Below are 57,671 nucleotides of genomic sequence, written 5' to 3' on the forward strand. Positions count from 1 at the left end.
AGAAAAGTTAACAGACCCAAAACTTAATTTCGCAACAGCTTCTAAGGCATGCCCGCAGATAGCGAAGGGGGCATTGCATTTGGCTGCTTTCTTATTGCTGCCCTTCCGAACTTTGAATCGAGTTCCACATCGGTGCGGACCCTGATTCCGTATAACGATTTAAGTCTGGATTGGGGTGCTCCAACCGGAAGGCACTCCGCCCGCGAAAGTTTCGCTCTGACTGCGGAGCCGCGCTGCCGTTCGGGGTGCCTGAGCCGCGTGCATCGCGCCAGGATGCTGCTGGACGGTCCAAGGCAATGCATGCCTTCGCGCTCCCCTGTCGCCGCCTGTTCCCACGGTGCGTCCCGCCTTCCCGGTTAACGCCCCACACGCTGGTCGCGGGGTGTTCTGCCCTTGCCCAGCCAGACACATGCGCGGCGACTTTGTATTCGACTTGCTGCGGTCTCGTACCCGGGGTCACCGCCGTCTTTTGCCGTCTTCGCCAGAAGGGGCAACGCCGGAGGCGGGGGACTGAGGAAGCCTCGGCGCAGGCCGTCTCCACAGCGCTTGGCAGACCACGGGACAGTTCGCGGCGTTCTAAGGCTTGCGTCGACTTTCATGCATCGTCAGAAATCGACACCATCTTGCAGGTGACTTCTTTCTCTGAGTTTGACACAAAAGAGTGCCTTGAATCAGCAGGGACCCCCATGCATGAGAGCGGCACTGCCGTGACCATGCATCAAAAAGAGTCCCATCCATTTGATGGCTTAGATGTGCAAGGAAGTCATGGAACGATGAAGAAGTTTAAAGACATCTTTAGCGACCGAGTTTATATCCGGCAACCTGAAGTGAGTTCCGGCTCTGAGATGTCGCTTGGCCAGGCAGCGAATAACAGACTCCGAATCTGGCAAAATCTCTGTCGAATCCAGCCGGAGTCGAAGCGAGTCTAGAGGGAACCGTTGTGCCTTGTAGTGCCGTGGCGCCGTTGCGCGGGTTGCCGCGCTGGCCGTATCACCGGGGCATGACAGCCTTGAGCAGGCCTGCACGCTTGGATGCTCCTGGTCTGCCACGCGTTACCGCGGTGCACGCCAAGCGCCTGCCAAATCGACTGGGTCGGTACAGGCGCAGCGACCGCTGCGCCTCGGCAAGAGCGCATACGGCCCGTCTTGGAGAAATGCCCGGAAACGTGACGTTCAGTGGGTTGCTTCACGCGAGCGTCACGCGGTCGGTTTGTCGACGCCGCAGGTCGACAACATTGATGGGTCAAGCGCGCCCAGCATACGGCAGGTGACCCAGTTCCAGTCCGGGAAAATCCAGCCTCTCCATCGCCTGCACCAGCAATTCAAAGGGAAGGCGCTTTTCGCCACGCTCCTTCCACCCGTAGCGGCTGTCCGGCGCGTGCCCAATCAGTTCGTCGATGACCTGGCCGCTGATGCCCGCGAGTTCGCCAAACGTCTGGAAGGTGTGGCGGAAACTGTGATACACGAGCGCGGGGTCGTGGATGCCGACGGGCGAGCGCAGGTAGGCGTTGAACCAGTTGCTGAACACTGCGCCGCGTTTGTCGTACTGGTTGGTCGAGAGGTCAGGAAAGAGCCATGCCGAACCGCCGGCCGGTCGGCGGGATTCGACATAGTCCAGCCAGCCGAGTCGCAGCAGGTTACGGTGGACCGGGACGTGGCGCATGACGTTGCGGCGTCTGGTACGGCTTTCACGCTTCGTGTCGTGCAGGTAGCAGCACCATACGCCATCACGCTGGACCACATCGGCGACCGTGAGCCGGCACACGTCCTCGACACGTGCGCCCGTATGCAGCCCGACGAGCGGCACCCAGTAGGCCGCATCGCCGCCACCCTTGTCCGGGCGGTGCCCACGCGTGCAAACGGGAGAGGCGAAGACCTGGTTCAACTGGTCAATTGCGAAGGCGGTGCGTACGGTCTTCCGGTTGGCCTCGACCACCTTCGCGTCAAATTTCATGCCGCTGAAGGGGTTGGTTGCCAGCTTCGTCAGCTTCTTGTGCATCGCAAGTCTGATGAGCGGCGATAGCAGCGAAAGAATCGTGTTCACCCGTCCATGCTCGACGTCGTCCTCCTCGAGGCAGAGCGCCTTGAATTGTTCAATGTGGTCGGGCGTCAAGGCCGACAGGGGCAGGTCGCCCACATGTGACTTGAATCGCCGTATCTGGCTCATGACGTCATTGACAGTTTTTGGCGCGGGCATCCGCTCTTTTTTCCAGCATTCCAGGGCAGCCTCCCATGTGTCGTTTTCGTCGACCAGCGGAATCAGCTCGGGCGTCTCACCGACTTCGCCGTCGATGCGCCGCAGCTCTTCTTCAATGACGGCCAGTTGTGCATCGGCCATGGCCTTCAGCAACGAGACAAACTCGTCCGACGCGGCGGGCAGCCAGGCGCGCTCCCACATTAGATGGTCTTCGACGCACTCACGGACTGATGAAAAGTCCTCGGCGGCCCGCGCCCGTCGCAATTGACGGCGCGCTTCGAGCAGCAAGATTCTGTGCGCTTCGTCGTTGTAATCATCGACGTGAGAAGCGTCGGGATGAGGCGGCTCGAAATAGGTCGGCCGCGCTTCGTCGTCGTTCGCCAAGGCGTTCGCCGTGTATCGTTCGACGAGCCTTGGAAACTGTACGGCTGCCAGGCGCGTCGTCCCAAGCGGTTGGACGGTCGGGTGGTACGTGGGCAGTTCGGCCTCGCTCACCGTGCGCGCGCCGTGCGGCAGCCACGCATCTTTCGCCACCTCGGCCACGCCGGCAGCTTGACGCGCCTCCGCGATGAGGCGTTCATACTCGAGCGCTGCAGTGGGCAGGCGGGAAATGGCCGCTTCTTTGCAGGGTGTCTCGAGACTGAGCCAGACCTCCTTGCGGCTGAGCAGAGACTGCAGGTCGAGCGGAACCTTGCGACGGTAATAGTAGTTCGACGAATTGTGACGGGGGGTGAGGTAGGGGTGCTTCATGACATGTTCTCCAGAAAGGTAACAGTGCCGTGTAGCAACCAGCTTCCGGAAAACGCCCGAATCTAAAATCGACGCCGGAAAAGCGCCGTTTTAGGTCATTTTTTCCGGTTCCGAAAGCAAAAAGCCGCTGCTTCGTGAGAAGCAGCGGCTTTTTCTTGATGCTGGTGGCGAATCAGGGACTCGAACCCCGGACCTGCGGATTATGATTCCGTCGCTCTAACCAACTGAGCTAATTCGCCGAAAGAAGCGTGGATTATGGAGATGACCGCGAAGTCTGTCAACCCCTTCCCAGCACTTTCCTACATACAAACTACCGCCCTGGTCTCCTCAATCCTGTGAGTACACGTTGGAGTTGCGCGTCTCCTTCACGAACAGCATGCCGATCACGAACGTCACGAGCGCAATCGTGATCGGATACCACAGCCCCGAGTAAATGTTGCCCTTCGCCGCCACGATCGCGAACGCCGTGGCCGGCAGGAACCCGCCGAACCAGCCGTTGCCGATGTGATACGGCAGCGACATCGACGTGTACCGGATTCGCGCCGGGAACATCTCCACCAGCATCGCCGCGATCGGCCCGTACACCATCGTCACGAAGATCACGAGGATCGTCAGGATCACGATCGCCATCGGCCAGTTGATGAGCGCCGGATCCGCCTTCGCCGGATAGCCTGCGCCCTTGAGCGTCGCGGCGAGCGTCTTGTCGAACGCCGCACCCTTCGCCTTCGCGTCGCCGGAGCGGCCGTCATACGTTTCGACCACCGTCTCGCCCACCTTGATCTGCGCGAGCGTGCCGGCGGGCGCCGCCACGTTCTCGTAGTTCAGGCCCGACTTCGACAGCGCACTCTTCGCGATATCGCACGACGACGTGAACTTCGACGTCCCCACCGGGTTGAACTGGAACGAGCACTGGCTCGGATCGGCGATCACGACGATCGGCGACTTCAGCGTCGCGGCCTCGAGCGTCGGGTTCGTGTAGTGCGCGAGCGCCTTGAAGAGCGGGAAGTAGGACAGCGCCGCGATCAGGCAGCCGGCCATGATGATCGGCTTGCGGCCGATGCGGTCCGACAGTGAGCCGAAGAAGATGAAGAACGGCGTGCCGATCAGAAGCGCGACCGCGATCATGATGTTGGCGCTCGTGCCGTCCACCTTCAGCGTCTGCGTGAGGAAGAACAGCGAATAGAACTGGCCCGTGTACCACACCACGGCCTGGCCGGCCGTCAGGCCGAAGAGCGCGAGCAGCACCACCTTCAGGTTCTTCCACTCGGCGAACGCTTCCGTGAGCGGGGCCTTCGACGTCTTGCCCTCGGCCTTGATCCGCTCGAACACCGGCGACTCGTGCAGCTTCATCCGGATCCATACGGAAATGGCGAGCAGCACGATCGACACGAGGAACGGAATGCGCCAGCCCCAGGCCGAGAACTGCTCCTCACCCATCATCGTGCGCACGGCGAGGATGACAAGCAGCGAGATGAAGAGGCCGAGCGTGGCCGTCGTCTGGATCCACGCTGTCCACGCGCCGCGCTTGTTCGACGGCGCGTGTTCCGCGACGTATGTCGCGGCTCCGCCGTACTCGCCGCCGAGCGCGAGGCCCTGCAGAAGCCGCATCGCGATGAAGATCACCGGCGCCGCGATCCCGATCGACGCGTAGCCCGGCAAGAAGCCGATCAGGAACGTCGAAAGGCCCATGATCACGATCGTGACGAGGAACGTGTACTTGCGCCCGACCATGTCGCCGAGCCGCCCGAACACGATCGCGCCGAACGGACGCACCGCGAAACCCGCAGCGAAGCCGAGCAGGGTGAAGATGAAGCCGGCCGTCGGATTGACGCCGGAGAAGAACGCCTTGCTGATATATAGCGCGAGCGAACCCGCGAGATAGAAGTCGTACCACTCGAACACCGTCCCGAGCGACGAGGCGAAGATCACCTTCTTTTCTTCGCCCGTCATCGGTGCGTGGGAAATGCGCCCCTCAACCGTAGCCATGAATCGTCTCCTAATTTTGATATTCGATCGGCTCCGCGGATCCCTGGCGGCTCCGTGCATGGATTATTGGAGCCGAAACTTACGGCGTTCTGACGCGCACGGCTTGTCGCGTCGGCGGCTCACCCGGCGCCGGTTTCGGTCAAGTTCGCCGAAACTGTTTCCATTTTTGGTCAAATGCGCGCGAACTTTCCACTTCCTGCAATCTGCGGGCAGATCGGCGCGAGGCGCGCTCAGGGTTTGTCCCGGGCAGGATAAACCCGCTGCAAGCTGACGCGCACGAGCGTCCCGGCAAGCCGCGGCGACGCCTGGTAGACGTGATCCTCGATGGCAAGCGTGCCGCCGTGCATCGTCACGATCTCGCGGACGATCGCGAGCCCGAGGCCGCTGCCGTCGCCTTCGCGGCCGAGAATCCGGTAAAACCGCTCGACGACCCGCGTGCGCTCCGCCGGCGGAATGCCGAGCCCGGTGTCCTCGACTTCGAGATGCACGAGATCGAGGTTGCTTTCGTCGGCGCGCACGCGCACCGTGATGCGCCCGCCCGCGGGCGTGTAGCGGATGGCGTTGTCGATGAGGTTCGACAGCATCTCGCGCAGCATCACGACGTTGCCTTCCACTTCGACCGGGTACGGCGGTTCCTCGTAGCCGATGTCCATCTGCTTCGCGAGCGCCGCCTGCACCCAGTCGCGCACGGCGAGCCGGGCAAGATCCGTCAGCACGACGCGCGAGAAGATCTGGCCCGCCGCCCGGTTCTCGGCGCGCGCGAGCGCGAGCAGTTGCGTGACAAGCCGCGCGGCGTGCTCGGAGCTCGTCGCGATCTGTTCGAGCGAGCGCTGCACTTCCGTCGACACATCCTGGCGCAGCGCCAGCTCGGCCTGCATGCGCAGGCCGGCGAGCGGCGTCTTCATCTGGTGCGCGGCATCGGCGATGAAGCGTTTCTGGAAATCCATGTTCTGTTCGAGCCGCGTGAGCAGGTCGTTGAACGACGCGACGAGCGGCGCGATCTCCGGCGGCGCGTGGCCGGCTTCGAGCGGGGAGAGATCGTCGGGGCGGCGCGCGCGGATGTTCGACTGCAGCGCATGCAGCGGCGCGAGCCCGCGCGAGAGGCCGAACCACACGAGCACGATCGCGAGCGGCAGGATCACGAACTGCGGCAGGATCACGCCCTTGATGATGTCGTTGGCGAGCTGGCTGCGCTTGTCGAGCGTTTCGGCCACCTGCACGAGCACCGGCTGCGCGCCGCCTTGCGCGGCGAGCCCGGGCATTTCGACCGTCGTGTACGCCACGCGGATGTCGTTGCCGCGCAGGATGTCGTCGCGGAATTCGACGATCCCGGGCTGCGGCCGGTCGTCGTCGTGCGGCAGCGGCATGTCGCGGTCGCCGCCGACGAGCTCGCCGCGCGCGCCGAGCACCTGGAAGAACACGCTGTCGACATTGTCGGCGCGCAGGAAATCGCGCGTCGCCTCGGGCATGCGCAGTTCCGCGACGCCGTTCACCGGCTGGATCTGGCGCGCGAGCACGTAGGCGTCGGCTTCGAGCGCGCGGTCGAACGGTCCGTTGGCGATCGATTTCGCGACCAGGTACGTGACGGCGATGCTCATCGGCCAGAGCAGGAGGAGCGGCGCGAGCATCCAGTCGAGAATCTCGCCGAACAGCGAGCGCGGGTGCGGCTCGCCGTCGGGCTCGAGTTCGTCCGGCGGCGCAAACGGGTTCGCGTAACGCGCGTCGCGGGTGGCGTCGGAGTCGTCGATGGGCGGCTGGCGCGGCGCGGGGGCGGCGGCGCGCTCGGTGGAAACGGGCGACGCCATGGGCGGTTTACTTATAGTGGTGGCTCGCGGGCATCGGGTTCGCGCCCGACGGCGTGTTCGCGGACGCATTCGCGTCCGGCGATGCGCCGGACGTGTCGGCCCTCGCGACCGTGCCGGCGGCAGCGGCCGTGGTCGCAGGCGCGCTTGCTCCGGCAGCGATGGCGGCCGCCGGACCTTGCGCCGCGTTCGCGCCGGGCCGGGTGGCAGTCTGGGCGCCGGATGGCGTGGCCGCGGCGTTTCCGCTTGCCGCGCCGGTGTTCTTTTCCAGCGAATAGCCGAGTCCGCGCACGGTCATGATCCGGGCGCCGCTCGGTTCGATCTTCTTGCGCAGCCGGTGGACGTACACCTCGATCGCGTTGTTGCTGACTTCCTCGCCCCATTCGCACAGGTGATTGACGAGCTGCTCCTTCGACACGAGCCGCCCGATGCGCTGCAGCAGCACTTCGAGCACGCCCAGCTCGCGCGCGGACAGCTCGATCACCTGATCGTTGATGGAGGCGATCCGTCCGACCTGATCGAACGCGAGCGAACCGTGCTTCACGACAGTCGGCCCGCCGCCCGCGCCGCGGCGCGTGAGGGCCCGCACGCGCGCTTCGAGCTCGTTGAGCGCGAAGGGTTTTGCCATGTAGTCGTCGGCGCCGAGATCGAGGCCCTTCACGCGTTCGTCGACGCTGTCGGCGGCCGTGAGGATCAGCACGGGCATCTGCGAATTGCGCGCGCGCAGGCGGCGCAGGACTTCGAGTCCGGACATCAGCGGCAGGCCGAGATCGAGGATCAGGAGGTCGAACGTCTGCAGCGAAAGCGCGGTATCGGCTTCGGCGCCGTTCTTGACATGGTCGACGGCGTATCCCGATTGGCGGAGTGATCGAACCAGCCCGTCCGCGAGTATGCTGTCGTCTTCGGCAATGAGGATTCGCATCGTAGTGTGCGCAAAAGGCATTGCCGGCACCGCATTTCGCCCGGCGCGGCGGTCTCCAGGTGTTGTGTGGTTTTTGCGCGGTTCGCGCGGCGCTTAAAATGCAGCGCCCCGACGATCGGGCTTGCAAAAACTACTGTTTTTTTATACAGTGTCTGAGTTAGTGCGCCGGACGAGCGTGGGCTCGCCCGCATGTCTCAGACGCCGTTCATCATAGCAAAGGACGATTCATGGAAGAAAGCAAGAAAGGCCCGGGCGGAATGTCTGCAGAGAAGAGCAAGGCGCTGGCCGCCGCGCTGTCGCAGATCGAAAAGCAGTTCGGCAAAGGGTCGATCATGCGTCTCGGCGCGGGCGAGGTGGTCGAAGACATTCAGGTGGTGTCCACCGGTTCGCTCGGACTGGATATCGCGCTGGGCGTCGGCGGCTTGCCGCGCGGGCGCGTGGTCGAAATCTACGGCCCGGAATCGTCGGGCAAGACCACGCTGACGCTGCAGGTGATCGCGGAAATGCAGAAGATCGGCGGCACGGCGGCGTTCATCGACGCGGAGCACGCGCTCGACGTCCAGTATGCGCAGAAGCTCGGCGTGAACGCGTCCGACCTGCTGATCTCGCAGCCGGACACCGGCGAGCAGGCACTCGAAATCGCCGACGCGCTCGTGCGCTCGGGCTCGATCGACATGATCGTGATCGACTCGGTGGCGGCGCTCGTGCCGAAGGCCGAAATCGAAGGCGAAATGGGCGACTCGCTGCCGGGCCTGCAGGCGCGGCTGATGTCGCAGGCGCTGCGCAAGCTGACGGGTACGATCAAGCGCACGAACTGCCTCGTGATCTTCATCAACCAGATCCGGATGAAGATCGGCGTGATGTTCGGCAATCCGGAAACCACCACGGGCGGCAACGCGCTCAAGTTCTACGCGTCGGTGCGTCTCGACATTCGCCGGATCGGCTCGATCAAGAAGAACGACGAAGTGATCGGCAACGAAACGCGGGTCAAGGTGGTGAAGAACAAGGTGTCGCCGCCGTTCCGCGAAGCGATCTTCGACATTCTGTACGGCGAGGGCATTTCGCGTCAGGGCGAGATCATCGATCTCGGCGTGCAGGCGAAGATTGTCGACAAGGCGGGTGCCTGGTACAGCTACAACGGCGAGCGGATCGGCCAGGGCAAGGACAACGCGCGCGAATTCCTGCGCGAGAATCCTGACATGGCGCGCGAAATCGAAAACAAGATTCGCGAGTCTCTGGGCGTCAATGCGATGGCGGAAGCGGTCGCGCCGGGTGTTGAAGTCGCGGATGAAGAAGAGTAAGCAAACAGGCAAGCATTCAGGCTGCACTCGATGATGCGCAAGAGCCGGTTCGGGTCGAAGGCCGGCGGTGAAGACCGCCGCGATGAAGACCGGGATTCGGGCGGCTCGGGTAGTTCCGATCACGGCGCGGGCGCAAACGGTACCGACGCCGGTGAAAGCGGTACTCATATCGCAGGCACCGATCGGTATGAACGGAGCAGCGAGCGGGCGGGCGCATCGAAGAGCAAGTCTGGCTGGGAGCGAAAACGTGAACGCGCCGGCGCGGAGACATCTGCGTCGGCGCGTCGCGTTTCTGCTGGCGGGTTGTCGCGCAAGGGCATGCCTGGAGACCGGGGTATCGGGCGCGATGGCACGATCGACTCGCCGGACGGCGCCGAAGCGCGAAGTGCTGATTCCGGCGCGGCGAAACCGCCAGGCCGCATGCACGATGCGGAAAAGCGCCATGAAGACGAACGAGCGAAGCGCCTGGAACAGGCTCGCGTGCTGCTCGAACAGACGCTTGCCGGAACACAACGTGTCGGCGCGGGCGATTCGGCAACGAGTAAAGCAGCAAGAAGCAATGCGGCAAGAAGCGATGCCGCAAGAAGCGATGCAGCGAACCCCAGTGCGACGCGCACGCCGCGAGCTTTTCAATCTCCCGAATCTCGAGACCCACCCGCCTTCCCTGATCCCTTCGAAGACGCCGACCCATTCGAGCCCTTCGAGCAATGCGTGCCCGCGTCAGCCGCTTCGGCACGACACGCCGTTTCCCCCGCAGGCAGCGCCGACTCGGGCGAATCCATCTACAGCCGTTCGAGCGAAACGCGCCGCGGGACACGCAACGCCGGTCCCGCGCATTCCAGCTCGTCCGAAGCCAAAGCGAGCAAGCGTCCGCAGCGTTCGCTGAAAGGCCGCGCGCTCGGCTATCTTTCGCGTCGCGAGTACAGCCGCGCGGAACTGTCGCGCAAGCTCGTGCCGTTCGTCGAAGAGGCGGATTCGCTCGAAACCTTGCTGGATACGCTTGAACGGGAGGGGTGGCTGTCGAACGAACGGTTTGTCGAGAGCGTCGTTCACCGGCGCGCGGGACGCATGGGCGCGAGCCGGATCGTCGACGAACTCAAGCGTCACGCGGTGGGCGACGCGCTCATCAAGCAGACGGGCGAGAAGCTGTCCGGCACCGAGATCGCGCGGGCCAAGGCGGTATGGAGCCGCAAGTACGGCACGCCGCCCGCGAATCCGGCGGAACGCGCGAAGCAGTCGAGGTTCCTCGCGGCGCGGGGGTTTTCGGGCGGCACGATCGCCAAGGTGCTGAAGGGCAGCGACGACGACCCTGGCATCGATCCCGGCGACGAATAACCCTCCTTCAAGGCACACGTCCGATTCATCCGGCGGGGTCCCCGGCGCCCGCGTGCATGCGCGCGAGCAAGCGCCGGGACTGAAATACCCGGTATGCTAAAATTCAGCGGTTTCCCATTCCGGCCTTCCTCTTCTCGCATGCCGCTTTCTCCGCCCGTTTCCCGCCAGTTGCGCCATCGCCGCGCGATTCGACTGGAAGCCTTCGAGCGGGACGACGGGCTGTGGGACGTCGAAGCCTGTCTAACCGATGAAAAGCCGCGCGATGTTCATCTCGCGTCGGGCGTCCGGCCAAACGGCCTGCCGATCCATGAACTCTGGCTGCGCATCACCATCGACCGCAAGCTCACCATCGTCGACGCCGAGGCGTCGTCGGAATGGGCGCCCTATGGCGGTCTGTGCGCCGAGTCGAATCCCGTCTACCGTTCCCTCATCGGTCTCAATCTTCTGCAGAATTTTCGCCGCGAAGCCAATCGGCTCCTGCGCGGCACGACCGGCTGCACGCATCTCACCGAGCTGTGCGCCGTCCTCCCGACAGCCGCGATACAGGCATTCGCGGGCGAAGTCTGGGACACCGACAACGGCAGCCCGAGCGGCCAGCCGGATCAGGCATCAGCAGAGAACCCGCCGTTTCAGCTCGGCCGCTGCAATGCGCTGCGCTTTGACGGCGCCGCGGTCGGGGAGTACTACCCGCGCTGGTTCGGGCACAGGCCGCGCGAGGCGGACGAGCGGCCAGGCATCGAAGAAAAAGGCAGGCTAGATCCGTGACACGCGCGAAAGCGCACGCGGAATCCGGCGAAGTCGGCAAAACGAAGAAGCGGCAAGACACAGCAAATAATCAGCGGCTCAAGAAAAGCGAAGTTCAATCCAACTCTCAGACTGAAGGAATCACGCATGAAGATTCACGAGTACCAGGGTAAGGAAATCCTGCGGAAGTTCGGCGTCGCGGTCCCGCGCGGCAAGCCCGTGTTCTCGGTGGATGATGCGGTCAAGGCCGCAGAAGAGCTGGGCGGCCCGGTATGGGTCGTCAAGGCGCAGATTCACGCTGGCGGCCGCGGCAAGGGCGGTGGCGTGAAGGTCGCGAAGTCGATCGAGCAGGTTCGCGAATACTCGAACCAGATCCTCGGCATGCAGCTCGTCACCCACCAGACCGGCCCTGAAGGCCAGAAGGTGAATCGTCTGCTCATCGAGGAAGGCGCGGACATCAAGAAGGAACTGTACGTTGGCCTCGTGCTCGACCGTGTTTCGCAGAAGGTCGTCGTGATGGCGTCGAGCGAAGGCGGCATGGACATCGAGGAAGTCGCGGAAAAGACGCCGGAACTGCTGCACAAGTTCGCCGTCGAGCCGTCGACAGGTCTTCAGGACAAGGACGCCGACGACCTCGCCCGCAAGATCGGCATTCCGGACGCGTCGATTCCGCAAGCGCGCGCGATTCTGCAGGGCCTCTACAAGGCGTTCTGGGAAACGGACGCATCGCTCGCCGAAATCAACCCGCTGATCGTCACCGGCAACGGCAAGGTGATCGCGCTCGACGCCAAGTTCAACTTCGACTCGAACGCGCTCTTCCGCCACCCGGACGTCGTTGCGTATCGCGATATCGACGAAGAAGATCCGGCTGAAGTGGAAGCGTCGAAGTTCGACCTCGCGTACATTTCGCTCGACGGCAATATCGGCTGTCTCGTGAACGGCGCGGGCCTCGCGATGGCGACGATGGACACGATCAAGCTCTTCGGCGGCGAGCCGGCGAACTTCCTCGACGTGGGCGGCGGCGCCACGACCGAGAAGGTCACGGAAGCCTTCAAGATCATGTTGAAGAACCCGAACCTGAAGGCGATCCTCGTGAACATCTTCGGCGGCATCATGCGCTGCGACGTGATCGCGGAAGGTGTGGTGACGGCGTCGAAGGCGGTGGCGCTGAAGGTGCCGCTCGTCGTGCGCATGAAGGGCACGAACGAAGACCTGGGCAAGAAGATTCTGGCGGACTCAGGCCTGCCGATCATCGCGGCCGACAGCATGGAAGAAGCTGCGCAGAAGGTCGTCGCTGCGGCCGTTGGCAAGTAAGCGCGCTTTCGAAAGCACGTCCACGAGCGTTCCACCAGATACGAATGGCGGCGTCATCCCCGCGCGAGGCACAGGAGCGCGGGCGCGACGCCGCCAAACGAACAGAGGTCCATACATGTCGATTCTGATCAACAAAGACACCAAGGTCATCACGCAGGGCATCACCGGCAAGACGGGTCAGTTCCACACGCGCGCCTGCCGCGAATACGCGAACGGCCGCGAGGCATACGTCGCGGGCGTGAACCCGAAGAAGGCCGGCGAAGATTTCGAAGGCATTCCGATCTACGCGAGCGTCAAGGAAGCGAAGGCTGAAACCGGCGCAACGGTTTCGGTCATCTACGTGCCGCCGGCAGGCGCCGCCGCCGCGATCTGGGAAGCCGTCGAAGCCGACCTCGATCTCGCCATCTGCATCACGGAAGGCATTCCCGTGCGCGACATGCTCGAGATCAAGGACCGCATGCGCCGCGAGAACCGCAAGACGCTGCTGCTCGGGCCTAACTGCCCGGGCACGATCACGCCGGACGAGCTGAAGATCGGCATCATGCCGGGCCACATCCACAAGAAGGGCCGCATCGGCGTCGTGTCGCGTTCGGGCACGCTCACGTACGAAGCGGTCGGCCAGTTGTCGGCGCTCGGCCTCGGCCAGTCGTCGGCGGTGGGCATCGGCGGCGACCCGATCAACGGTCTCAAGCACATCGACGTCATGAAGATGTTCAACGACGATCCGGATACGGACGCCGTGATCATGATCGGCGAGATCGGCGGTCCGGACGAAGCCAACGCGGCCTACTGGATCAAGGACAACATGAAGAAGCCGGTGGTCGGCTTCATCGCGGGCGTGACGGCGCCTCCGGGCAAGCGCATGGGTCACGCCGGCGCGCTGATCTCGGGCGGTGCCGACACGGCGGAAGCCAAGCTCGAAATCATGGATGCCTGCGGCATCAAGGTCACGAAGAACCCGTCGGAAATGGCGCGTTTGCTGAAATCGGTGATCTGAGGAAGCGGAAACCGGCAGAAATCGCGAGGGTTTGGTAATCTCTTACGGAACCCTTTCGTAAAATGTCGATTCTGAAGCGAGGGAGCGGTTGCTTCCTCGCTTTTTTATTTTCTGCAGACGTTGTCGTACTTCACCTGATCCATGCTCGAATTTTTCGCGACGCTCCACTGGGGCGCGGTTTTCCAGATCATCATCATCGACATCCTGCTCGGCGGCGACAACGCAGTCGTGATCGCGCTCGCGTGTCGCAACCTGCCGGCGAAGCAGCGCACGCGCGGCGTGCTGTTCGGCACGCTCGGTGCGATCCTGCTGCGGGTCGCGCTGATCGCGTTCGCGGTGGTGCTGCTCGACGTGCCGTTTCTCAAGTTCGTGGGGGGCGTGCTGCTGCTCTGGATCGGCATCAAGCTGATGATGCCGGGACACGAGGATCACCACATCGACCCGTCCGACCGGCTGTGGGCGGCGATCAAGACGATCATCGTCGCGGATGCCGTCATGAGCCTCGACAACGTGATCGCGATTGCAGGCGCGGCCGAAGCCGCCGATCCGGAGCACCGCCTCGTGCTCGTGATTTTCGGGCTGGTAGTGAGCATTCCGTTGATCGTGTGGGGCAGCACGCTGGTACTGCGGCTGCTCGACCGCTTCCCGATCGTGATCGCGCTCGGCGCGGGGCTGCTCGGGTGGATCGCGGGCGGGCTGATCATCGGCGATCCGTTCATCGATCGCTGGCCGGCACTCAATACCACGAACGTGGAATACGCGGCGCACATCATCGGCGTGCTGGTCGTGCTGGCCGGCGGCTGGTTCTTCAAGCGCCGCGCGATCGCGGAGGGCCGCCGCGCGACGAACTGAAGCGGCACGGCGCGGCGTTGGCCGATCGGCCGACTGCCGCGCTGGTCGCTCCCTGAATACGATGAAAGCGTCTGACCTGCACCGAGCGGTCAGGCGCTTTTGTCTTTTTGGGGGTGAGCGATGACGGTAGTGGCTTGTGGTTTCGAAGCGGTGAAGATGCCGCGGTGGTTTGAGCGGCGCATTCGCGAGAGGGGGAGAAGCGGCTTTACGCTGATCGAATTGATGATCGTGCTGGCGATCGTCGGCGTGGTGGCGGCGTATGCGATTCCCGCGTATCAGGACTATCTGGCGCGCAGCCGGGTGGGCGAGGGGTTGTCGCTTGCATCGTCGGCGCGGCTCGCGGTGGCGGAAAACGCCGCGAGCGGCTCCGATCTCGCGGGCGGCTACGCATCGCCGCCCGCCACGCGCAACGTCGAGTCGATCCGGATCGACACCGACAACGGGCAGGTGACCATCGCCTATACGACGCGCGTCGCGCCGGCGGGCTCGAACACGCTCGTGCTCGTGCCGTCGGCACCCGACAACGCCGATGCGCCCACTGCGCGCATTGCGCTCGCGAAAGGCACCGTGCAGGCGGGTTCGGTCACGTGGGAGTGCTTCACGAGCGGCAAGGCGGCGTCATCGCTGCCGGCGCCGGGTGCGGGGCCGAAGCCCGCGGAAGCGCCGACGCTGCCCGCGAACCTCGCGCCGCCCGAGTGCCGTGCATGATCTGCTGAACGGGCCGCGTCCACGGTCCGCGACGTGACGGTCGCGCGAAGACCACGCGTGACCGTCACGAAGGCATCGGCATGCCGGATGTAAGGCACACCGATTGCGCGCCGAATGGCGGGTGCGCAACGAAATCACTGCAATTCGCCCCGTTTTTCCCCGCATTTCGGCCCGGTCGCCGGACAGCCCGGGTAATTTTTTGTATAGTGCGCCGGTCGCCGACGTTCCCAGCCCCTCATGCCTTCACAATTCGCGCGTTTTCTCTGCTTCGCCGTCCTGTTTCTCGCACTGACGATTCCTTACGCCGTCGTCAACCACACCTACCCGATCCCGACCTTTTATGCCGAATACAGTGCGCTCGCGCTGTATCTGGCGCTCGGCGCGACAGTGGCGCTGCTCGTGCGGGTCTCGGAGCCGCGCGTTCCGTTCGCCATGCCGACGGTCTCGCTCATGCCGCTCGCATTCGGCGTGCTGCTCGTCGCGCAGACGATGCTGCTGCCGACCGCGCAGCCGTCGATGAACTGGCTGGGCGGCGGCTATCTGCTGGCGTCGTTCGTCGCGGTGCACACCGGGTTTGGCCTCGTGCGCGCGGGCCTGGCCGAGAAGGCGCTGCGCTGGGCCGCCGCGGCGGTGATCCTCGGCGGGCTGTTCGCGGTGTTCTGCCAGTTCGTGCAGCTCTTTCATGCCGAAGTGAAATTCACGCCGCTCGTCGTCGCCTACAACGTGATGGCCGATCGCCGGCCTTTCGGCAACATGGCCCAGGCGAACCACCTTGCCACCTACATCGCGTTCGGGATGACCGGCGCGCTCTTCTTCGTGCAGACGAGGCGGTTGCCGGTGATCGTGTGGCTCGCGCTTTCGGCGATATTCTCGGCCGGGCTCGCGCTCACCGTGTCGCGCGGACCGTGGCTGCAGATGGCGGTGATCGTGGTCGCCGGGTTCTGGATGGCGTTCGTGCAGGGGCGGGCGGTGTCGGCCGAGGGCTTCGACGGTCCGTCGAGGCGCGAGCGGCGCGCATGGCTGATACCGGTGGTGCTCGCGCTCGTCTTCATCGCCGTGAACGCCGCGATTCGCTGGGCGAACATCCGCTTTCAACTGGACCTCGCGCAGTCGGCGGCCGAGCGCATGCAGGACGCGAACCAGATCGCGCCGCGGCTCGCGCTCTGGAAATACGGCTGGACGATGTTCACGACGCACCCGCTGCTCGGCGTCGGCTGGGGCGAGTTTCCGCGCTATCAGTTCGAGTTCGTGCGCGATCTCGGCGGCGTGGAGATCGCGAACAATTCGCACGACATCTTCATCGACCTGCTCGCGAAGACCGGCCTGCTCGGGCTCGGCATTCTGCTGCTCGGCGTGCTCACGTGGCTGATCCGCGTACTGCGCGCGCCGCACACACCCGCGCGCATCTTCGCGCTCGCGCTGCTCGGCGTGCTGATGATGCATGCGCTCGTCGAATATCCGCAGCAGTACATGTTCTTCCTGATGCCTGCGATGCTGATTTTCGGCCTGCTGGAGACGCGCGGGCTGCGGCTCGTTGCGCGCCCGGTGTCGTACGGGCTTTACACGATTCTCGTACTCGGCGGCCTGGCGTCGCTTTATCCGGTGATGCGCGACTACAACCGCGCGGAGGTGCTGTATTACGGCACGCGGCCGGCCGAGCAGTATCGCAACGATCCGTCGTTCCTGTTTCGCGCGTGGGGGGAGTACGGCGCGGCGACGCTGTTGCCGATGAACGGGCAGAACCTCGCCGAGAAGCTCGCGATGCACCAGCAGGCGATCGCGCTGCTGCCCGGCGAGACGGTGCTGAGGCGCTACGCGGTGCTGCAGGCGCTGGCGGGCGAGCGCGAGGCGGCGCTGGATACGGTTGCGCGCCTGAAGATTTTCGCGACACAGCTGCACGACTGGCCGAAGCAACTGGCGGCGGTGTATCAGTTGCTCGACGAGCAGGGCAAGCCGATGGCGGGGTTCAAGGCGGAACTGGTGAAGCTGTATGGGATGCCGGCCGCGGAGCACTTGCAGTCCGACGACGAGGAGGACGACGAGGAATGACGAAAGGCGGCTTCGAGCCGCCTTTTTGTTACGCGGGGGCCACCCAGTCCCCCGACTTCCCTCCGCGCTTTTCCTGCACGTGCACGTTGTTGATGGTCATCCCGCGATCCACAGCCTTGCACATGTCGTAAATCGTCAGCAGCCCGACCTGCACCGCGGTCAGCGCTTCCATCTCCACCCCCGTGCGCCCGACCGTCTCCACGCGCACTTCGCAATGCACGCCCGGCAGCGCTTCGTCGACGGCAAAATCCACCGCAACGCGCGTGAGCGCGAGCGGATGGCACAGCGGAATCAGATCCGACGTTCGCTTCGCCCCCTGGATCGCCGCGATCCGCGCGACGCCAAGCACGTCGCCCTTCTTCGCCCGGCCTTCGCGGATCAGCGAAAGCGTGCCTGCCAGCATCGCGATCGAGCCGCGCGCCACTGCGACGCGCCGCGTTTCGCTCTTGTCGCCGACATCGACCATGTGCGCTTCGCCAGAAGCATCGAAATGAGTGAGTCCGGACATAGCCTCTCCTTCAAAGGGGCGCCTATCATACCAGCGGCGATCCGTCGCGCGCGGGGTACGCAACGCCGCCGATCGTCGCCGGAGTTGCCTGAACACTTGATACGATAAGCTCGTTTTCGTCTTTCGGCCGGGCCGGGTTCGGTCCGGCGAACGTGCAGCGCCAAGTACGCCATGCGCCCGAATCGCCTTCTCACCGCCGTGCTGTGTTTCGCCCTCGCCGTACCGCCTCCGGGCGTCGCGCTGGCGCAGACGGCCGCGAGCGCGGCACGCCCGGGCACCGCGACGACGCCGGCACAATCGCCCACGCTTGCCGCCGCCGCATTGCGCGCGGCCCAGCCGGACGCGGCGAGCAGCGCGGCGCCCGGCAGCGTCGCAGAGGGCGTGTTCGGCGTGTACGGCGGCGCGGAAAGCCGCTTCGCGAACCGCCCCGGCGAGATGACCGGCCTGCGCGCGCCGCTCTCGGCCGTGCAACTGCCCGATCTCGGCGACGGCTCCGGCGGCTCGCTCACGCCGCAGGCGGAGCGCCGGCTCGGCGAGCGCATGATGCGCGAACTGCGCCGCGAGCCCGACTACCTGGACGACTGGCTCTTGCGCGACTACCTCAATTCGGTGTCGGCGAAGCTGTCGGCGGCGGCGGTGTCGCAGTACATCGGCGGCTATCTGCCCGATTTCGACCTTTTCGCCGTGCGCGACGCCCAGATCAACGCGTTCTCGATGCCCGGCGGCTTCATCGGCGTGAATACGGGGCTCATCGCGGCGACGCAGACGGAGTCCGAGCTCGCTTCGGTGATCGGGCACGAAATGGGGCACGTGCTGCAGCGGCACATCGCGCGGATGATCAGCACGCACGAGCGCAGCAACTACACGGCGCTCGCGGCGATGCTCGCGGGGCTGCTCGCGGGCGTCGTCGCGAAGAGCGGCGATCTCGGCATGGGCATCGCGATGGGCGGGCAGGCCTTCGCCATCGACAACCAGCTGCGCTTTTCGCGCTCCGCCGAGCACGAGGCGGACCGCGTCGGCTTTCAGATGCTGAGCGCGGCGGGCTACGATCCCTACGCGATGACCGCCTTCTTCGACCGGCTCGACCGCTCCACGATGGGCGACAACGGCGTGCCGCCCTACGCGCGCACGCACCCGCTGACGGGCGAGCGCATCGCCGACATGGAGGACCGGGCGCGGCGCGTCCCGTACCGGCAGCCGCGGCAGTCGCCGGAATACGCATTCGTGCGGGCGCGCTCGCGGGTGCTGCAGGTGAATTCCTCGACCGATTATCGGGAGATCGGGAGCCGGCTGAAGTCGGAAATCGAGGACCAGACCGCGCTGAACGCGGCGGCGAACTGGTACGGCATCGCGCTCGCGCAGACGCTGATCGGCGATTACGGCGCGGCGAACGAGGCGCTGTCGAAGTCGCGGCGGCTTTTCGACGGCGAGCAGGCGAGCAGCGCGACGGCGCAGGCGCAGGCGCAGGCCGAGAGCGCGGCGGTTCAGTCGCGCACCGACGCCGCCGCGGCATCGAAGAACAGCCGCCGCACCGGCGCGGGTATCGCCGCGCCATCGTCCGGCTCGCAGGCGGGTTCCTTGACGGGTTCGCAGGCGGGTTCGTTGTCGCGCTCGTTACCGGGTTCGCAGACGGGCGGCACCGGGAGCGCGGCGCGAACCGTGACGAACGGCACGGCGGTCAACGCCGCTTCGCCGGGAGCGCAGGCAGTGGCGGGTCTTCTGGCCCCGCCAAAGAAACCTGCCGACACAACGAGCACCGGGACGCTGGCAAAACCCGCGGCGGGCGTGACGAGCCCGAGGGGCAACGCGACCACGCCGGCCGTCACGAGTCTCGCCACGCCGAGCCGCACGCCGGGCGAACCCGGCCCTGCGGCCCGCAACGCCATGTCAGCGGCGCCCGCCGCGCTGGACATCACGCCGGGCGTCAGGGTCCGCAGCACCCCGAGCCTCGATGTGCTCGCCGCCGAGATCGCCCGGCGCGCCGGACACAACGACGAAGCCGTGCGTCTCGCGGAACTGGCGCAGAAGCGCTGGCCCGACTCCCACGCGGCCATCGAAGTGCATCTTCAGGCCCTGCTTTCGGCCCGCCGTTTCGCCGAGGCGCAGGCGCTCGCGAAGCAGGAAACGCGCGCCGAGCCGAAGCGGCCGGACTGGTGGCTGTATCTCGCGCAATCGAGCGTCGGCTTGAACGATCCGCTGCAGCAGCATCAGGCGATGGCCGAGAAGTTCGCGCTCGACGGCGCGTGGCCGTCCGCGATTCGCCAGCTGAAGGAAGCGCGCGACGCGAAAGGCGCGACTTTCTACGATCTGTCGACGATTTCCGCGCGTCTGCGCGACTTCGAAGCGCGCTACAGGGAAGAGCGCGATCAGGACAAGGACGGCTAAAGGGAAGGCGGCGCCGACGCTAGCGCGCGTGCTGCCGGGCTCGCGACAAAGCCGAAGCGCTCTGCCACGCCGGCGCGCGCGATCGGCTGGAGCGGCAGATCCTTTCCCGCGCGCCAATGAAAGACGCCGTTCCCGGCGTCATCGAAAGAGGCGTGGTCCGTGAACAAATCGAGGTCGTGGTCGTGCAGCGCGGCGACGCGCGGCGGCGAGGACGCGTCGGAGAACAGAATGCCGCCTTCGTCGTCGAGCCACGCATGCGACGGCCCGAAGGCGGCGCCTGTCTGATCTGCGAGCGCCGGCTCGCCGCCCGTCGCCGACAGGCGCACGATCCACGGCGTATAGCCCAGCTCCACGTACACCCGCTGCGGCCCGTTCTGAAAGAACCACTGGCCGTCGGGGTCGCGCTCGTAGTTGCGGTTGATGAAGCCGATGAGCGCGTCGTGACGGATCACGTCGCCTGCTTCGCCCGCGGCTTGTGCGGCGTCGTCGCGCATGCGCCACTGGCCGCGCCGGTCGAGCATCAGCCAGCCGGTGCAGTGCGGGACGTCAGGCCACTTTGCGAGTGCCTGCCGGACGATTTCATCCATGATCGAGGTAGTTTTCCATGTAGCCCAGCACGCGTTGCGAAAGCCAGTCGATCCGGCCGGGAAACGGTCCGGTCATGAAGCCGACGTGCCCGCCGTGGTCGGGCTGGTCCAGCGTGACCGCCGCCGATACCTCCGCCTTCGACGGCAGCACGCAGCCGGGCAGGAACGGGTCGTTGCGGGCGTTGAGGATCAGCGTGGGCGTCGCGATGCGCGGCAGATGCGGGCGCGTGGTGGCGCTCGTCCAGTAGTCGTCGGTATCGCGAAAGCCGTGCAGCGGCGCGGTCACGACGTTGTCGAATTCGTACAGCGTGCGGGCGGCGAGCATCGCGTCGCGGTCGAAGAGGCCGGGATACTGCGCCAGTTTCGCGAGCCCCTTGCGCTTGAGCGACTTCAGGAAGCTGCGCGTGTAGACCATGCCGAAGCCCTGCGAGATCGCCTGGCCGCCGGCGTGCACGTCGAGCGGCGCGGAGATCGCGGCGGCGGCGCTCACCGCCGACGCGTCGTTTTCCCGCTCGCACAGCCACCGCAGCAGCACATTGCCACCGAGCGACACGCCCGCGGCGAAGATCGGCCCCGCGTGCGCGGCGGCGAGCCGCCGCAGGATCCAGTCGACTTCCGCGCTGTCGGCGAGATGATAAAAGCGCGGAAGGAGATTGAGCGGCCCGCTGCAACTGCGGAAATGCGGCACGACGCCGTGCCAGCCGTGCGCCTGCGCGGCGGCCATCAGCGTGCGGGCGTAGTGGGAATCCGAACTGCCCTCGAGGCCGTGAAACAGGACGAAAAGCGGTGCGTCGGGCGCGGGCCGGGCGCTTTCGCCGTGGACGATCCAGTCGAGGTCGATGAAGTCGCCGTCCGGCGTGTCCCAGCGCTCCCTCCGGTACGCGACCGCCGGCCGGCGGCCGAACAGCGCGGGGACGATGGTCTGCGCATGACTGGTCGGCAGCCAGCGCGGCGCGCAGTAGAGCCACTCCAGCCCCGGCGCGCCGGATGCGTTCCCGAGCCCCCCGGCCGTCTTGTCCGGCGCCCTGGCGGGCGCCGTATCCACGAAAGTTGGATCGCGCGTGATCAATGGATCGCGTTTCATGGCCCCTCCCCGACAAACGTCTTCTTCAGTGCAGCGGTCCCTGCCCGTGGCGCATTTTTGCCGCGAACTGGCCGGCGGCTTCCTGGGGCATCGCGCTCGCATGGATGTGCGCGATGCGCCACTCGCCGCGCTCGTGGACCATCACGTAGGTCGTGAAGATCATTCGCGGGGCGCCGCCCGGACCGACCGGCTGATGCGCTTCAGCAATCGCGTAAACGACGGTGCCCAGACTGTCGTAGACGCGGATGTCGAGCGGCTCGATGTTGACCGGCGCCGCTCCGAGTTGTGTTGCGAGACCCGCGCGAATCCTCTCCAGTCCGTGCAGGTGCGTTCCGTCGGCGCAGATGCAGGTGGCGAACTCCTCGTCGATCCAAAGCGCCATCACGCTGTCGACGTTAGCCTCCGCGACGGCCTGGTAGTAGGCATTGAGGGTATCGGCGGCAGCTTCGAAGAGGCGGGCAAAACGTGGCATGGCTCGTGGGTCTCTGGCGTTCGATGTGCCGCGCGAACCGCACTTCCGGCGCGCCACGCATCGGTCATTGTTCAAAGCATGCCCCCGATCGGGGACATTCGCGTGTCGGCGCCCGCACACAGGACTCAAACCCGCTGGCCGCGGACCCCGCCCGGGGCAGGCGGGGCGTCCGGCGCCCGGCGTGGCCGGGCGAACCTCAGCGATGCGCGAGCAACATGCCCCGCAAGTCCCCGAACACCTGTTCCGCGCTCAGCTCGCGAAGGCAGTTCAGATGGCCGAGCGGGCACTCGCGGGCGAAGCAGGGACTGCATTCAAGATGCAGCCATTGTACCTTTGCGAGATCGGACAGGGGCGGCGTGTGGCGCGGGTCCGTCGAGCCGAACACCGCGACGAGCGGCCGTCTCAGGGCCGCCGCGACATGCATCAATCCGGAATCGTTGGTCACCACGGCGCTCGCCCGCGAGATCAGCGCGCAGGCCTCGCCGAGCGACGTCTGGCCGCACAGGTTGCGCACGTTCGGCGCGCGCTCGGCGATGGTCTGCGCGATCGGCGCGTCTTTCGGCGACCCGAGCGCGACGATCCTCGCATACGGAAACGACTGCGCGATGAATTGCGCGAGCGCCGCGAAATGCTCCGGCGGCCAGCGCTTCGCGGGGCCGTACTCCGCGCCCGGGCAGAACACGACGAGCGGTGCGCGGTTGTCGAGGTTGAAGCGGGCCGAGACGCGGGCCGCCTCGTTCGGATCGGCGTCGAGGCGGGGCACCGGGAACGGGGTCGTGCCCTCGCGGCCGTCCTGCGAGAACGGCAGCTTCGCGCCGGGCGTGTAGGCGAGGGCGGCGTACTGGCCGACCATCGGCGGGCGTTCCTTCTTGCCCGGATTCGCGTGACGCACGTTGAGCAGGCCGTAGCGGCTCTCGCCGGTGTAGCCGATGCGCAACGGAATGCCCGCCATCCACGGGATCAGCGCCGATTTCAGCGAATTTGGCAGCACGTAGGCCGCGTCGTAGCCGGTCTCCCGCAGATCGCTCGCGAGCTGCCAGCGGCGCAGCAACTGCAGCTTGCCGTGCGCGAGGCCGGTCGCGTACACGTCGTGAATTTCCGGCATCCGTTCGAGCACCGGGGCCACCCACGAGGGCGCGACGGCGTCGATGACGATGCGCGGATGCATCTTCTTCAGCAGCGAGAAGAGCGGCTGCGCCATCAATGCGTCACCGATCCAGTTCGGTGCAATAACGAGCGCACGGCGCATCTGTTTGGTTTCCGATCTCAAAAAGAACGCGAATCACGCGAGTTGCGTGAGTCGTCGGGTGTCATGGGTGAGCGTCGCCGGGCGGACGGTGCCGGCGCAAGGGGGCGTCGCGGCGGGCGCGCGGCATGGCGCGCGCCCGTGCGCCACCCGGGCGATGGTGCGAGGAGCCGGTCAGTGACCCTTGACCACTTCGCCGTCCTTCAGTTTGTAGCGCGTGCCGCAGTACGGGCAGCGCGCTTCGCCGTGCGTGACGTCGATGAATACCCGCGGATGCGAGCTCCAGCGCGGCATCGACGGGTTCGGGCAGAAAGCGGGCAAATCCTTGGCCGTCAGTTCAACCAGCGGCATTTCCTTCAGGTCGCTCATTCGGAATCTCGATTGTTTCGTGTGGGGTGGCGCGGGGGGCCTTTCTGCATGCAGCCCGCCCGCGCGGCGATCAGACCTTCGCGAGCCAGCTCGCGTACTTCTCGTTCTTGCCGCCGACGACGTCGAAGAACGCGCTTTGCAGCTTTTCCGTGACCGGGCCGCGGCGGCCTTCGCCGATCGTGCGGTTGTCGAGTTCGCGGATCGGCGTGACTTCGGCGGCGGTGCCGGTGAAGAACGCTTCGTCGCAGGTGTAGACCTCGTCGCGGGTGATGCGCTTTTCGATCACCGGAATGCCGAAGTCGCGCGCGAGCGTGAGGATCGTGTCGCGCGTGATGCCGTCGAGGCACGACGCCAGGTCCGGCGTATACAGCTTGCCGTTGTTCACGAGGAAGAAGTTTTCGCCCGAGCCTTCGGAGACGTAGCCGTCAACATCCAGCAGGAGCGCTTCGTCGTAGCCATCGGCGATCGCTTCCTGGTTCGCGAGGATCGAATTCACGTACCAGCCGGACGCCTTCGCGCGCACCATCGACACGTTCACGTGATGGCGCGTGAACGACGACGTCTTCACGCGGATGCCCTTCGAAAGGCCGTCGTCGCCGAGATAGGCGCCCCACGGCCACGCGGCAATCGCGACGTGGATGGTGTTGCCCTTCGCCGACACGCCGAGCTTCTCCGAGCCGACCCAGATGATCGGACGGATGTAGCAGGATTCGAGCTGGTTCGCGCGCACGACTTCGAGTTGCGCGGCTTCGAGCGTGTCGCGGTCGAACGGCACTTCCATCTGGAATATCTTCGCCGAGTTGAAGAGCCGCTTGGTGTGTTCCTTCAGGCGGAAGATGGCGGTGCCGCCCGCGGTCTTGTAGGCGCGCACGCCTTCGAAAACGCCCATGCCGTAGTGCAGCGTGTGGGTCAGCACGTGGATGTTGGCGTCGCGCCATTCGATCAGCTTGCCATCCATCCAGATCTTGCCGTCGCGGTCGGCCATTGACATACGGTTCTCCTAGCGAGTTGCTGTGTTTCGTTTCAGATTGTCCGGCGGGCTGCAAGGACGGCCGGGCGGCACCGGAGCAGCGCACCCGGATCGCTCCGCACGTGCGCGCTGCCGGCGGTGCGCCGTCAGGCGCGCGTCACGGGGCCGGGGCCGGGCCTGTTCCGGCGACGCTCCGCCCGACGGTTCGGGATGCGGCGAAAGACCGTCATTTTAGCGTCTTTTCGGTGCAAAACGGGCGCATTCGGGCTTTCCCGGGCTTTCACGACGCTATAATTCGCCTTTCGCTGCGGACCCGCCGCAGCGCTACCTACTTTATGCGATTCATCGCGCATCCTGTCCGGCGGCGCGGCGGCTCGCACCTCGTCCATGCTCGACCGGCTGTCCGACACGAATCGCCGTGCGTTTCTCGACGGCGTCCACACGTTCTCTCCCGCGCTGCTCGCGACGCTTTCCTGGGGCCTCGTCACCGGAATCGCGATGACCAAGTCCGTGCTGAGCGTGCCGCAGGCGCTCGGGATGTCGCTCGCGGTGTACGCCGGGTCGTCGCAACTGGCCGTGCTGCCGCTCCTCGCCGCCGGGCTGCCGCTCTGGACCATCCTGCTCACGGCCGCGATGGTCAACCTGCGCTTCGTGATCTTCAGCGCGGGCCTCGCGCCGCATTTCGCCTATCTGTCGCTGCGCCGGAGGCTTTTGCTCGGCTACTTCAACGGCGACATCATTTATCTGATGTTTTCGAAGCGCAACTTCCCGACCGGTTTCCAGCCGGGCAAGGAGGCGTTCTTCTGGGGGCTCGCGGTGTCGAGCTGGTCGTCGTGGCAGGTTTCGTCGATCGCCGGGATTCTGCTCGCGAGCCTTTTTCCCGACAACTGGGGGCTCGAACTCGCCGGGACGCTCGCGCTGATTCCGCTGATCGTCTCGGCGATCGCGACGCGCTCGACGCTCGCGGCGGTCGGCATCGCGAGCATCGTCGCGCTGCTGGCCTTCGATCTGCCTTACCGGCTGGGATTGCCGCTCGCGGTGATTGCGGCGCTCGCGGCCGGCACGTTCGCCGACGTGATCATCGACCGGCGCGCGCCGCGCACGGCGGCGATCACGGGCAAGGGCGGCCGGGGTGCCGCGGCGCGGGCCTTGCCGGATGACGGCGGCAAACCGCACCCGAGCGGTTTGGCCAGCGCGCAGGCAAGTGCGCAGGCAGGCGCGGAGGCAATTGCGCAGGCAAACACGCCGAGCCAGCAATCGACGCCCGCCGAACCAGTCGACCCCGCATCCGACGCGTCCCGCCGTGACCCGAACCGCCCCGACACCACGAGGACCGCCCGATGAGCACGCTCCAGATCTGGCTCGCGATCATCGGCATGGGGCTCATCACCGCGCTTACGCGCGCGCTGTTCCTGATCGGGGGCGAGCGCATGATCCTGCCCGATCGCCTGCAACGCGCGCTGCGCTACGCGCCTGCCGCCGCGCTCGCGGCCGTGGTCATTCCGGACGTGCTCCAGACGCCGGACGGCCTGTCGGTCGCGCTGTCGAACCACGCGCTCTACGCCTCGCTCGCCGGGCTCGCCTGGTATTTGTGGCGGCGCAGCATGCTGGGCACGATCATCGTCGGGATGCTCGTCTTCACGCTGCTTCGGCTCTTCACGTAGCGCTCCATGCGTGCGCCGCGCGGCCGCGCGGGCCGCAATGGCGCCGTCCCGATTGCGGCCACGGATTACGGCACGGTTTACGTGCCGCCGGCACGGCCCCGAATGCAGCCCCAAATACGGCCGTTAACGATTCCTCACGCAAAGCGGCCATGGGTATCGGTTAAAATGGCGGCCTTGCTGTCGCATCGAATGAGGTCGAACGTGTTCCCGGCAGTCACTGCGCAACAGCTTCGAATTTCGCCGCCACGCGCCGCAACCCCCGGCGCGGCGGGCCGGCAAGCATCCCCGCATCGCCCCGCGTGCACAGCCCGCGCATCATCCGGCGTTTCCCGCGCAGCGCGGGCGGGCGCCCGAATCAGCCCCGATCAGCCCGAACCGGAGGTTGCCGCCCGCCATCAGGCGGCAACGTCATGAGCCGGCCGGCGCGAGCCGGCCTTCTTCGCCCGAACCGCTTTTCTATACACGTTGACACCCATGACGAAAGTACTGCGTTTCACCGATCTGATCGCCGAAGGCAAAGTCTCTGGCAAGCGCGTCTTCATTCGCGCCGACCTCAACGTTCCGCAAGATGACGATGGCAACATCACGGAAGACACGCGCGTGCGCGCGTCCGTGCCGGCCATCAAGGCGGCGCTCGACGCCGGCGCGGCCGTGATGGTCACGTCGCACCTCGGCCGCCCGAGGGAAGGCCAGTTCAAGCCGGAAGACTCGCTCGCACCGGTCGCGAAGCGCCTCTCGGAGCTGCTCGGGCGCGAGGTGCCGCTCGTCGCGAACTGGGTGGACGGCGTCGCGGTGCAGCCGGGCAACGTGGTGCTGCTCGAGAACTGCCGCTGCAACAAGGGTGAGAAAAAGAACGACGACGCGCTCGCGCAGAAGCTCGCGAAGCTCTGCGACATCTACGTCAACGACGCCTTCGGCACCGCGCACCGCGCCGAGGCGACCACCCACGGCATCGCGAAATACGCGCCCGTCGCGTGCGCCGGGCCGCTCCTCGCGGCCGAGCTCGACGCGCTCGGTAAGGCGCTCGGCAACCCGAAGCGGCCGCTCGTCGCGATCGTCGCGGGCTCGAAGGTGTCGACCAAGCTCACCATCCTCAAGTCGCTCGCAGCCAAGGTGGACCAGCTGATCGTCGGCGGCGGCATTGCCAACACGTTCATGCTCGCGTCGGGTCTCACGATCGGCAAGTCGCTCGCGGAAGCGGATCTCGTCGGCGAGGCGAAGGCGATCATCGACGAAGCGCGCCAGCGCGGCGCGTCGGTGCCGATTCCGAGCGACGTCGTGACGGCGAAGGAATTCGCCGCGACCGCGAAGGCGGAAACGAAGGCGGTCGGCCAGGTGCAGGACGACGACCTGATTCTCGACATCGGCCCGGACACCGCGAAGGCGCTCGCCGCGCAGCTTGAAAAGGCCGGCACGATCGTGTGGAACGGCCCGGTCGGCGTGTTCGAGTTCGACCAGTTCGGCAACGGCACGAAAACGCTCGCGCAGGCGATTGCGAATTCATCCGCGTTTTCGATCGCGGGCGGCGGCGACACGCTCGCGGCCATCGCGAAATACAACATCCACGACAAGGTCAGCTACATCTCCACCGGCGGCGGCGCGTTCCTCGAATTCCTGGAAGGCAAGAAGCTGCCGGCGGTCGAAGTGCTCGAGTCGCGGGCCTGAGGCTTGACGGCGCGAACGAGGCCGGTGAAGAAGGGCGCGCACGAGGCCGGGCGCGCACACGATGAAATCGCAGTCGAAACGGACGCCGCCGCGGGCAGCACGCTCGCGGGCTTGCAGGCGGGCGGCGCCGGCGATTCCGACCCCACGATTCACGAACCCGAAGCACGCGCCGCCGGCGCGCGGCCGGACGAATCGAATGAATCGAACGATGCGAGCGATTTGGACGAAGCCGCGGCGGCGGAAGCGCTTGCGGGCGTGTCGGCCGTCATGATCGGCGGCACCGCGGGACAGGCGGTACAGAAAAACATTCATAAAGCGACGCCGGCACGATCCGGCGCGCGCGCGCGGCTCGCGAGGAAATCGCCCGCCGCGCAACGTGCTCGCAGCGCAGTTTCCGGCGATCTCACCCAGACGAGGAGTTCCATGCATCGCGCCACAAAGATTGTTGCCACAATCGGTCCCGCTTCCAGCAATCCTGACATCCTGCTGCAGATGATGCAGGCGGGTCTCGACGTCGTCCGCTTCAACTTCTCGCACGGCACCGCGGACGACCATCGCCAGCGCGCCGAATGGGTCCGCGAGGCGGCACGCCAGGTCGGCCGCGAAGTTGCGCTGATGGCCGATCTGCAGGGTCCGAAGATTCGCGTCGGCCGGTTCGAGAACAACAAGACGATCCTCGTTGCGGGCAACCCGTTCATCCTCGACGCGAAGTGCGAGCTCGGCAACAACGAGCGCGTCGGTCTCGACTATCCGGACCTGCCGCGCGACCTGCGCCCGGGCGACGTGCTGCTGCTGAACGACGGCCTGATCGTGCTCGACGTGGTGCGCGTGATCGGCGAGGAGATCCACACGACGGTCAAGGTGGGCGGCGAGCTGTCGAACAACAAGGGCATCAACCGGCAGGGCGGCGGGCTGACGGCCCCGGCGCTGACCGAGAAGGACATGGAGGACATCAAGACGGCGATGTCCCTCGGCGCGGATTTTGTCGCGGTATCGTTCCCGAAGAACGCGACCGACATGGAAATGGCACGGCAACTTGCGAACATCGCAGGCGCGCCTTACGGCATCAAGCCGAAGATGATCGCGAAGATCGAGCGCGCCGAGGCGATTCCGGCGCTCCAGGGCATTCTGGACGCGTCGGACGGAATCATGGTCGCGCGCGGCGATCTGGCGGTGGAAGTGGGCAACGCGGCGGTGCCGGCGCTCCAGAAGCGCATGATCCGCATGGCGCGCGACTCGAACAAGCTCGTGATCACGGCCACGCAGATGATGGAATCGATGATCCACGCGCCGGTGCCGACGCGCGCGGAAGTCTCGGACGTGGCGAACGCGGTGCTCGACGGCACCGACGCCGTGATGCTTTCGGCCGAGACGGCGGCGGGCAAGTACCCGGTGACGACCATCGAGACGATGGCGGCGATCTGCGTGGAGGCGGAGAAGTCGGAGGAGTCGCAGCTCGACACCGATTTCCTCGACCGCACCTTCACGCGCATCGACCAGTCGATCGCGATGGGCGCGCTCTTTACCGCCTTCCATCTGGGCGCGAAGGCGATCGTCGCGCTGACGGAATCGGGCGCGACCGCGCTGTGGATGTCGCGCCACTGGACGCACGTGCCGATCTTCGCGCTCACGCCGCGCGTCGGCAGCGAGCGGACGATGGCGCTGTACCGCAATGTCACGTCGCTGCACCTCGACACGAACACCGACCGCGACACCGCGCTGCATCAGGCGCTGGAAGTGGTGGTGAGCAAGGGGTACGCGGCGCACGGCGACATGGTGGTGCTGACCGTCGGCGAGCCGATGGGGCAGGCGGGCGGCACCAACACGCTGAAGATCGTAAGGGTCGGCGATCATTTCTGAGCGCCCGCGCAGGAGCCGGATTTTGCGGCGTCCGCCGGCCGCCTTCGGGCGGCCGGCGGACGCGAAAAGGCGTGAGGTATGCACGCAAGCGCACGGGAACGATGCTTGCTTCCAGCTAAAATCTCAAAAAATCAGGCCGCACGCCCGGAATTCGTTTCATCTCAAGGAGTATCACCATGCCTCTCGTATCAATGCGTCAACTGCTGGACCACGCAGCCGAAAACGGCTACGGACTCCCGGCATTCAACGTGAACAATCTAGAACAGGTGCAGGCGATCATGGCGGCCGCGAATGAAGTGAACGCGCCCGTCATCATGCAGGCGTCCGCCGGCGCGCGTAAGTACGCGGGCGAAGCGTTCCTGCGTCATCTGATCGAAGCGGCCGTCGAGTCGTATCCGCACATTCCGGTGGTGATGCATCAGGATCACGGACAGTCGCCCGCGATCTGCATGGCGGCGATCCGCAGCGGTTTCACCAGCGTGATGATGGACGGTTCGCTCGAAGCGGACGGCAAGTCGGTGGCGTCGTACGAGTACAACGTCGACGTCTCGCGCAAGGTCGTGGAAATGGCGCATTCGATCGGCGTCACCGTGGAAGCGGAACTCGGCGTGCTCGGCTCGCTGGAAACCATGAAGGGCGACAAGGAAGACGGCCACGGCGCGGAAGGCACGATGACGCGCGAGCAGCTCCTGACCGACGTCGAGCAGGCCGCCGACTTCGTGAAGAAGACGCAGTGCGACGCGCTCGCGATCGCGATCGGCACGTCGCACGGCGCGTACAAGTTCACCAAGAAGCCGACCGGCGACATCCTCGCCATCCAGCGCATCAAGGAAATCCACCAGCGCATTCCGAATACGCACCTCGTGATGCACGGGTCGTCGTCGGTGCCGCAGGAACTGCTTGCCGAAATCCGCGAATTCGGCGGCGACATGAAGGAAACCTACGGCGTGCCGGTCGAGGAAATCCAGGAAGGCATCAAGCACGGCGTGCGCAAGGTGAACATCGACACCGACCTGCGTCTCGCGATCACCGGCGCGATCCGCCGCTACTACGCGGAAAACCCGGCGAAGTTCGATCCGCGCGACTACCTGAAGCCGGCTCGCGAAGCGGCGAAGAAGGTCTGTCTGCAGCGCTATGTGCAGTTCGGCTGCGAAGGGCAGGCGGGCAAGATCAAGCCGGTCCCGCTCGACAAGATCGCCGAAAAGTACAAGTCCGGCGAGCTTGCGCAGATCGTCAAATAAATTTGAGATTGAGCGAGTAAAATCAACGGGTTCCGCCACGGGGCCCGTTTTACGTTTATTCGGTTTGACCCGCCGCCGTTCCTGCCTTTTTCGGGGAACGGCGTTTGGCTTTTATTTTTGCGGTATTTTTTCCGGCTGATGACGATGTCCAACCCGAACTCGACGCTCTACGAATCCACGCTCAAATCGCTGCCGCTCCTCGGCCGCGGCAAGGTCCGCGACAACTACGCCGTCGGGCAGGACAAGCTCCTGATCGTCACGACGGACCGCCTGTCGGCGTTCGACGTGATCATGGGCGAGCCGATTCCGAACAAGGGCCGCGTGCTCAACCAGATGGCCGACTTTTGGTTCGCCAGGCTCTCGCATATCGTGCCGAACCACAACACCGGCATCGATCCGGCGACGGTCGTCGCGCCCGACGAAGTCGATCAGGTGAAGGGCCGCGCCGTCGTGGTGAAGCGCCTAGAGCCGATTCTGGTCGAAGCGGTGGTGCGCGGCTACCTCGCGGGCAGCGGGTGGAAGGACTATCAGGCGACGGGCGCCGTGTGCGGCGTCGAGCTGCCGCCGGGCCTGCAGAACGCGCAAAAACTGCCCGAGCCGATCTTCACGCCGGCAGCGAAGGCCGAAATGGGCCATCACGACGAAAACATCACCTACGATGAGATGGAGCGCCGCATCGGCACGGAACTCTCGGCGACGATCCGCGACATCTCGATCAGGCTGTACAAGGAAGCGGCCGAGTACGCGGCGACGCGCGGCATCATCATTGCGGACACGAAGTTCGAGTTCGGCCTCGACAACCGCGGCGAGCTGTATCTGATGGACGAAGTGCTGACCGCCGACTCGTCGCGCTTCTGGCCGGCCGACGCTTACCAGGTGGGCACGAACCCGCCGTCGTTCGACAAGCAGTTCGTGCGCGACTGGCTGGAAACGCAGCCGTGGAAGAAGGAGCCGCCCGCGCCGACGCTGCCCGAAGACGTGATCGCCAGGACCGCCGGGAAGTATCAGGAAGCGCTCGAACGGCTGACCGGCCAGTCGCTCGCGTAATTCGATCCACGGTTTTCAAGCACAGGAAAGCAGCACGATGAGCGAAGCACCGAACGCCCAGACCGCACACACGCATGCCGCGCCGGTCGTCGGCGTGCTGATGGGTTCCAGTTCCGACTGGGATGTGATGAAGAACGCGGTGGCGGTTCTCCAGGAATTCGGCGTGCCGTACGAGGCGAAGGTCGTCTCCGCGCACCGCATGCCCGACGAAATGTTCGACTACGCCGAGAAGGCGCGCGAGCGGGGCCTTCGGGCGATCATCGCGGGTGCGGGCGGCGCCGCGCACCTGCCGGGCATGCTCGCGGCGAAGACAACCGTGCCGGTGCTCGGCGTGCCTGTTTCGAGCAAGTACCTGAAGGGCGTCGATTCGCTGCATTCGATCGTGCAGATGCCCAAGGGCGTGCCGGTTGCGACGTTCGCGATCGGCGAGGCGGGCGCGGCGAACGCGGCGCTCTTCGCGGTATCGATTCTCTCTGGTACGAACGGCGAATACGCCGAGCGCCTCGCCGCGTTCCGCGTGCGCCAGAACGAAGCGGCGCATGCGATGGTTTTACCCCCGCTCTGACAAGCAGGCTCTCACGGCCTTCAACGGCCATGATCACACCAAGATGAACCCACAAAACTCCCCGGTTTCACCCATCCTGCCCGGCGCGTGGCTTGGCATGGTCGGTGGCGGCCAGCTCGGCCGCATGTTCTGTTTCGCGGCGCAGTCGATGGGCTATCGCGTCGCCGTGCTCGACCCGGACGAAACGAGTCCGGCGGGCGCGGTCGCCGACCGCCACATCCGCGCCGTCTACGACGATCGCGCCGCGCTCACCGAACTCGGCCGCCTGTGCGCGGCAGTATCGACGGAATTCGAGAACGTGCCGTCCGCGAGTCTCGAATTCCTCGCCAACAGCACGTTCGTGAGCCCGGCGGCGAGCTGTGTCGCGATTGCGCAGGATCGCGTGGCGGAAAAGCGCTTCATCGCGGAATCGGGCGTGCCGGTCGCGCCGCACGTCGTGATCGAATCGCCGGAGGCGCTCGCCGCGCTCTCCGACGAGAAGATCGCCGCCGTGCTGCCCGGCATTCTCAAGACCGCGCGTCTCGGCTACGACGGCAAGGGCCAGATCGGCGTGCGCAACGTCGACGAGGTGCGCACCGCGTATGCGTCGCTGTCCGGCGTGGCGTGCGTGCTGGAAAAGCGCATGCCGCTCAGGTTCGAGGTGTCGGTGCTGATCGCGCGCGGCGGCGACGGCAAGTCGGCCGTCTTCCCGCTTGCGCAGAACACGCACGTGAAGGGCATTCTCGCGAAGACCGTTGTGCCCGCGCCCGATGCATCCGCCGCGCTCGTCGCGCAGGCGCAGGACGCCGCGCTCACGATCGCCGCGAAGCTCGGCTACGTGGGCGTGCTGTGCGTGGAGTTCTTCATTCTCGAAGACGGCACGCTGATCGCCAACGAGATGGCGCCGCGCCCGCACAATTCCGGCCATTACACGGTCGACGCCTGCGCAACCAGCCAGTTCGAGCAGCAGGTGCGCGCGATGACCGGCATGCCGCTCGGCGACACCCGCCAGCACTCGCCCGCCGCGATGCTGAACCTCCTCGGCGACGTCTGGTTCGACGGCAACAAGTCGCGCACGCCGCTGTGGCCGGAGGTTGCGGCGATGCCGGCCGCGCGCCTGCATCTGTACGGCAAGGAAGAGGCCCGCCCGGGCCGCAAGATGGGCCACATCAACTTCACGGCGGCGACGCTCGAAGAAGCCCGCACGGCGGCGCGCGACTGCGCGCGCATGCTGCACATCACGCTCGACTGAGCGGCGCGATGAGCATCATCTTTCCGGGCGCCGCGCAGATCGACGAGGCGGCGGCGCTGCTCGCCGCCGGTGAACTCGTCGCGTTTCCGACCGAGACCGTCTACGGGCTCGGCGGCGACGCGGCGAACCCCGAAGCGATCGCGCGCATCTATGCGGCGAAGGGGCGGCCGGCGAACCATCCCGTCATCGTGCATCTCGCGCCCGGGGGCGACCCGGGCTACTGGGTGCGCACGCTTCCCGCCGACGCGCAAAAGCTCATCGACGCGTTCTGGCCCGGCCCGCTCACGCTGATTCTCGAACGCGCGCCGCACGTGCCCGCGGCCGTGAGCGGCGGGCAGAATTCGGTCGGCATCCGCTGTCCGTCGCATCCGGTCGCGCAGGCGCTCTTGTCGGCGTTCAGCGCGCTCCGCGGCGGGCACGGCGGCGTGGCGGGCCCGTCCGCGAACCGGTTCGGGCATGTCAGCCCGACCACCGCCCAGCACGTGCGCGACGAATTCGGCGGCACGGTCCACGTGCTCGACGGCGGCGCGGCGGACGTGGGCATCGAATCGACCATTCTCGATCTGTCGCGCGGATTTCCGGCCTTGCTGCGCCCGGGACATGTGAGCCCGCAGGCGATCGCCGACGTGCTCGGCGTCGCGCCGCGTCTTCCCGACGGCTCCGACGCCACCGCGCCGCGCGCCTCGGGAACGCTCAAGGCGCACTACGCGCCGCGCACGCCGCTCGCGCTGCTGCCGTTCGCCGCGATCGGGCCGCTGCTCGTCGCGCATGCGGCGGGGGAGAAGAAGATCGCGCTGGTTGCGCGCGCGTCGAGCGCGGGCGCGTGGGCGAGCGCGCCGGACGTGCATTTCATCGCGGCGCCGGAAGATCCGCAGACCTACGCGCGCGATCTCTATGGCCTCTTGCGGGCGCTGGACCGCGCGAATGTCGAGCGGATCCTGATCGAGAAGCTGCCTGACTCGATCGAATGGATCGCGGTGAACGACCGGCTGGGTCGCGCGGCGGCTGCCTTCGAAGCGCAGGAGTAGAGGAGCCGGGCGCTACGGCTCGTCACCAGAAAAAACGCCCGGTCGAAACCGGGCGTTTTTGCGTTCAGCGCGCCTTGCGTTCAGCGCGCCTTGTCTGAAAGCCGCATCACTTGCCGAGGCCTGACTTCGCGATCGCCTGCTCGACGTTCTGCGCGTAGAGCGCGTAAAGGTGCGTGGTCGGATGCAGGGTGTCGGCGTACATGTAGCTCTGGTCCGCGCCCGCGACCGTGTAGGTCTGCGGCGAGCAGAAGAGCGACGTGCCGAACGCCGACGGGTTCGGCTGGCCCGAGGCAGTGGCGTTAGCGATCATCGATTGCAGGTTGCACGCCGTGCCCGTATTGGACACCGTGAAACCGAGCGACTGAAAGTTCGCCGTGACGCCATCGATCCAGCTGTACACATCGACGTAGATCACCTTCGAGAGCAGCCCGGCCTGCGTGAGCGCGCCCTGAAGCGCGAGGTTGAAGCCCTGCGACGCCTTCGTGAGCGCCACGCCCTTGTCGGAGCTCAGCAGGCCCTGCGGGCTCCCGCCGATGTTCGGCACCGTCGACACCACGACATGCGTCGCGCCCGCCTGCACCACCCGGCCGATGACACTCGCGAGATCGATGGCCGCCTGGCCTATCGCCTGCTGTGCCGCGTTGGCGGCGGCGAGCGCCTGGGCCGGCGTGATCTGCCCTGCGGCCGCCGCTGCCGCCGCGGCCTGCGCCTCCGAGAGGTTCAGCAGGATGTCGTTGGCGCCGCCGTTGATGAGCACGAGCTGGTTCGCATTGAAGCTGCCGTGCGCTGCAAGATAGCTCGAGACCTGATCGTTGACCGGGATGGTCGTCGCCTGCGCGTAGTCGGCGTTGGGCGTGCCGGCCGGTGCGTGCCCGATGCCCGGCTGCAGCTTCACGCGCGCGCCGCCCTGCGCATAGCCGAAGCCGGGCGCGGCCGTAAGGGGCACGCCGAAGCCGCCCGTCGCGGCCGGGGTCAGCGTGTCGCCGTAATACTGTGCGACGTCCTGCGTCCAGACCTGGCCGGGGTTGGTCGTGAAGCGGCCGCCGCCGAAGTTTCTTGCCGCGACCGGCGAATAGGTGCCGGCGTCCGACAGGCTGTCGCCGAAAGACACGACTTGCAGCTTGATGCCGCCCGGGGGCGCCGAGTTGTTGTTGTCATCGCCGCCGCCGCCACATGCGGCGAGCAGGGCGAGGGCGGCACTCGCCGTCGCGAACCGGGCAAAGCGCACGAAGGTGCTGCGTGTCGTGTAGGTCTTGTACATTGACTTCGTCTCCATCTCTTGGTGAGTCTTCTAATGTGGTGCCGCGGCTCATGCGCCGCGTTTTCGATGTTGTTTTTGAAGTCCCGGCAGGCGCCGCCGGAAGCAGCGTCGCGATAGCTTACCGAAACTTTCCGCCTCGCTGACAGGTTTCCGCCGATGCCGGGCCGTTGCACAACGGCCCGGGGCGCGCGACAAAGACACGCCGCGTGATGCGAAGCGCTCGGACGGGTTGATTGCGGGGGCGATACGGATGGCCGGGAGCCGTGGCAGTCCAGGTCACGCCGCGTGCATGACGTGCGGCTTGTTCCGGGCGCTCGATCCGTTCGGCGCATGTGCCGTGCGAGCCGCGCATGGCCGCCGATGCGCCCCGAATGCGCCCCGAACGCGCCGGCGCCATGAGGCACGATCCGGCGTCGAATTGCATGGTTGTCTCCCTCCAGAAGAAGCGGTCTGTGCCGCTGTGCCCGACAGCGTACACGGCGAGCGCTCGGCGGCGCGCGCTACTTCGTAGAAGGAATATTCCAGGATCTCACTCGGCGGCGCCCGGCCTGCGCGCGCCTTCGTACACCCATTCGAGCAGCGCATCGTGCGCGGCGCGCGCCGCCTCCGCGCGCGGATCGTTGATGAAGCTCACGACGACATAGCTCTCGCCGTTCTCCGCGCCCACGTATCCCGCGATCGCGCGCACGTCGCGCAGCGTGCCGGTCTTGATGTGGGCGTTGCCGCCCGCGCCCGCATGCGTGAGCCGGTTGCGCATCGTGCCGTCCACGCCGGCAATCGGCAGCGACTCGACGAACACCTGCGCGACCGGGCTCGAGTTCGCCGCCTGCAGCATGTCGGCGAGCGAGAGCGCGCTGATCGCTTCGTCGCGCGAGAGGCCCGAGCCGTTGTCGAGCGAGAGACCGTTCATCGGCAGCGCGCTGCGGCGCAGGAATCCCTGGATGGCCTGCGCGGACTTCGCGGGCGTCGCGGGCGGCTTGGCCGTTGCCGCGCCGATCGTGAGGAACAGGTTGCGCGCCATCACGTTGTTGCTGAACTTGTTGATGTCGCGAACGATGTCCGAGAGCACCGGGCTGCGATGCGTGCCGACGAGCCGCGCGCTCGCGGGCGTCGCGCCTTCGCGGGTCGTGCCGTTGAAGGTGCCGCCCACTTCCTTCCAGAGCGCGAGGAAGCCGCCCGCGAAGAACGTGGAGTGATCGAGTGCGGCGACGTTGATCGTTCGCGAGCCGCAGCGCAGCGGATAGTCGCCGATGAACGACGCCTGCACGAAGCCGCCCGCCGTCTGCGCAACGCTCGGCGAAGCCGCCGGAAGAGATCCCGCGCACGCGCCGCGCGTGACGCGCAGTTCGTTGTCGATCTGCAGTTGCGCGAGCTGCGGCAGGACGTCGATGGACACCTGTCCGTCCGGATTCGGCGTGAGCGTGAAGGAGAGCGACTTGAACGCGTAGAGCAGCGGATCGGGGCCGACGTTGTATGGCGCGGCGTCGTCGTTGTCGAAGGCGGGCAGATCGCGCGTCGACGGATCGAAGTAGCGCTTGTCGAGCACGAGCGTGCCTTCGATGCCCGTGATGCCGTTGCGCCGGATCTGGCTCACCAGATCGATCAGCTCCTCGGGCACGAGCTTCGGATCGCCCGTGCCCTGGATGTACAGGTTGCCGTGCAGCACGCCCTGCGTGTCGACGTCGCCGTCTGCGTAGGCCGTCGTTTTCCAGCGGTAGTCCGGGCCGAGCAGCGACAGGCCCGCATACGTGGTGACGAGTTTCATCGTCGAGGCGGGGAGCATCGGCTCGGTCGCGTTGATCGAGACGAGCGGCACCGGCGCGCCGATGCGCTGCACGACCACGCTCATCGACGACAGCGGCACATGCGCCCGCGCGAGCGCCGCCATCACCGTGGGCGGCAGGGGACCGGCGGGCACCGCGACGCGTTGCCCGCGCTCGGCGCGCTTTGCCTTCGCGCCGGCCTTGGCGCCGCCGCGCGCGGCGCGGCTGGGAGTCTGCGTCTGCGATTCGGCCTTGGTGCCGCCGCGGGCGTCGGCGGGCGGCGCATAGCCGAGCATGCTGCTCGCGGCGAGCGCGACGGCGAGGACGCCCGTCGACAAACGCGCGGCGATGAAACGTGATGAAACGGACAACGGGACGAGCGGCATGAATTGTTCTTCGATGCGAATGGTTGAGCGTGCGGCGAACGGTCGGACGGGCAAAAAGCGTCGGTTTCGCGGGATACCGGCGTCGCGGGGCGAACGAAGCGGCTATTGTAGACAAGCTTTCCCGCCGATCGTTGCCGGATTCGAAGAAAGCCCTGGTGCCGCCGCGATGCACCGCATTTAAGCCACGCTTAATCCTCGAGCGGCGCCGCACGGCTAAAATGGGTCGCTCCCCCAATGCAAAGGCGACGCCATGCGAATCCTGCTAGTGGAAGATGACCGGATGATCGCCGAGGGCGTGAGAAAGGCGTTGCGCAGCGACGGATTCGCCGTCGACTGGGTTCAGGACGGCGACGCGGCGCTCACGGCCGTCGGCGGCGAGCCCTACGACCTGATGCTGCTCGACCTCGGTTTGCCCAAGCGCGACGGCCTCGACGTGCTGAAGAGCCTGCGCTCGCGCGGCAACGCGCTGCCGGTGCTGATCGTGACCGCGCGCGATGCGATTGCCGATCGCGTGAAAGGCCTCGACGCCGGCGCGGACGACTATCTCGTCAAGCCATTCGATCTCGACGAACTCGGCGCCCGCATGCGCGCGCTGATCCGCCGCCACGCCGGGCGCGGCGAGTCGCTCGTGCGCCACGGCGCGCTCACGCTCGATCCCGTCGGCCATCAGGTGACGCTCGACGGCACGCCCATCGCGTTGTCGGCGCGCGAGTTCGCGCTCCTCGAGGCGCTGATGGCACGCCCGGGCGCGGTGCTTTCGAAAAGCCAGCTCGAGGAAAAAATCTACGGCTGGGGCGAGGAGATCGGCAGCAACACCGTCGAGGTCTATATCCACTCGCTGCGCAAGAAGCTCGGCGCGGACCTGATTCGCAACGTGCGCGGCTTGGGCTATATGGTCGCGAAGGACGCCTGATGCATTCGATTCGCCGCCAGCTGCTCGTCTGGCTGCTTGCGCTCGTGATCGTCGGCGTGGGGTTTGCCGGATGGCTCATCTACCGGCAGGCGCTTGCGGAAGCCAATGAACTCTTCGACTACCAGTTGCAGCAGATCGCGGCCGCGCTGCCGTCGGAGCCGTTTTCGTCGGTGCTCACGTCGCGCAGCGGCAGCGACGAGGGCGTCGTGATCCAGATCTGGAACCGCAACGGCGTGCTGATGTACTACTCGCATCCGCGTGTGCCGCTCGCGCCGCACGCGGAACTCGGCTTCTCCACCGAGATGACGGCGCGCGGCGAGTGGCGCGTGTACAGCGCGATCGTCGGCGACAACGTCGTGCAGCTCGCGCAGCCGCTTTCCATCCGCAACCGGCTCGCGGCGGGCGTCGCGTGGCGCACGCTGTGGCCGCTCGTGCTGCTGTTGCCGTTTCTCGGCCTCGCGGTGTGGGTGATCATCGGGCGCGGCCTCGCGCCGCTGCAGCGCGTGACCCGCGCGCTCGACACACGCCGCCCGGAGGCGCTCGAACCCTTGCCCGACACGCGTCTGCCGCAGGAAGTGCAGCCGGTCGTGCATGCGCTGAACGCGCTGCTTCAGCGGCTCGCAACGGCGCTCGACACGCAGAAGGCCTTCGTCGCCGATGCCGCTCATGAACTGCGCACGCCGCTTGCCGCCGTGCAGATCCAGGCGCAGCTCGTCGCACGCGCGCAGGACGACGCGTCGCGAAAGGAAGCGCTCGCGGACCTGCAGGAGGGCATCGCGCGCGCGACGCGCCTCGCGGAGCAGTTGCTCGCGCTCGCCCGCTCGGAGCCGGACAGCAAGACGGCAATGCAGCAGGTCGATCTGCACGCGCTGCTCGACGAGTGCGTCGGCGCGTACGTGCTGCTCGCGCAGGAACGGGGCGTCGATCTGGGCATCGAGACGAGCGAGAGCGCGAGTGTCACGGGCGACGCCGACGCGCTGCGCGTGATGTTCAGCAACCTCGTCGACAACGCGACGAAGTACACGCCGCGCGGCGGCCGGGTCGACGTGTCGCTGAAGGTGGAAGAGGGGCATCCGGTCGTGCGCATCGCCGACAGCGGACCGGGCATTCCCGCCACGGAGCGCGATCGCGTGTTCGACCGGTTCTATCGCGTGGGAGAGGGCGCGAGCCGTGCGCGCACGGATGTCGCGGGCAGCGGGCTCGGACTCGCGATCGTGAGGCGCATCGCGCTTCAGCACGGCGCGACGGTGGAACTCGGCGAGTCGCAGGCAGGCGGACTGCTCGTCTCGGTGCGGTTCTGAGGCTGCGCTGCTGGCGTTGCGGTTCTGAATCTGCGCTTCTGAAACGCGAACCCGTCAGGACGCGGTCGCCGGCGCGGTCGCCGGCGCAGCGGGCCTGGACAGCGCGGGTTCCGGTGCGGCTTCGCTTGTGGCGGCCGCCCCGTCGGTGCCGAAGTCGCCGCCGAGCGCGAGGTGCAGGTTCACACGCTGGACGAGCCGTTCGCTCGCGAGCCGCACTTGCGTGCTTTGCGCCCGGTACAGCTGAAGCTGCTGTTGCAGCACCTCGTACTCGTCTGCCTTGCCCACTTTCAACTGAACCCGCGTCAACTCGACCGAGCGCCGGTAGCCCTCGACCTGCCGGCCGATCGTCGCCGCCCGCAGCGACAGGCTTTTCTCCGCCGCGAGCGCGTTCTCCACTTCGCCCATCGCCGTCAGGATCGCGCGGCTGTAGCCCGCGAGCGCTTCCTGCTGCGCTTCGGTGCGAATGAGAAAGGTGGTCTGGAGCACGCCGCCGTCGAAGAGCGGCCACGCGACCGTCGCGCCGACCGGAAACACCGTCTTGTGGACGTTGATGAAATCGAAGAAGTCCTTGCGCAGCCGCCCCGCGCCCGCCGACAGCGACACGCGCGGCAAGCGCGCCGCCTTCGCTTCCTGTGCGCCGAAGTAGCTCGCGACGAACCGCTCGCGCGCGGCGAGGATATCGGGCCGACGCTCGAGCAGGTTCGCGGGAACGCCGGCCGCGACCGGTTCCGGCGATCCCGGCAGGCTTGCCGCCGTGGCGACGCTCGCCGACGGATAGCGCCCGAGCAGCAATTCGAGCCCGCGCAATGCGGCCTCGCGGCTTTGCTCGAGTTGTTGCACGGTTTCGTCGATGGACGCGAGCCGTGTCGAGACGAGCACGACGTCCTGCTCGCTTGCCTTGCCCACGCGCCTGCGCGTTTCTTCGAGCGACAGCTGCCGCGCGGTTGCGGCGCGCGTCTCGCGCGCCAGTGCGAGCTGCTGCGCGGCTTCGGCGCTCGCGAGCCACGCACGCACGACGGCCGCGGCCAGCGACTGCCGTGCATAGGCGTAGTCGTCCTGCGCGGAACGGTAGAGCGCTTCAGCGCCCTTTTGCTCGGCGCGCGCCCGGCCCCACAGGTCGATTTCCCAGCTCAGCACCACGCCGAAGCCGTTCGCGTTGAACGATTTGCCCGGCGTGGGCTCGGTGGCGTAACCGGCGCCGAAGCCGACGTTTGGCAGCAGATCGGCGCTCGCGATCTGCACCTGCAGGCGCGACTGTTCGAGCCGGCTCGCCGCCGCGCGCAAATCGGGACTGCGCGCGAGCGCTTCGTCGATCAGTTGCTGCACTTCGCCGCTTTTCGCAAAGCCGAGCCACGCGGGCTGAAACTCGGTGCGCGCCGCGCGAGCGGCCCACGCGGCGGGCAGCGTCTGTCCCTGCATCGCCTGGTTGAAGGCGTCGTCGGGGGCGGGCGGCGTCAGATTCGCACAGCCCGCGATGCACAGCGCGAAGCACAGGGCGGTCAGCCCACGCGATGAATTCACACGCATCGTGTTCATCCTCATTCCAGTTTGAACACGAGATAGTTGATCTTGCTCGTCACACGCACGATCACCTTGCGGACCATGTGCAGCGCCGTCAGGTGCTCCGTATAGATCGCAGCGTCACCGCGCGCGCCCATCGCGAGGCTGAGCTTCTCCGGGTGATCCATGTCGATCTTCACGGCGTACTGCAAGGGCGGAGCACCATGTTCCATCTCGGCGGCCGTGGTCGGCAGCGTGCCGCTCGCGTTGAACTGGCCTTGTGCGGTCGCCCAGATGATCGAGTTCACGCGACCCTTCAGGATCTGCCCCGGCTTGGACTTCAGCGAGACTTCGACCTCATTGCCAGCCTGGACCTTGGTCAGCTGGTTCTGGTCGAAGAAGGCGATCACCTGCTGCTTCGTTTCGACGAAACTCATCACGGGCCGAAGCGGCAGCGCCGCCGCGTAGGAGCCGGGGCGCACCTGGAGGTTGATCGCGTAGCCGTCGGCGGGAGCGCGGATCACGGTCTGCGCGAGATTCCAGCGCGCCGTATCGAGCTGCGCCTTGATCGCGGCCACCGCTGAGTTATCGCCGCCGTAGGTCGCGCCGATCTGCAGCCGCACCTTCTCCTCGGCCTGCTTCGCGGCGAGCACGGCGGCTTCATGGCGCTTGACCTCGGCGCGAAAGCTCTCGACGTCGTATTGCGTGCCAGCGCCCTTGGTGGCGAGCTCGATCGACTGTTGCAGCCGCGTGCGCGCGAGTTGCAGGGGCGCCTGCGCGGCGGCGGTATTGTTTTGCGCGAGCTGGAGGTCGCGCTCGAGTTCCTGCGCGTTTGCCTTGCCGCCGACGAGTTGCGCTTCGAGTTGCCGCACCTGGAGTTCGAACGGCTCGGGGTCGATGCGCAGCAGCACATCGCCCTTCTTGATGAGCCGGTTGCCTTCCACCGGCACTTCGATCACGCGCCCCGTCACGCGCGGGACGATTTCCACGACATAGTTGGTGACGCGCACGTCGCCGGTGGACGGCGCAGTGACGTTGATCGTGAAGACGAGCACGGCAAGGGCGAAGGCGCCGAACGCCACCACGCCCACCTGTGACTTGATGTTCCAGGGCAGCAGCTTGAGCTTGATGAAGACGAGCCACACGACGAGCGCGTACGTGCAGACGATCAGTTCCAGCATGAAAATTCTCCGCGGAGGGTGCGTTCAGACAGGTTCAAAGTGCGGGCGGGGGGGCGCCCTTCGCGGATGGCGTGGCTTCGACTTCCCGCAAGCGCGACTGAAGACTCGCGATCTCGCGGCGCAATACTTCGGGATCTACCACGCCGGCATGGGACGCGGTGTCGGATTCGCCTTTGGCTGCAAGCTCGGTGTAGTAGTCGTCGTGCTTGTCGCGTCCGTAGGCGAGGCGATAGCCGACCGGCTTGGTGTAGGCCCATAGCCACGCGAGCGGCCAGAGCAGCCCGCCGAAGAGCAGTGACATGATGCAGAGCACCTTGATCGCTTCCTTTTGCGGGTGATGCCGCTTTTCCGCGGCAAGTTCCGGCAGCACATGCACTTTCCAGAACAGGACGACAGCGCCGATCGGCACGAACAGCACCACGATCACCGAAACAATGTCGGCCAGGGTGTCCTCCAGCTCGCCCGAAAAGGCGAACGCGGGTTGCGCGGCGAGGAGCGAAGCGAGCGCGCCCGCGCAGAGCGCCGCGCGCCGCAGCGCGGCGCGATCAATAAGGGTGTGTTTCTTCACGACGACAGCTCCTGGAAGGGCGTCGAAGTTATCACGCTGCGAATTTCGGGAGAGGCCGCGGACAACCAAATGTTACGGATGCCTTTCGGTGAGCCGCGTGGCGTGGTCGGCCAGGGGCCGGGCCGGTGCGCGGCCACTGGCGTGCCACGCCGCGCGGGGCCTTACGGTGATTAAGATTGCTTTAAGACACGCTCCGTATGCTTGGCATCAACGTAGCGCGACGCACGCGCCCATTCCTGTCAGGAGCACAACACGATGAACGCGAAGATCCTCTCCCGCAGCGCAGTTGCAGTGGCCGTTGCCGTTGCTTTGTCGGCGGGCTACGTGGCTGGTCACAAGGACATTCCGGCGCCCCAGGTCATCTCGCCCGCGCAGGCGGCCGCGATGATGCCCGCCGAAGCCGCCGCGAAGACAGGCATCCCCGATTTCTCCGGACTCGTCGAAACGTACGGCCCCGCTGTCGTCAACATCAGCGCGAAGCACGTCGTCAAGCAGACGGCGCAGCGCGGCGGCAGCTCGCAATTGCCGATCGACCCGAGCGATCCGTTCTATCAGTTCTTCAAGCACTTCTATGGCGGCGTGCCCGGCATGGGGGGCGACGGCTCGGGCGGCTCCGGCGGCGCCGACCGGCCGAGCGAAGGCCTCGGCTCGGGCTTCATCGTGAGCAGCGACGGCTACATCCTCACGAATGCGCACGTGGTAGACGGCGCGAACGTCGTCACCGTCAAGCTCACCGACAAGCGCGAATACCGCGCGAAGGTCGTGGGCGCCGACAAGCAATCCGATGTCGCCGTGCTGAAGATCGATGCGAAGAACCTGCCGACGGTCAAGATCGGCGACCCGAACGGCAGCAAGGTCGGCCAGTGGGTGGTCGCGATCGGCTCGCCCTATGGGTTCGACAACACGGTGACCTCGGGCATCATCAGCGCGAAGTCGCGTGCGCTGCCGAACGAGAACTACACGCCGTTCATCCAGACCGACGTGCCGGTGAACCCGGGCAACTCCGGCGGGCCGCTTTTCAACCTGCAGGGCGAAGTGATCGGCATCAACTCGATGATCTACTCGCAGACGGGCGGTTTCCAGGGCCTTTCGTTCGCCATCCCGATCAACGAGGCGATCAAGGTGAAGGACGCGCTCGTGAAGACAGGCCACGTCGATCGGGGCCGGCTCGGCGTGACGGTGCAGGCGATGAACCAGACGCTCGCGAATTCGTTCGGCATGAAGACGCCGCAGGGCGCGCTCGTGAGTTCCGTCGAAGCGGGCGGGCCGGCTGCCAAGGCCGGCCTCCAGCCGGGCGACGTGATCACGGCGCTCGATGGCGTGCCGGTCACGGATTCGACGTCGCTGCCGTCGCAGGTCGCCGGGCTCACGCCCGGCAGCTCCGCGAAGGTCCAGGTCTGGCGCGACAAGGGCTCGAAGGACCTGAACGTCAAGATCGGCGCGCTCTCCGACACGAAAGTCGCGAGCGCGGGCGGCGCGAACGGCGACGGCGGCGCGGCCGCGCAGGATACGCGGCTCGGCGTCGCGGTGCGGCCGCTTACGCCGGAGGAGAAAGAGGACAGCTCGCTCTCGCGCGGCCTGATCGTGCAGCAGGCGAGCGGCGCGGCGGCGAGCGCGGGCATCCAGGCGGGCGACGTGATCCTCGCGGTCAACGGACAGCCGGTCACGAGCGTGCAGCAACTGAAGTCGATGGTCGCGCACGCCGGCGACAGCCTCGCGCTCCTGATCCAGCGCGACGACGCCCAGATCTTCGTGCCGGTCGACCTGGGCTGAAGTCGGCTGCACCCGGCTGAACCCGCTGAGCGCGGCTGAGCGCGGCTGAGCGCGGCTGAGCGGGCATGAACCGTGCTGAGGGCCTTTTTGGTGCCCCATCGCGCGAAGTCGGCGCATCGGGCGAATTCGGGTTGAGCCCGGCGGCAAGCCGGGCGGATACAAGGAGCAAACCAATATGACCATCAGGACCCAAGGCAGGCTCGCGGCGGCGGCAGTGGCCGCCGTGCTTTCTCTCGGCGCGGCGGGCGGCGCGTGGGCGCAGGCGTCGAGCGCCGGCACGAGCGCCGGCACGAGCGACATGAGCAGCGCGGGTAACACGAATGGCGGCGGACTGCCGCAGGTCCAGCAGCAGGGCGACGTGTCGTACACGTCGGGCGGGGTCGGACTCGACGAATCGAAGGCCTTGTTGCGCGAACAGGCGAACTGGCCGCTCTCGCTGCGCTTCACGGGGCCGACGAGCGAATATCTGTCCGGCGTGCGCGTGCGGATCACGGATTCGCACGGCACCGAGGTGCTCGGTACCGAGGCGATGGGCCCGTACATGCTGGTGAAGCTGCATCCGGGCCAATACACGGTGTACGCAAAATACAAGGACCAGGAGCAGAAGAAGACGGTGAGCGTGCAGGGCGCCGGCAAGGCGAAGCTGGGGTTCCACTGGAGCATTCAGTAGCCGCTTCGCGCTGATCGGCCAGCGGCCGTTCAGCGGTTGCTGAGGACGGCGGCGCGCGGCGTGGCGGCGTGTGCGCAACAGGTTGCCGGGAGAGCGCAACCGCCCACACAAGCGAGCGGGATTTTGTCTCATAATGAAGCCACGGGCACCGCCGCCCGTGGTTTTTTTGTGCCGGGCAAGCCCTGGTGCACAGGCGGCCACGCGTCTTTCTCCTCAGCCGAACCGGGAGGGCATCACGATGAATACCGACACGCACCACAGCGCGCATCGCATCGAGATCACGCCGAACGGCCGGCGCTGCCGGGTGATTCACCAGGGCGTCACCTACGCGGACACTCACGCGTCCCTCGTGCTTGCGGAAACCGGGCTCGCACCCGTGCTCTATTTCCCGCGCGCCGACGTCAACATGGCCCGCCTCGAACGCTCGATCCACACCTCGCACTGCCCGTTCAAGGGCGAAGCGACCTACTTCCATCTGCTGACCGAAGACGGCCCGGTCGAAAACGCCGTCTGGAGCTACGAACAGCCCATCGAAGCCGCAAGCCAGATCAGGGGCTATCTGGCGTTCTACGCGTCGCGCGTCGATCGCATCTTCGAGACTTCCTGATCCATCACGCCAAAACATAACTAACGAGAGCGGTCCTTGCCTGGGAGGCTCAGATGGAAGTGACCGATGCGTTGCGTGTTCCGCTGCAGCCCGCGCACGTGCGGGAGGCCCTTGGCGACCTGGCCCTGCTGCGCGCGAGCCTCGACCATTGCGAGACGTTCTCGAAGCTGCCGGGCGGAGAGTACGCGCTCACGATGATTGTGCCGCTCGGCGCGTTGCGCGCGCGCTACGAGATCCGAGCGCACACGGCGGGCCGCACGCGCCAGGCCGCGCACACGGAAGGCGAGCCCGAACCGGCAGACGCCGGCACCGACACCTACGCCCGCACGCTCTCGTTCAAGGCGCGTGGCGAGGGCGTCGGCTCGCTGCGCGGGCAGATCGCGGTCGCGCTCAATCCGGACGAGGACGGCGAGTCGACGTGGATCGAATACACCGTCTGGGCGACGGTGTCGGGGCCGCTCGCGGGCTTGCCGTCGCGGCAGATCGAGAATTCGCTGCGCGAAGTCGCCGACGACTTCTTCGCGGAATTCTGCGAAGTGGTGCGCGCGAAGCACGGCCAGCCGTCGCTGCGCGCGCAGCAGGAGGCGCACGCGCGACGCCACGTCTTCCTGCGGCCGGCCGCGATGTCGGCGGCGTTTTCGCGGCGCTCCGGCATGCCGTCGCGCCAGCTTCGCTCGAGCGTGGCCGATGCCGCCGCGACCGGCGTACTGCATCACCGCTTGCCCGGCCACGGCCTCGGGCGCCACGACAGCGACCACTCGCACGACCCGCATCCGCTCGGCCTGCCGGGCTGGGCGTGGGCGGCGATGCTGCTGTGCATCGCGCTCTTCGCGTTCTTCGCCCAGCGCGTCGGGCTGCAATAGGGCCATAGCGCAATGCTCCGGCGCGGCGCGCCCCGTCTCGTGCCGCCGCGGTTCAAGCCCCCCGAAAAGCCCGGCGATAGGCCGACGGCGACGTCTTCAGCGCCTGCGCGAACTGCTGGCGCAGCGTCGCGCCCGTGCCGAAGCCGCACGTTTCGGCGATGCGCTCGACCGGCAGGTCGCTCGTTTCGAGCAGCCGCTGCGCGAATGCGATGCGCTCGCCGAGCAGCCACGCGCCGACCGTCGCGCCCGTCAACTGGTGAAAGTGCCGCGTGAAGGTGCGCCGGCTCATCGCGACGCGCGCGGCGAGGGTGTCGAGCGAATGCGCCGCGTGCAGGTTCGCGCGCAGCCAGTCGAGCAGTTCGGCGAGACGGTCGCCGTTGGCGCGCGCGGGCATCGGCTGCTCGACGAACTGTGCCTGCGAGCCCTGCCGGTGCGGCGCCACGACGAGCCGCCGCGCGACGCGGTTCGCTGCCTGCGACCCGGCGAGCCGGCGCAGCACGTGCAGGCAGCAGTCGAGACCCGCCGCCGTCCCGGCAGAGGTGGTGAGCGTCGCGTCGTCGATATAGAGCACGTTCGGGTCGAAGTGCACGCGCGGGTAGCGGCGCGCGAAATCCTCGGCCCACGCCCAGTGGGTCGTGGCGGCGCGCCCGTCGAGCAGGCCCGCTGCCGCCAGCACGTAGGCGCCGAGGCAGAGCCCGACCATCTGCGCGCCGCGCGCGTGAGCCGCGCGCAAGGCGTCGAGGAGCGCGGCGGGCGGCGTTTCGTCCGGATCGCGCCAGCTCGGCACGATGACGACATCGGCGTCGGCGAGCGCGTCGAGCGTGTGATCGGCGGTGATCGAGAAACCCGCCGTGGTGGCTAAGCGCCCGGGTTCGGCCGCGCACACGCGAAAGTCGAAGCGCGGCACGCCGGCGGCGCTGCGGTCTTCCCCGAACACGACGCACGGCACCGACAGGTGAAACGGGCTGATGCCGTCGAACGCGACGACGGCGATTTTCGGCTCGGCCATGACCCCGGCTCCAGGCGAAGGTGATTGGCCCGATTCTATCGAAGATTGGCAATCGGGCCACTTCTGCGCCGGCATGCCGCTCGCGACAATGGCGCCATGCCGGATGCCGAATCACCGAAACCCAAGGAGCCACCCATGTCCCGCCGCGCGCTGATCGTGATCGATGTCCAGAATGAATACGTGACCGGCAACCTGCCGATCGAATATCCCGATGTGAACGAGTCGCTCGCCAATATCGGCCTGGCGATCGACGCCGCGAACGCCCACGGCGTGCCGGTGGTCGTCGTGCAGAACTTCGCGCCGTCCACGTCGCCGCTCTTCGCGCGCGGGTCGGCCGCGGCGGAACTGCACGACGTGGTGGCGAACCGGCCGCGTGCGCATTACGTCGAGAAGTCGATGCCGAGCGCCTTCACCGGCACCGATCTCGCCGGCTGGCTCGCCGCGCGCGAGATCGACACGATCGTGGTGGCGGGCTACATGACCCACAATTGCGACGACTCGACGGTCAAGCATGCGGTGCACGCGGGGCTCTCGGTGGAGTTCCTCTCCGACGCGACCGGCGCGGTGCCGTACGAAAACCGCGCGGGCAGGGCGAGCGCGGAGGAAATCCACCGGGTGTTCAGCGTCGTGATGCAGTCGCGGTTCGCGGCCGTGCTCACCACCGCGGAATGGATCGCCGCACTCGACACGGGCGCGGCGCCGGTGCGTGAAAACATCTTCACGTCGAATCAGAAGGCGCGGGCGGGCGCCGCCGCGCGCTGAGCGCCTCGATCGGGCCGGCGCCGCTCAGGGGTCACTCAGGTGTTACTCGGGGGGCACTCAGGCGCCGTCGCCCGGGCAAAGCAGCGCCGGGCTGAAGCGCAGTGAGTCGAAGCACGCGTCGATCAGGCGCTCGGAGTCGCGGTCCAGATCGACGCTGTCGGGCAGCATCAGCGCGTCGTGCAGGATGCCGGTGAAAAGCGCGTGCAGCAGCGTGGTGGCGAGCCCCGTATTGAGCGTGGTCGGCAACTGGCCCTTGTCCATCGCGTTGCGCAGCCCGCGCTCGATGCGCTCGATGCCTTCGCGCATGTTGGTCTGGTGCCGCTCGCGCACCGGCCCCATTTCCTCGACGAACTCGCACTTCAGAAAAAGAATGTCGAACACGCGGCGGCGCTGCTCGTCGAGCGTGATGTTGCGCATGCACCAGACGAAGATGTCGCGCATGCGGGCGAGCGGGTCGGATTCCTTCGAGTCGAGCGTGGCGGCGACGAGTTCGTCGAGCGGCATCAGGCTGCGGTCGAACATCGCGGTGAAAAGGTCGCCCTTGTTGGCGAAATGCCAGTAGATCGCGCCGCGCGTCACGCCGGCTTCCTGCGCGATGTCGGCGAGCGACGTGCGCGACACCCCCTTGTCGAAAAAAACGCGCTCGGCGGCGTCGAGAATGCGGTCGCGCGTCGCGAGCGCTTCTTCCTTGGTTCGTCTGACCATATGTTGCGGCTCTAGCCGTCTCTCTCCTGCTGCGTTTCTGCTGTCAATTATTGCTGCGTCACAGCAATGTCACGGGTTTGTCGACCTTAATCGATTCCAATGAGATGAATCTTCTCGCGCTCGTAATACAGAATAACTACAGTCTCTTTTACATTCGTTCATGGATGTATATACAATACCATCCTTCTACCAGCGTCCCAAGCGTCAATCGACCGGTTTGCCTCCGGCGCGGCTGTAATTCGGATATCACCTCACGCGTGAGTCCGGCGGCCGCGCCTTTGCGTGGCGCCTCGCGCGAGCGCGGGTAACGAGCCGGCTGCCGATCGATTTGCGCTTGCGGCCGCTGGTCAGCGTCAGAGACAGACGCTCGTACGCGGACCCGGCCCGCAGAAGGCCACCGCGCACTCCATCAATCTCAGTCTTAGACAGAGGTCGCTTCCATGCGCGTCGAACGGGTTCCATTCCGCTTAATCAGTGCCGCGACGGCTGCCGTGTTTCTTGCAGCCTGCGGACAAAAACAGTCAGCACCTCCGCCTCAGACGCCCGAAGTCGGCGTCGTCTCCGTAGAGCCGTCGAGCGTGCCGGTCGTCTCCGAGCTGCCCGGGCGCACCAGCGCGTTTCTCGTCGCCCAGGTGCGGGCGCGGGTCGACGGCATCGTATTGCGCCGCGAGTTCACGGAAGGCTCGGACGTCAAGGCCGGCCAGCGTCTTTACAAGATCGATCCGGCGCCGTTCATCGCGTCACTGAACAACGCGAAGGCGTCGCTTGCGAAGGCGCAGGCCAACGTCGCCACGCAGAACGCGCTGGTCGCGCGCTACAAGGTGCTCGTCGCGGCGAACGCGGTCAGCAAGCAGGACTACGACAACGCCGTCGCCGCGCAGGGCCAGGCGGTCGCGGACGTGGCCGCGGGCCGTGCCGCCGTCGATACGGCGCAGATCAACCTCGGCTATACGGACGTGGTCTCGCCGATCACCGGCCGCACCGGTCTCTCGCAGGTGACGCCGGGCGCGTACGTGCAGGCGAGCGCCGCCACGCTGCTCACCACGGTGCAGCAGCTCGACCCGGTGTACGTCGATCTGACGCAGTCGAGCGTCGACGGCCTGAAGCTGCGCCGCCAGATCCAGGAAGGGCGCCTGCAGACCAACGGCGCCAACGCGGCGAAGGTCACGCTCGTGCTCGAGGACGGCCGCGTCTATCCGGACGCGGGCAGGCTCCAGTTCTCGGACGTGAGCGTCGACCAGGGCACCGGCTCGGTCACGGTGCGCGCGATTTTCCCGAACAAGGACCGCGTGCTGCTGCCGGGCATGTTCGTGCGCGCGCGCATCGAGGAAGGCGTGAACGACCACGCGCTGGTGGTGCCGCAGATCGGCATCACGCACGACCAGAAGGGCCAGGCGGTCGCGCTGGTGGTCGGCCAGGGCGACAAGGTCGAGCAGCGCACGCTCGTCACGTCGGGTGTCTACGGCAGCAACTGGGTGGTGGACAGCGGCCTGAGGCCGGGCGATCGCGTGATCGTGAACGGCGTGGAAAAAGCGAAGCCCGGCATGACGGTGAAGCCGGTCGCGGCTCAATTGCCGGCGCAGCCGGCCTCGGATGCGCAAGCCTCCGCCGCGCCCGCCGCGAGCGGTGCCCAGGGCGCCGCGAGCGCGGCCGCCGCCTCGGGCGCCAAATAACAGGGAGCCGGTTTCATGGCAAAGTTTTTTATCGATCGCCCGATCTTCGCCTGGGTGATCGCCATCATCCTGATGCTGGCGGGGATCGCGTCGATCTTCAACCTGCCGGTCGCGCAGTACCCGACCATCGCGCCGCCTGCCGTGCAGATCAGCGCGACGTACCCGGGCGCGTCGGCCACGACCGTCGAAAACACGGTGACGCAGGTGATCGAGCAGCAGATGAGCGGCCTCGACCACCTGCTGTACCTGTCCTCGACGAGTGACGACTCCGGCACGGCGACCATCACGCTCACCTTCGCGGCCGGCACGAACCCGGACATCGCGCAGGTGCAGGTGCAGAACAAGCTGCAGCTTGCCACGCCGCTCCTGCCGCAGGTCGTGCAGCAGCTCGGCACGAAGGTGACGAAGTCGAGCAGCAGCTTCCTGCTCGTGATGGCGTTCGTGTCCGAAACCGGCACGATGAGCAAGTACGACCTCGCGAACTACGTGGCGTCGAAGGTGCAGGACCCGATCAGCCGTATCGACGGCGTGGGCACGGTCACGCTCTTCGGCACGCAGTACGCGATGCGCGTGTGGCTCGACGCGACCAAGCTCACCAACTACAGCTTGACGCCGGTCGACGTGAAGAACGCGATCACCGCGCAGAACGTGCAGGTGGCGGGCGGCAGCCTCGGCGGCACGCCGTCGGTGCCGGGCCAGATGCTGCAGGCCACGATCACCGAGGCGACGCTGCTGCAGACGCCCGAGCAGTTCGGCAACATCCTGCTGAAGGTGAACCAGGACGGCTCGCAGGTGCGGTTGAAGGACGTCTCGCGCATCGAGCTCGGCGGCGAAAACTACAACTTCGACACGAAGTACAACGGCGCGCCTACCGCGGGCTTCGGTATCCAGCTCGCCACCGGCGCGAACGCGCTGAACACGGCGAAACTGGTGCGCGCGAAGATCGACGACCTGTCGAAGTACTTCCCGCCCGGGCTGGTGGTGAAGTATCCGTACGACACGACGCCGTTCGTGAAGCTCTCGATCGAGGAAGTGGTCAAGACGCTGATCGAGGGTATCGTGCTCGTGTTCCTCGTGATGTACCTGTTCCTGCAGAACCTGCGGGCCACGCTGATCCCGACGATCGCGGTGCCCGTGGTGCTGCTCGGCACGTTCGCGATCATGTCGATCGTCGGGTTCTCGATCAACACGCTGTCGATGTTCGGTCTCGTGCTCGCCATCGGCTTGCTGGTGGACGACGCGATCGTGGTGGTGGAAAACGTCGAGCGGGTGATGGCCGAGGAGGGGCTCTCGCCACGGGATGCCACCCGAAAGGCGATGGAGCAGATCACCGGCGCGCTGGTCGGCGTGGCGCTCGTGCTCTCGGCGGTGTTCGTGCCGGTGGCGTTCTCGGGCGGCTCGGTCGGCGCGATCTACCGGCAGTTCTCGCTTACCATCGTCGCGGCGATGGTGCTCTCCGTGCTCGTCGCGCTGATTCTCACGCCGGCGCTCTGCGCGACCATCCTCAAGCCGATCCCGCAGGGCCATCACGAAGAGAAGAAGGGCTTCTTCGGCTGGTTCAACCGCACGTTCGCCACGAGCCAGAAGAAATACCACAGCGGCGTGGAGCACGTGATCAAGCGCTCGGGCCGCTGGCTCATCATCTATCTGGTGGTGATCGTGGCGGTGGGGATGCTGTTCGTGCGGCTGCCGAAGTCGTTCCTGCCCGACGAGGACCAGGGCACGATGTTCGTGCTCGTGCAGGCGCCCGTCGGCTCGACGCAGGAGCGCACGGCCAAGGTGCTTCTGGATGTGCAGAACTACCTGCTGAACGACGAAAAGGCCATCGTGGAATCGGTTTTCACGGTGAACGGCTTCAGCTTCGCGGGCCGCGGGCAGAACTCCGGTCTCGTGTTCGTGCGGATGAAGGACTACGCGCAGCGCCAGAAGGCGAACGAGAAGGTGCAGGCGCTCGTCGGGCGGATGTTCGGGCACTTCGCGGGCTACAAGGACGCGATGGTGTTCCCGGTCAACCCGCCGTCGATTCCCGAACTCGGCACGGCGTCGGGCTTCGACTTCGAGCTGCAGGACCGCGCAGGCGTCGGCCACGCGAAGCTGATGGAAGCGCGCAACATGCTGCTCGGCATGGCCGCGCAGGACCCGATGCTTGCGCAGGTGCGCCCGAACGGCCTGAACGACACGCCGCAGTTCAAGGTGAACATCGACCGCGAGAAGGCGAACGCGCTCGGCGTGACGACGGCCGACGTGGATCAGACGTTCTCGGTCGCGTGGGCGTCGCAGTTCATCAACAACTTCCTGGATACCGACAACCGGATCAAGAAGGTCTACGTGCAGGGCGAGGCGAAGTTCCGCATGAACCCCGAAGACCTGAACGCCTGGTACGTGCGCAATTCGGCGGGCGGGATGGTGCCGTTCTCCGCATTCGCGAGCGGCCAGTGGATCTACGGTTCGCCGAAGCTCGAGCGCTACAACGGCATCTCGGCGGTGGAAATCCAGGGTGCGGCGGCGCCGGGCAAGTCGACCGGCCAGGCGATGGCGGCCATCGAGGCGATCGCGGCGAAGCTGCCGGCGGGCATCGGCTACGAATGGACGGGCCTCTCGTATCAGGAGCGCCAGTCGGGTTCGCAGGCGCCGATCCTGTACGGCATCTCGATTCTCGTCGTGTTCCTGTGTCTCGCGGCGCTGTATGAAAGCTGGTCGATTCCGTTCGCGGTGATCATGGTGGTGCCGCTCGGTATTCTCGGCGCACTGCTCGCGGCCACGCTGCGCGGCCTCGAAAACGACGTGTTCTTCCAGGTCGGCCTGTTGACCACGGTGGGGCTGTCGGCGAAGAACGCGATCCTGATCGTGGAATTCGCGCGCGAACTGCGCAATCAGGGCATGGGCACGATCGAAGCGGCCGTCGAGGCGGCGCGCCAGCGGCTGCGCCCGATCCTGATGACGTCGCTCGCGTTCATTCTCGGCGTGCTGCCGCTCGCGATCAGCAACGGCGCGGGTTCCGCGAGCCAGCACGCGATCGGCACCGGCGTGATCGGCGGGATGCTCACGGCGACCTTCCTTGCGATTTTCATGATCCCGATGTTCTTCGTCGTGATCAGCAAGTTCAGCAAGTCGAAGGATGCGCCGGCTTCCGGCCCGGACGGCGGCAATGGTGGCAATGATGGCAGCGGCGGCATGGCCAAGGAAGGACATTGAGATGCTCAAACAATCCCTGATCGCGACAGCGGTCGCGCTGCTGGCGGCGGCCTGCACGCTCCAGCCGAAGTACGAGCGCCCCGCGGCGCCCGTCACGTCGACGTTCCCGGAGGGCGGCGTGTACGCCAACCAGCCGGACGCGTCGTCGACTGCGAGCAACGGCCGCACGGCGAACGGGCAGACGGCGCCCGACATCGGCTGGCGCGACTTCTTCGCCGATGCGCGGCTGCAGCGCATCGTCGAACTCGCGCTGAAGAACAACCGCGACCTGCGGGTGTCGGTGCTCAACGTCGAGGCGTCGCGCGCCCAGTATCAGATCACCCGCGCGGCCCTCTTCCCGGCCATCGACGCGAGCGCGAGCCAGAGCAAGCAGCGCACGCCGAAGAATCTCTCGTTTTTCGGCCAGACGATTTCGAACCAGTATTCGGTCGGGCTCAATGCGTCGTGGGAAATCGACTTCTTCGGGCGGATTCGCAGCCTGAAGGATCAGGCGCTCGCGCAGTATCTGGCGACCGCCGAGGCGCGCAAGGCGGCGGAACTCTCGCTGGTGTCGTCGGTGGCGGACCAGTATCTGACGATGCTCGCCTTCGACGACCTGCTCACCGTCACGCGCAACACGCTGAAGACGTCCGAGGAGTCGTACCGGATCACGCAGCTCCAGTACGACAACGGCGTCGGCTCGGAACTCGACGTGCGGCAGGCGGAAGGCATCGTCGAGCAGGCGCGGGCGAACCTGCAGACGGAAATGCGCTTTCGGGCGCAGGCGGAGAACGCGCTGGTGCTGCTCGTCGGCGAGCCGCTGCCGGACGATCTCCCGCCCGGCATGCCGCTCGACAACCAGAACGTGCTGTCGGACATTCCCGCCGGCCTGCCGTCGGATCTGCTCACGCGCCGTCCGGACATCGCGGCGGCCGAGCAGACGCTGCTCGCGGCGAACGCGAACATCGGCGCGGCGCGGGCGGCGTTCTTCCCGCGCGTCACGCTGACGGGCGGCTTCGGCACGCTGTCGCCGACGCTCGGCGGCCTCTTCAAGCCGGGTTCGGCGGCGTGGTCGTTCGCGCCGCAGATTTCGGTGCCGATCTTCGAGGGTGGCGCGAACGTGGCCAACCTCGATCTCGCGCAGGTGCAAAAGCGCATCGAGATCGCCAACTACGAGAAGACGATCCAGAACGCGTTCCGCGAGGTGGCCGACGGTCTGGCCGCGCGCGGCACGTTCGACGATCAGATCAAGGCGCTCGAACGCTTCGTGAGTTCACAGAGCCGGCGGCTGGATCTGTCGGACCTGCGGTACCGGAATGGCGTCGACAGCTACCTCGCGGTGCTGACGGCGCAAACCGACCTGTACGACGCGCAGCAGTTGCTGATCAATGCGCGGCTTCAGCGGCTGACGAACCTGGTCGACCTGTACCAGTTCCTCGGCGGCGGCTGGATCGAGCGTTCGGGCGATCAGCCGCGTCCGGCGGATGCGCCGGTGGACTACGGCTCGACGCCGCCGGCGGCGCCTGCGGCCGGGGCGTCGGCTCCGGCGGCATCCGCCGCCGCGGGTGCGCCGCGTGCTTCGGTTCCGAAGCTCACGCCGGTTGAACAGTTGCCGCGAAAAGGGGCGGCGCCGCAGGCCGAGGCAACAGCCAGAACCAGCGCGCCCGGCTGAACGCAGCCGCGCTGAAGATAAAAAAAACCGCAGTCCCTCTTTCGAGGGCTGCGGTTTATTTTTTCGCCTTCACGCAAGCAGCATCAGGCGTCAGGCAGCTTCGTCCAGCATCAGACGCCGATCACCCCGCCGTCGTCCTTCGTGATGAAGATCGTCGCGGAGCGCGGGCGCGCCGTGCTCCCGGCGTTCGTCTGGCTTTCCGGCCAGTGGCTCGTCAGCTTCGAGATCGTGCCGCCTTCGCCCGGATGCTGAATGTTCACGATGAGCGTCTTGTTGTCCGGCGTCATCGCGATGCCGGTCAGCTCGCACTCCTTCGGCCCGACGAGGAAACGCCTGAGATTCTGCTCGCCCGGGTTCGCGCCCTTGAACGTCTGCGTGCCGCCGCCCGCCGTGATCGTACCGCCGTCGCCGACCTGGCCCGGCGTCGCGGCGAGCAGCATGCAGTTCGTCGTCGACGTGTACGCGCCGTCGTCGGTTTCGATCCACAGCACGCCGCGCGAGTCGAACCACAGGCCGTCGGGGCTCGAGAAGTCGTTGTTGTCGGTGAGCGCCGAGAGGTTGTAGCCGGGCGCTTCCGCCGACGGCGAGCCGAACAGGTACACGTCCCACTGGAACTGCGTTGCGTCGGCGCGCGAATTCGCCTCGCGCCAGCGCACGATGTGGCCGTTCACGTTGCCCGGGCGCGGGTTGGCGGCGTCGGTCGCGCCTTGCGGGCGCACCGCCGTCGTGCCGTTCGTGAGCGTCAGGTACACCTCGCCGTTCACCGGATGCACGGCCGTCCACTCCGGGCGGTCCATCTTGGTCGCGCCGACGGCGTCGGCGGCGAGGCGCGTGTCGATCAGGATGTCGGCGTTGCTCGCGAACGACGCGAGGGCCGGGTTCGACTTGTCGAGCGCGATCCAGTTGCCCGAGCCGTCCGCGTTGAATTTAGCGACGAAGAGCGTGCCTTCGTTCAGGTACTTCGCGCCGGCGGCGAGCCCCTTGTCGGCGGCGGACCAGGGCGCCTTCGACA

Annotated in this window: 46 protein-coding genes, 1 tRNA gene and 1 pseudogene (1 of these 48 running past the window's edge); 28 read left to right on the plus strand and 20 right to left on the minus strand. The window is 66.6% G+C overall.

Features of this window, described 5'->3' with window-relative positions:
- Positions 1-1,242: 1,242 nt before the first annotated feature.
- The 5 genes from BG61_RS39410 to BG61_RS26745 form a co-directional block, all read right to left on the minus strand.
- Entirely contained in the window at positions 1,243-2,946 is a 1,704-nt protein-coding gene (locus BG61_RS39410) for a site-specific integrase (RefSeq protein WP_051672802.1), read from the minus strand.
- 162 nt (positions 2,947-3,108) lie between these two features.
- Positions 3,109-3,185 (minus strand) — tRNA-Met (locus BG61_RS26730).
- Positions 3,186-3,273: 88 nt separating this feature from the next.
- Positions 3,274-4,932, minus strand: a complete 1,659-nt coding sequence (locus tag BG61_RS26735) for an MFS transporter (RefSeq protein WP_035940360.1) — start codon at positions 4,930-4,932, stop codon at positions 3,274-3,276.
- Positions 4,933-5,162: 230 nt separating this feature from the next.
- Positions 5,163-6,737 (minus strand): sensor histidine kinase, encoded by a 1,575-nt coding sequence (locus BG61_RS26740; protein WP_232256451.1) that lies wholly within the window; start codon positions 6,735-6,737, stop codon positions 5,163-5,165.
- A 7-nt stretch (positions 6,738-6,744) separates the two neighbouring features.
- Positions 6,745-7,656 (minus strand): response regulator transcription factor, encoded by a 912-nt coding sequence (locus BG61_RS26745; RefSeq protein WP_075584233.1) that lies wholly within the window; start codon positions 7,654-7,656, stop codon positions 6,745-6,747.
- A 227-nt stretch (positions 7,657-7,883) separates the two neighbouring features.
- On the opposite strand from BG61_RS26745, the gene recA reads away from it, so the two are divergent.
- The 8 genes from recA (at position 7,884) to BG61_RS26785 (ending at position 16,956) form a co-directional block, all read left to right on the plus strand.
- On the plus strand, positions 7,884-8,957 hold the full coding sequence (gene recA, locus BG61_RS26750; protein WP_035940358.1) for a recombinase RecA: 1,074 nt from the start codon (positions 7,884-7,886) through the stop codon (positions 8,955-8,957).
- 711 nt (positions 8,958-9,668) lie between these two features.
- Complete coding sequence (gene recX / locus BG61_RS26755; RefSeq protein ID WP_306434272.1) at positions 9,669-10,292, plus strand: recombination regulator RecX; 624 nt, start codon at positions 9,669-9,671, stop codon at positions 10,290-10,292.
- A gap of 138 nt (positions 10,293-10,430) precedes the next feature.
- Positions 10,431-11,057, plus strand: coding sequence for a DUF2889 domain-containing protein (locus BG61_RS26760; protein WP_051672803.1), 627 nt, complete (start codon positions 10,431-10,433; stop codon positions 11,055-11,057).
- A gap of 126 nt (positions 11,058-11,183) precedes the next feature.
- Complete coding sequence (gene sucC, locus BG61_RS26765; protein ID WP_035940356.1) at positions 11,184-12,350, plus strand: ADP-forming succinate--CoA ligase subunit beta; 1,167 nt, start codon at positions 11,184-11,186, stop codon at positions 12,348-12,350.
- A 115-nt stretch (positions 12,351-12,465) separates the two neighbouring features.
- Entirely contained in the window at positions 12,466-13,347 is an 882-nt protein-coding gene (gene sucD, locus BG61_RS26770; protein ID WP_035940354.1) for a succinate--CoA ligase subunit alpha, read from the plus strand.
- Positions 13,348-13,488: 141 nt separating this feature from the next.
- Complete coding sequence (locus BG61_RS26775) at positions 13,489-14,199, plus strand: TerC family protein (protein ID WP_035940352.1); 711 nt, start codon at positions 13,489-13,491, stop codon at positions 14,197-14,199.
- A 156-nt stretch (positions 14,200-14,355) separates the two neighbouring features.
- A complete protein-coding gene (locus tag BG61_RS26780) occupies positions 14,356-14,907 on the plus strand; it encodes a pilin (protein ID WP_035940350.1) in 552 nt (183 codons plus the stop codon).
- Between the two features lie 237 nt (positions 14,908-15,144).
- Positions 15,145-16,956: a PglL family O-oligosaccharyltransferase gene (locus BG61_RS26785; protein WP_035940348.1), complete on the plus strand. Its 1,812-nt coding sequence runs from the start codon at positions 15,145-15,147 to the stop codon at positions 16,954-16,956.
- A 28-nt stretch (positions 16,957-16,984) separates the two neighbouring features.
- Here BG61_RS26785 and moaC read toward each other — a convergent pair whose 3' ends face one another.
- Positions 16,985-17,464, minus strand: a complete 480-nt coding sequence (moaC, locus tag BG61_RS26790) for a cyclic pyranopterin monophosphate synthase MoaC (RefSeq protein ID WP_035940345.1) — start codon at positions 17,462-17,464, stop codon at positions 16,985-16,987.
- Positions 17,465-17,635: 171 nt separating this feature from the next.
- Between moaC and BG61_RS26795 the strand changes: the two genes are divergently transcribed.
- A complete protein-coding gene (locus BG61_RS26795; protein WP_035940342.1) occupies positions 17,636-19,849 on the plus strand; it encodes a M48 family metalloprotease in 2,214 nt (737 codons plus the stop codon).
- Here BG61_RS26795 and BG61_RS26800 read toward each other — a convergent pair.
- The 6 genes from BG61_RS26800 to BG61_RS26825 all read right to left on the minus strand — a co-directional run bounded on the left by BG61_RS26800 (position 19,846) and on the right by BG61_RS26825 (position 24,598).
- On the minus strand, positions 19,846-20,436 hold the full coding sequence (locus BG61_RS26800; RefSeq protein WP_035940340.1) for a DUF2946 family protein: 591 nt from the start codon (positions 20,434-20,436) through the stop codon (positions 19,846-19,848). The two genes, BG61_RS26795 and BG61_RS26800, sit on opposite strands and share 4 nt — an antisense overlap.
- A complete protein-coding gene (locus BG61_RS26805) occupies positions 20,429-21,520 on the minus strand; it encodes a hydrolase (RefSeq protein WP_035940337.1) in 1,092 nt (363 codons plus the stop codon). The genes BG61_RS26800 and BG61_RS26805 overlap by 8 nt, the downstream gene beginning before the upstream one ends.
- Before the next feature lie 25 nt (positions 21,521-21,545).
- Entirely contained in the window at positions 21,546-21,992 is a 447-nt protein-coding gene (locus tag BG61_RS26810) for a nuclear transport factor 2 family protein (RefSeq protein WP_035940335.1), read from the minus strand.
- A gap of 196 nt (positions 21,993-22,188) precedes the next feature.
- Positions 22,189-23,241 (minus strand): lipopolysaccharide heptosyltransferase II, encoded by a 1,053-nt coding sequence (waaF, locus tag BG61_RS26815; protein WP_035940334.1) that lies wholly within the window; start codon positions 23,239-23,241, stop codon positions 22,189-22,191.
- A gap of 171 nt (positions 23,242-23,412) precedes the next feature.
- On the minus strand, positions 23,413-23,607 hold the full coding sequence (locus BG61_RS26820) for a zinc-finger domain-containing protein (RefSeq protein ID WP_035940332.1): 195 nt from the start codon (positions 23,605-23,607) through the stop codon (positions 23,413-23,415).
- A gap of 70 nt (positions 23,608-23,677) precedes the next feature.
- Positions 23,678-24,598 (minus strand): branched-chain amino acid transaminase, encoded by a 921-nt coding sequence (locus BG61_RS26825; protein WP_035940330.1) that lies wholly within the window; start codon positions 24,596-24,598, stop codon positions 23,678-23,680.
- Positions 24,599-24,964: 366 nt separating this feature from the next.
- Here BG61_RS26825 and BG61_RS26830 point away from each other — a divergent pair.
- The 9 genes and pseudogenes from BG61_RS26830 to BG61_RS26870 all read left to right on the plus strand — a co-directional run.
- Positions 24,965-25,666: pseudogene (locus BG61_RS26830) on the plus strand (AzlC family ABC transporter permease); the annotation flags it as partial.
- 251 nt (positions 25,667-25,917) lie between these two features.
- Positions 25,918-26,241 (plus strand): AzlD domain-containing protein, encoded by a 324-nt coding sequence (locus tag BG61_RS26835; protein WP_035940326.1) that lies wholly within the window; start codon positions 25,918-25,920, stop codon positions 26,239-26,241.
- A gap of 474 nt (positions 26,242-26,715) precedes the next feature.
- A complete protein-coding gene (locus BG61_RS26840; RefSeq protein ID WP_035940324.1) occupies positions 26,716-27,906 on the plus strand; it encodes a phosphoglycerate kinase in 1,191 nt (396 codons plus the stop codon).
- 423 nt (positions 27,907-28,329) lie between these two features.
- Entirely contained in the window at positions 28,330-29,766 is a 1,437-nt protein-coding gene (gene pyk, locus BG61_RS26845) for a pyruvate kinase (protein ID WP_035940370.1), read from the plus strand.
- Between the two features lie 176 nt (positions 29,767-29,942).
- Entirely contained in the window at positions 29,943-31,007 is a 1,065-nt protein-coding gene (fba, locus tag BG61_RS26850; RefSeq protein WP_035940323.1) for a class II fructose-bisphosphate aldolase, read from the plus strand.
- A gap of 144 nt (positions 31,008-31,151) precedes the next feature.
- Positions 31,152-32,054: a phosphoribosylaminoimidazolesuccinocarboxamide synthase gene (locus tag BG61_RS26855; RefSeq protein ID WP_035940368.1), complete on the plus strand. Its 903-nt coding sequence runs from the start codon at positions 31,152-31,154 to the stop codon at positions 32,052-32,054.
- A 37-nt stretch (positions 32,055-32,091) separates the two neighbouring features.
- A complete protein-coding gene (gene purE / locus BG61_RS26860; protein ID WP_035940321.1) occupies positions 32,092-32,619 on the plus strand; it encodes a 5-(carboxyamino)imidazole ribonucleotide mutase in 528 nt (175 codons plus the stop codon).
- Positions 32,620-32,662: 43 nt separating this feature from the next.
- On the plus strand, positions 32,663-33,850 hold the full coding sequence (locus BG61_RS26865) for a 5-(carboxyamino)imidazole ribonucleotide synthase (protein ID WP_035940320.1): 1,188 nt from the start codon (positions 32,663-32,665) through the stop codon (positions 33,848-33,850).
- A gap of 8 nt (positions 33,851-33,858) precedes the next feature.
- Positions 33,859-34,878 (plus strand): L-threonylcarbamoyladenylate synthase, encoded by a 1,020-nt coding sequence (locus tag BG61_RS26870; RefSeq protein ID WP_035940318.1) that lies wholly within the window; start codon positions 33,859-33,861, stop codon positions 34,876-34,878.
- Positions 34,879-34,984: 106 nt separating this feature from the next.
- Here the strand turns inward: BG61_RS26870 and BG61_RS26875 are convergent, their stop codons facing one another.
- Together BG61_RS26875 and dacB are read right to left on the minus strand one after the other, a co-directional pair.
- Positions 34,985-36,139: an SGNH/GDSL hydrolase family protein gene (locus BG61_RS26875; protein ID WP_035940366.1), complete on the minus strand. Its 1,155-nt coding sequence runs from the start codon at positions 36,137-36,139 to the stop codon at positions 34,985-34,987.
- Positions 36,140-36,668: 529 nt separating this feature from the next.
- Positions 36,669-38,288, minus strand: coding sequence for a D-alanyl-D-alanine carboxypeptidase/D-alanyl-D-alanine endopeptidase (gene dacB / locus BG61_RS26880; RefSeq protein WP_035940316.1), 1,620 nt, complete (start codon positions 38,286-38,288; stop codon positions 36,669-36,671).
- Between the two features lie 250 nt (positions 38,289-38,538).
- Here dacB and BG61_RS26885 point away from each other — a divergent pair, with 250 nt between their 5' ends.
- Entirely contained in the window at positions 38,539-39,201 is a 663-nt protein-coding gene (locus BG61_RS26885) for a response regulator (protein ID WP_035940314.1), read from the plus strand.
- Complete coding sequence (locus BG61_RS26890; protein ID WP_035940313.1) at positions 39,201-40,502, plus strand: ATP-binding protein; 1,302 nt, start codon at positions 39,201-39,203, stop codon at positions 40,500-40,502. Before BG61_RS26885 ends, BG61_RS26890 begins: the two co-directional genes overlap by 1 nt.
- A 54-nt stretch (positions 40,503-40,556) precedes the next feature.
- Here the strand turns inward: BG61_RS26890 and BG61_RS26895 are convergent, their stop codons facing one another.
- From BG61_RS26895 to BG61_RS26905, 3 genes are read right to left on the minus strand one after another with little or no spacing between them, the layout of a single operon-like run.
- Positions 40,557-42,038 (minus strand): TolC family protein, encoded by a 1,482-nt coding sequence (locus tag BG61_RS26895; protein WP_035940311.1) that lies wholly within the window; start codon positions 42,036-42,038, stop codon positions 40,557-40,559.
- A gap of 2 nt (positions 42,039-42,040) precedes the next feature.
- Positions 42,041-43,183, minus strand: a complete 1,143-nt coding sequence (locus BG61_RS26900) for an HlyD family secretion protein (protein WP_035940309.1) — start codon at positions 43,181-43,183, stop codon at positions 42,041-42,043.
- Positions 43,184-43,217: 34 nt separating this feature from the next.
- Positions 43,218-43,751: a DUF3302 domain-containing protein gene (locus BG61_RS26905; protein ID WP_232256449.1), complete on the minus strand. Its 534-nt coding sequence runs from the start codon at positions 43,749-43,751 to the stop codon at positions 43,218-43,220.
- 255 nt (positions 43,752-44,006) lie between these two features.
- On the opposite strand from BG61_RS26905, the gene BG61_RS26910 reads away from it, so the two are divergent.
- From BG61_RS26910 to BG61_RS26925, 4 genes are all read left to right on the plus strand, one after another.
- Positions 44,007-45,524, plus strand: a complete 1,518-nt coding sequence (locus tag BG61_RS26910) for a DegQ family serine endoprotease (RefSeq protein ID WP_035940308.1) — start codon at positions 44,007-44,009, stop codon at positions 45,522-45,524.
- A gap of 175 nt (positions 45,525-45,699) precedes the next feature.
- Positions 45,700-46,194, plus strand: a complete 495-nt coding sequence (locus tag BG61_RS26915) for a hypothetical protein (RefSeq protein ID WP_035940306.1) — start codon at positions 45,700-45,702, stop codon at positions 46,192-46,194.
- Between the two features lie 238 nt (positions 46,195-46,432).
- Positions 46,433-46,801 (plus strand): DUF427 domain-containing protein, encoded by a 369-nt coding sequence (locus tag BG61_RS26920; RefSeq protein ID WP_035940304.1) that lies wholly within the window; start codon positions 46,433-46,435, stop codon positions 46,799-46,801.
- Positions 46,802-46,854: 53 nt separating this feature from the next.
- Positions 46,855-47,664 (plus strand): SRPBCC family protein, encoded by an 810-nt coding sequence (locus tag BG61_RS26925; RefSeq protein ID WP_035940302.1) that lies wholly within the window; start codon positions 46,855-46,857, stop codon positions 47,662-47,664.
- A 52-nt stretch (positions 47,665-47,716) separates the two neighbouring features.
- Here BG61_RS26925 and BG61_RS26930 read toward each other — a convergent pair whose 3' ends face one another.
- Positions 47,717-48,673 carry a helix-turn-helix domain-containing protein gene (locus tag BG61_RS26930; protein WP_035940300.1) on the minus strand — a complete coding sequence of 319 codons (957 nt, stop codon included), beginning with the start codon at positions 48,671-48,673 and terminating at the stop codon, positions 47,717-47,719.
- A gap of 135 nt (positions 48,674-48,808) precedes the next feature.
- Here BG61_RS26930 and BG61_RS26935 point away from each other — a divergent pair, with 135 nt between their 5' ends.
- A complete protein-coding gene (locus BG61_RS26935) occupies positions 48,809-49,435 on the plus strand; it encodes a cysteine hydrolase family protein (protein WP_035940299.1) in 627 nt (208 codons plus the stop codon).
- Positions 49,436-49,492: 57 nt separating this feature from the next.
- Here the strand turns inward: BG61_RS26935 and BG61_RS26940 are convergent, their stop codons facing one another.
- Positions 49,493-50,140, minus strand: a complete 648-nt coding sequence (locus BG61_RS26940) for a TetR family transcriptional regulator (RefSeq protein ID WP_035940297.1) — start codon at positions 50,138-50,140, stop codon at positions 49,493-49,495.
- A 440-nt stretch (positions 50,141-50,580) separates the two neighbouring features.
- On the opposite strand from BG61_RS26940, the gene BG61_RS26945 reads away from it, so the two are divergent.
- Genes BG61_RS26945 through BG61_RS26955 form a run of 3 tightly spaced genes read left to right on the plus strand, consistent with a single transcriptional unit; the run spans position 50,581 to position 56,659 of the window.
- Entirely contained in the window at positions 50,581-51,813 is a 1,233-nt protein-coding gene (locus BG61_RS26945; RefSeq protein ID WP_035940296.1) for an efflux RND transporter periplasmic adaptor subunit, read from the plus strand.
- Positions 51,814-51,828: 15 nt separating this feature from the next.
- The gene (locus tag BG61_RS26950; protein WP_035940295.1) at positions 51,829-55,008 is read left to right on the plus strand and encodes an efflux RND transporter permease subunit; all 3,180 of its coding nucleotides are present in this window, start codon (positions 51,829-51,831) and stop codon (positions 55,006-55,008) included.
- A gap of 1 nt (position 55,009) precedes the next feature.
- Positions 55,010-56,659, plus strand: a complete 1,650-nt coding sequence (locus BG61_RS26955; RefSeq protein WP_081868196.1) for an efflux transporter outer membrane subunit — start codon at positions 55,010-55,012, stop codon at positions 56,657-56,659.
- Between the two features lie 110 nt (positions 56,660-56,769).
- On the opposite strand, the gene BG61_RS26960 is transcribed toward BG61_RS26955, so the two are convergent.
- Positions 56,770-57,671, minus strand: the 3' portion of a protein-coding gene (locus BG61_RS26960) for a PhoX family protein (protein WP_035942478.1). 1,222 nt of this gene lie beyond the right edge of the window; the window shows 902 of its 2,124 coding nt (coding positions 1,223-2,124); its start codon lies beyond the right edge, outside the window; its stop codon occupies positions 56,770-56,772.

The sequence above is a fragment of the Caballeronia glathei genome (genome assembly GCF_000698595.1).
Classification (GTDB): domain Bacteria; phylum Pseudomonadota; class Gammaproteobacteria; order Burkholderiales; family Burkholderiaceae; genus Caballeronia; species Caballeronia glathei.

Bases quoted from the DNA above. Each gene is read 5' to 3' on its own strand.
- BG61_RS39410 (WP_051672802.1), bottom strand. From the start codon at position 2,946: ATGAAGCACCCCTACCTCACCCCCCGTCACAATTCGTCGAACTACTAT.
- BG61_RS26735 (WP_035940360.1), bottom strand. From the start codon at position 4,932: ATGGCTACGGTTGAGGGGCGCATTTCCCACGCACCGATGACGGGCGAA.
- BG61_RS26740 (WP_232256451.1), bottom strand. From the start codon at position 6,737: ATGGCGTCGCCCGTTTCCACCGAGCGCGCCGCCGCCCCCGCGCCGCGC.
- BG61_RS26745 (WP_075584233.1), bottom strand. From the start codon at position 7,656: ATGCGAATCCTCATTGCCGAAGACGACAGCATACTCGCGGACGGGCTG.
- recA (WP_035940358.1), top strand. From the start codon at position 7,884: ATGGAAGAAAGCAAGAAAGGCCCGGGCGGAATGTCTGCAGAGAAGAGC.
- BG61_RS26760 (WP_051672803.1), top strand. From the start codon at position 10,431: ATGCCGCTTTCTCCGCCCGTTTCCCGCCAGTTGCGCCATCGCCGCGCG.
- sucC (WP_035940356.1), top strand. From the start codon at position 11,184: ATGAAGATTCACGAGTACCAGGGTAAGGAAATCCTGCGGAAGTTCGGC.
- sucD (WP_035940354.1), top strand. From the start codon at position 12,466: ATGTCGATTCTGATCAACAAAGACACCAAGGTCATCACGCAGGGCATC.
- BG61_RS26775 (WP_035940352.1), top strand. From the start codon at position 13,489: ATGCTCGAATTTTTCGCGACGCTCCACTGGGGCGCGGTTTTCCAGATC.
- BG61_RS26780 (WP_035940350.1), top strand. From the start codon at position 14,356: ATGCCGCGGTGGTTTGAGCGGCGCATTCGCGAGAGGGGGAGAAGCGGC.
- BG61_RS26785 (WP_035940348.1), top strand. From the start codon at position 15,145: ATGCCTTCACAATTCGCGCGTTTTCTCTGCTTCGCCGTCCTGTTTCTC.
- moaC (WP_035940345.1), bottom strand. From the start codon at position 17,464: ATGTCCGGACTCACTCATTTCGATGCTTCTGGCGAAGCGCACATGGTC.
- BG61_RS26795 (WP_035940342.1), top strand. From the start codon at position 17,636: ATGCGCCCGAATCGCCTTCTCACCGCCGTGCTGTGTTTCGCCCTCGCC.
- BG61_RS26800 (WP_035940340.1), bottom strand. From the start codon at position 20,436: ATGGATGAAATCGTCCGGCAGGCACTCGCAAAGTGGCCTGACGTCCCG.
- BG61_RS26805 (WP_035940337.1), bottom strand. From the start codon at position 21,520: ATGAAACGCGATCCATTGATCACGCGCGATCCAACTTTCGTGGATACG.
- BG61_RS26810 (WP_035940335.1), bottom strand. From the start codon at position 21,992: ATGCCACGTTTTGCCCGCCTCTTCGAAGCTGCCGCCGATACCCTCAAT.
- waaF (WP_035940334.1), bottom strand. From the start codon at position 23,241: ATGCGCCGTGCGCTCGTTATTGCACCGAACTGGATCGGTGACGCATTG.
- BG61_RS26820 (WP_035940332.1), bottom strand. From the start codon at position 23,607: ATGAGCGACCTGAAGGAAATGCCGCTGGTTGAACTGACGGCCAAGGAT.
- BG61_RS26825 (WP_035940330.1), bottom strand. From the start codon at position 24,598: ATGTCAATGGCCGACCGCGACGGCAAGATCTGGATGGATGGCAAGCTG.
- BG61_RS26835 (WP_035940326.1), top strand. From the start codon at position 25,918: ATGAGCACGCTCCAGATCTGGCTCGCGATCATCGGCATGGGGCTCATC.
- BG61_RS26840 (WP_035940324.1), top strand. From the start codon at position 26,716: ATGACGAAAGTACTGCGTTTCACCGATCTGATCGCCGAAGGCAAAGTC.
- pyk (WP_035940370.1), top strand. From the start codon at position 28,330: ATGCATCGCGCCACAAAGATTGTTGCCACAATCGGTCCCGCTTCCAGC.
- fba (WP_035940323.1), top strand. From the start codon at position 29,943: ATGCCTCTCGTATCAATGCGTCAACTGCTGGACCACGCAGCCGAAAAC.
- BG61_RS26855 (WP_035940368.1), top strand. From the start codon at position 31,152: ATGTCCAACCCGAACTCGACGCTCTACGAATCCACGCTCAAATCGCTG.
- purE (WP_035940321.1), top strand. From the start codon at position 32,092: ATGAGCGAAGCACCGAACGCCCAGACCGCACACACGCATGCCGCGCCG.
- BG61_RS26865 (WP_035940320.1), top strand. From the start codon at position 32,663: ATGAACCCACAAAACTCCCCGGTTTCACCCATCCTGCCCGGCGCGTGG.
- BG61_RS26870 (WP_035940318.1), top strand. From the start codon at position 33,859: ATGAGCATCATCTTTCCGGGCGCCGCGCAGATCGACGAGGCGGCGGCG.
- BG61_RS26875 (WP_035940366.1), bottom strand. From the start codon at position 36,139: ATGTACAAGACCTACACGACACGCAGCACCTTCGTGCGCTTTGCCCGG.
- dacB (WP_035940316.1), bottom strand. From the start codon at position 38,288: ATGCCGCTCGTCCCGTTGTCCGTTTCATCACGTTTCATCGCCGCGCGT.
- BG61_RS26885 (WP_035940314.1), top strand. From the start codon at position 38,539: ATGCGAATCCTGCTAGTGGAAGATGACCGGATGATCGCCGAGGGCGTG.
- BG61_RS26890 (WP_035940313.1), top strand. From the start codon at position 39,201: ATGCATTCGATTCGCCGCCAGCTGCTCGTCTGGCTGCTTGCGCTCGTG.
- BG61_RS26895 (WP_035940311.1), bottom strand. From the start codon at position 42,038: ATGAACACGATGCGTGTGAATTCATCGCGTGGGCTGACCGCCCTGTGC.
- BG61_RS26900 (WP_035940309.1), bottom strand. From the start codon at position 43,183: ATGCTGGAACTGATCGTCTGCACGTACGCGCTCGTCGTGTGGCTCGTC.
- BG61_RS26910 (WP_035940308.1), top strand. From the start codon at position 44,007: ATGAACGCGAAGATCCTCTCCCGCAGCGCAGTTGCAGTGGCCGTTGCC.
- BG61_RS26915 (WP_035940306.1), top strand. From the start codon at position 45,700: ATGACCATCAGGACCCAAGGCAGGCTCGCGGCGGCGGCAGTGGCCGCC.
- BG61_RS26920 (WP_035940304.1), top strand. From the start codon at position 46,433: ATGAATACCGACACGCACCACAGCGCGCATCGCATCGAGATCACGCCG.
- BG61_RS26925 (WP_035940302.1), top strand. From the start codon at position 46,855: ATGGAAGTGACCGATGCGTTGCGTGTTCCGCTGCAGCCCGCGCACGTG.
- BG61_RS26930 (WP_035940300.1), bottom strand. From the start codon at position 48,673: ATGGCCGAGCCGAAAATCGCCGTCGTCGCGTTCGACGGCATCAGCCCG.
- BG61_RS26935 (WP_035940299.1), top strand. From the start codon at position 48,809: ATGTCCCGCCGCGCGCTGATCGTGATCGATGTCCAGAATGAATACGTG.
- BG61_RS26940 (WP_035940297.1), bottom strand. From the start codon at position 50,140: ATGGTCAGACGAACCAAGGAAGAAGCGCTCGCGACGCGCGACCGCATT.
- BG61_RS26945 (WP_035940296.1), top strand. From the start codon at position 50,581: ATGCGCGTCGAACGGGTTCCATTCCGCTTAATCAGTGCCGCGACGGCT.
- BG61_RS26950 (WP_035940295.1), top strand. From the start codon at position 51,829: ATGGCAAAGTTTTTTATCGATCGCCCGATCTTCGCCTGGGTGATCGCC.
- BG61_RS26955 (WP_081868196.1), top strand. From the start codon at position 55,010: ATGCTCAAACAATCCCTGATCGCGACAGCGGTCGCGCTGCTGGCGGCG.